Origin of the sequence: Caloranaerobacter ferrireducens (genome assembly GCF_001730685.1) — a bacterium.
GTDB lineage: Bacteria > Bacillota > Clostridia > Tissierellales > Thermohalobacteraceae > Caloranaerobacter > Caloranaerobacter ferrireducens.
The window spans coordinates 576,714-634,384 of record NZ_MDJR01000001.1; the positions used below are offsets into that span (position 1 = coordinate 576,714).

General features: G+C 29.4%; 68 protein-coding genes, 1 other RNA gene and 1 other annotated feature (2 of these 70 cut by a window edge). Of the genes, 62 read left to right on the top strand and 7 right to left on the bottom strand.

Translation table 11 applies throughout. The annotated features are described in order from the left end of the window. The 17 genes from BFN48_RS02750 to rpoD all read left to right on the top strand — a co-directional run. A protein-coding gene (locus tag BFN48_RS02750) for an HD family phosphohydrolase (protein WP_069649331.1) crosses the window boundary here: on the top strand, window positions 1-1,579 show its 3' portion. The gene continues 539 nt to the left of window position 1, outside the view; only the last 1,579 of its 2,118 coding nucleotides appear in the window; the start codon falls outside the window, past its left edge; it ends in the stop codon at window positions 1,577-1,579. Then, entirely contained in the window at window positions 1,563-2,027 is a 465-nt protein-coding gene (gene ybeY, locus BFN48_RS02755) for an rRNA maturation RNase YbeY (protein ID WP_069649332.1), read from the top strand. Before BFN48_RS02750 ends, ybeY begins: the two co-directional genes overlap by 17 nt. Before the next feature lie 15 nt (window positions 2,028-2,042). Further along, window positions 2,043-2,741, top strand: a complete 699-nt coding sequence (locus BFN48_RS02760) for a diacylglycerol kinase (RefSeq protein WP_069649333.1) — start codon at window positions 2,043-2,045, stop codon at window positions 2,739-2,741. A 42-nt stretch (window positions 2,742-2,783) separates the two neighbouring features. After that, window positions 2,784-3,374, top strand: a complete 591-nt coding sequence (locus BFN48_RS02765) for a DUF502 domain-containing protein (RefSeq protein WP_069649334.1) — start codon at window positions 2,784-2,786, stop codon at window positions 3,372-3,374. A gap of 18 nt (window positions 3,375-3,392) precedes the next feature. After that, window positions 3,393-4,517, top strand: coding sequence for a DUF3048 domain-containing protein (locus BFN48_RS02770; RefSeq protein WP_069649335.1), 1,125 nt, complete (start codon window positions 3,393-3,395; stop codon window positions 4,515-4,517). Between the two features lie 11 nt (window positions 4,518-4,528). After that, on the top strand, window positions 4,529-4,939 hold the full coding sequence (locus tag BFN48_RS02775; protein ID WP_069649336.1) for a cytidine deaminase: 411 nt from the start codon (window positions 4,529-4,531) through the stop codon (window positions 4,937-4,939). Window position 4,940: 1 nt separating this feature from the next. Continuing rightward, a complete protein-coding gene (era, locus tag BFN48_RS02780; RefSeq protein WP_069649337.1) occupies window positions 4,941-5,828 on the top strand; it encodes a GTPase Era in 888 nt (295 codons plus the stop codon). A gap of 117 nt (window positions 5,829-5,945) precedes the next feature. Beyond that, window positions 5,946-6,083 (top strand): YqzL family protein, encoded by a 138-nt coding sequence (locus BFN48_RS12065; RefSeq protein ID WP_083238750.1) that lies wholly within the window; start codon window positions 5,946-5,948, stop codon window positions 6,081-6,083. Window positions 6,084-6,092: 9 nt separating this feature from the next. Then, the gene (recO, locus tag BFN48_RS02785; protein ID WP_069649338.1) at window positions 6,093-6,839 is read left to right on the top strand and encodes a DNA repair protein RecO; all 747 of its coding nucleotides are present in this window, start codon (window positions 6,093-6,095) and stop codon (window positions 6,837-6,839) included. Window positions 6,840-6,853: 14 nt separating this feature from the next. After that, window positions 6,854-7,333, top strand: coding sequence for a DUF4342 domain-containing protein (locus BFN48_RS02790; RefSeq protein WP_069649339.1), 480 nt, complete (start codon window positions 6,854-6,856; stop codon window positions 7,331-7,333). Window positions 7,334-7,381: 48 nt separating this feature from the next. Further along, window positions 7,382-7,552 (top strand) — a binding site (T-box leader). A 100-nt stretch (window positions 7,553-7,652) separates the two neighbouring features. Then, window positions 7,653-8,540, top strand: coding sequence for a glycine--tRNA ligase subunit alpha (gene glyQ / locus BFN48_RS02795; RefSeq protein WP_069649340.1), 888 nt, complete (start codon window positions 7,653-7,655; stop codon window positions 8,538-8,540). Further along, window positions 8,530-10,611, top strand: a complete 2,082-nt coding sequence (glyS, locus tag BFN48_RS02800) for a glycine--tRNA ligase subunit beta (protein ID WP_069649341.1) — start codon at window positions 8,530-8,532, stop codon at window positions 10,609-10,611. The genes glyQ and glyS overlap by 11 nt, the downstream gene beginning before the upstream one ends. Window positions 10,612-10,695: 84 nt before the next feature. After that, entirely contained in the window at window positions 10,696-11,337 is a 642-nt protein-coding gene (gene ccpN, locus BFN48_RS02805) for a transcriptional regulator CcpN (protein ID WP_069649342.1), read from the top strand. Between the two features lie 11 nt (window positions 11,338-11,348). Next, window positions 11,349-12,170 carry a pyruvate, water dikinase regulatory protein gene (locus BFN48_RS02810; protein ID WP_069649343.1) on the top strand — a complete coding sequence of 274 codons (822 nt, stop codon included), beginning with the start codon at window positions 11,349-11,351 and terminating at the stop codon, window positions 12,168-12,170. Between the two features lie 260 nt (window positions 12,171-12,430). Further along, a complete protein-coding gene (locus tag BFN48_RS02815; RefSeq protein ID WP_069649344.1) occupies window positions 12,431-13,441 on the top strand; it encodes a deoxyguanosinetriphosphate triphosphohydrolase in 1,011 nt (336 codons plus the stop codon). A 238-nt stretch (window positions 13,442-13,679) separates the two neighbouring features. After that, window positions 13,680-15,512 (top strand): DNA primase, encoded by a 1,833-nt coding sequence (dnaG, locus tag BFN48_RS02820; RefSeq protein WP_069649345.1) that lies wholly within the window; start codon window positions 13,680-13,682, stop codon window positions 15,510-15,512. A gap of 18 nt (window positions 15,513-15,530) precedes the next feature. Then, window positions 15,531-16,631: an RNA polymerase sigma factor RpoD gene (rpoD, locus tag BFN48_RS02825; protein WP_069649346.1), complete on the top strand. Its 1,101-nt coding sequence runs from the start codon at window positions 15,531-15,533 to the stop codon at window positions 16,629-16,631. Between the two features lie 27 nt (window positions 16,632-16,658). On the opposite strand, the gene BFN48_RS02830 is transcribed toward rpoD, so the two are convergent. Then, window positions 16,659-16,838, bottom strand: coding sequence for a hypothetical protein (locus BFN48_RS02830; RefSeq protein WP_069649347.1), 180 nt, complete (start codon window positions 16,836-16,838; stop codon window positions 16,659-16,661). Window positions 16,839-16,973: 135 nt separating this feature from the next. Between BFN48_RS02830 and BFN48_RS02835 the strand changes: the two genes are divergently transcribed. The 9 genes from BFN48_RS02835 to BFN48_RS02875 all read left to right on the top strand — a co-directional run bounded on the left by BFN48_RS02835 (window position 16,974) and on the right by BFN48_RS02875 (window position 25,833). Further along, on the top strand, window positions 16,974-17,669 hold the full coding sequence (locus BFN48_RS02835) for a tRNA (adenine(22)-N(1))-methyltransferase (protein WP_069649348.1): 696 nt from the start codon (window positions 16,974-16,976) through the stop codon (window positions 17,667-17,669). Next, window positions 17,659-18,762, top strand: a complete 1,104-nt coding sequence (locus tag BFN48_RS02840) for a Nif3-like dinuclear metal center hexameric protein (RefSeq protein ID WP_083238751.1) — start codon at window positions 17,659-17,661, stop codon at window positions 18,760-18,762. The genes BFN48_RS02835 and BFN48_RS02840 overlap by 11 nt, the downstream gene beginning before the upstream one ends. 25 nt (window positions 18,763-18,787) lie before the next feature. Then, window positions 18,788-19,507, top strand: a complete 720-nt coding sequence (locus tag BFN48_RS02845) for a zinc ribbon domain-containing protein (protein ID WP_069649349.1) — start codon at window positions 18,788-18,790, stop codon at window positions 19,505-19,507. A 1-nt stretch (window position 19,508) separates the two neighbouring features. Further along, window positions 19,509-19,937, top strand: a complete 429-nt coding sequence (locus tag BFN48_RS02850) for a ribonuclease HI family protein (protein WP_069649350.1) — start codon at window positions 19,509-19,511, stop codon at window positions 19,935-19,937. A gap of 77 nt (window positions 19,938-20,014) precedes the next feature. Then, an RNA gene (rnpB, locus tag BFN48_RS02855) (RNase P RNA component class A) lies at window positions 20,015-20,356 on the top strand. An 80-nt stretch (window positions 20,357-20,436) separates the two neighbouring features. Continuing rightward, the gene (locus BFN48_RS02860; RefSeq protein WP_069649351.1) at window positions 20,437-21,414 is read left to right on the top strand and encodes a YeiH family protein; all 978 of its coding nucleotides are present in this window, start codon (window positions 20,437-20,439) and stop codon (window positions 21,412-21,414) included. A 71-nt stretch (window positions 21,415-21,485) separates the two neighbouring features. After that, complete coding sequence (locus BFN48_RS02865; RefSeq protein ID WP_069649352.1) at window positions 21,486-22,433, top strand: ADP-ribosylglycohydrolase family protein; 948 nt, start codon at window positions 21,486-21,488, stop codon at window positions 22,431-22,433. Between the two features lie 134 nt (window positions 22,434-22,567). Further along, the gene (hydE, locus tag BFN48_RS02870; protein ID WP_069649353.1) at window positions 22,568-23,923 is read left to right on the top strand and encodes a [FeFe] hydrogenase H-cluster radical SAM maturase HydE; all 1,356 of its coding nucleotides are present in this window, start codon (window positions 22,568-22,570) and stop codon (window positions 23,921-23,923) included. Window positions 23,924-24,141: 218 nt separating this feature from the next. Next, complete coding sequence (locus tag BFN48_RS02875; RefSeq protein WP_069649354.1) at window positions 24,142-25,833, top strand: Na+/H+ antiporter NhaC family protein; 1,692 nt, start codon at window positions 24,142-24,144, stop codon at window positions 25,831-25,833. A gap of 34 nt (window positions 25,834-25,867) precedes the next feature. On the opposite strand, the gene BFN48_RS02880 is transcribed toward BFN48_RS02875, so the two are convergent. Beyond that, the gene (locus tag BFN48_RS02880) at window positions 25,868-26,812 is read right to left on the bottom strand and encodes a phosphoglycerate dehydrogenase (RefSeq protein ID WP_069649355.1); all 945 of its coding nucleotides are present in this window, start codon (window positions 26,810-26,812) and stop codon (window positions 25,868-25,870) included. Between the two features lie 190 nt (window positions 26,813-27,002). Here BFN48_RS02880 and spoIIAA point away from each other — a divergent pair, with 190 nt between their 5' ends. From spoIIAA to BFN48_RS02930, 12 genes are all read left to right on the top strand, one after another. Then, window positions 27,003-27,338: an anti-sigma F factor antagonist gene (gene spoIIAA / locus BFN48_RS02885; RefSeq protein WP_069649356.1), complete on the top strand. Its 336-nt coding sequence runs from the start codon at window positions 27,003-27,005 to the stop codon at window positions 27,336-27,338. A gap of 13 nt (window positions 27,339-27,351) precedes the next feature. Continuing rightward, window positions 27,352-27,789: an anti-sigma F factor gene (spoIIAB, locus tag BFN48_RS02890; RefSeq protein WP_069649357.1), complete on the top strand. Its 438-nt coding sequence runs from the start codon at window positions 27,352-27,354 to the stop codon at window positions 27,787-27,789. A gap of 5 nt (window positions 27,790-27,794) precedes the next feature. Continuing rightward, on the top strand, window positions 27,795-28,568 hold the full coding sequence (gene sigF, locus BFN48_RS02895; RefSeq protein WP_069649358.1) for an RNA polymerase sporulation sigma factor SigF: 774 nt from the start codon (window positions 27,795-27,797) through the stop codon (window positions 28,566-28,568). A 72-nt stretch (window positions 28,569-28,640) separates the two neighbouring features. Next, on the top strand, window positions 28,641-28,814 hold the full coding sequence (locus BFN48_RS12360; RefSeq protein WP_176718800.1) for a hypothetical protein: 174 nt from the start codon (window positions 28,641-28,643) through the stop codon (window positions 28,812-28,814). Window positions 28,815-28,869: 55 nt separating this feature from the next. Continuing rightward, window positions 28,870-29,403 carry a stage V sporulation protein AA gene (locus tag BFN48_RS02900; RefSeq protein WP_242863208.1) on the top strand — a complete coding sequence of 178 codons (534 nt, stop codon included), beginning with the start codon at window positions 28,870-28,872 and terminating at the stop codon, window positions 29,401-29,403. Between the two features lie 22 nt (window positions 29,404-29,425). Then, a complete protein-coding gene (locus tag BFN48_RS02905; RefSeq protein WP_176718801.1) occupies window positions 29,426-29,842 on the top strand; it encodes a stage V sporulation protein AB in 417 nt (138 codons plus the stop codon). 9 nt (window positions 29,843-29,851) lie between these two features. Beyond that, window positions 29,852-30,010, top strand: a complete 159-nt coding sequence (locus tag BFN48_RS12365) for a hypothetical protein (protein WP_176718802.1) — start codon at window positions 29,852-29,854, stop codon at window positions 30,008-30,010. A 12-nt stretch (window positions 30,011-30,022) separates the two neighbouring features. Beyond that, window positions 30,023-30,466: a stage V sporulation protein AC gene (spoVAC, locus tag BFN48_RS02910; RefSeq protein WP_069649360.1), complete on the top strand. Its 444-nt coding sequence runs from the start codon at window positions 30,023-30,025 to the stop codon at window positions 30,464-30,466. A 12-nt stretch (window positions 30,467-30,478) separates the two neighbouring features. Next, entirely contained in the window at window positions 30,479-31,498 is a 1,020-nt protein-coding gene (spoVAD, locus tag BFN48_RS02915) for a stage V sporulation protein AD (protein ID WP_069649361.1), read from the top strand. Between the two features lie 12 nt (window positions 31,499-31,510). Next, window positions 31,511-31,867 carry a stage V sporulation protein AE gene (gene spoVAE, locus BFN48_RS02920; RefSeq protein WP_069649362.1) on the top strand — a complete coding sequence of 119 codons (357 nt, stop codon included), beginning with the start codon at window positions 31,511-31,513 and terminating at the stop codon, window positions 31,865-31,867. 17 nt (window positions 31,868-31,884) lie between these two features. Continuing rightward, complete coding sequence (spoVAEA, locus tag BFN48_RS02925) at window positions 31,885-32,460, top strand: stage V sporulation protein SpoVABEA (protein ID WP_083238754.1); 576 nt, start codon at window positions 31,885-31,887, stop codon at window positions 32,458-32,460. Beyond that, window positions 32,447-33,901: a spore germination protein gene (locus tag BFN48_RS02930; RefSeq protein WP_069649364.1), complete on the top strand. Its 1,455-nt coding sequence runs from the start codon at window positions 32,447-32,449 to the stop codon at window positions 33,899-33,901. Before spoVAEA ends, BFN48_RS02930 begins: the two co-directional genes overlap by 14 nt. Window positions 33,902-33,919: 18 nt before the next feature. Here BFN48_RS02930 and BFN48_RS02935 read toward each other — a convergent pair whose 3' ends face one another. Next, window positions 33,920-36,886, bottom strand: coding sequence for a penicillin-binding protein 1A (locus BFN48_RS02935; RefSeq protein ID WP_069649365.1), 2,967 nt, complete (start codon window positions 36,884-36,886; stop codon window positions 33,920-33,922). A 186-nt stretch (window positions 36,887-37,072) separates the two neighbouring features. Between BFN48_RS02935 and BFN48_RS02940 the strand changes: the two genes are divergently transcribed. The 4 genes from BFN48_RS02940 (at window position 37,073) to BFN48_RS02955 (ending at window position 40,278) form a co-directional block, all read left to right on the top strand. Continuing rightward, entirely contained in the window at window positions 37,073-37,498 is a 426-nt protein-coding gene (locus BFN48_RS02940; protein ID WP_069649366.1) for a hypothetical protein, read from the top strand. 90 nt (window positions 37,499-37,588) lie between these two features. Continuing rightward, window positions 37,589-38,245, top strand: a complete 657-nt coding sequence (yunB, locus tag BFN48_RS02945; protein ID WP_083238756.1) for a sporulation protein YunB — start codon at window positions 37,589-37,591, stop codon at window positions 38,243-38,245. 72 nt (window positions 38,246-38,317) lie between these two features. Continuing rightward, window positions 38,318-39,622: a GTPase HflX gene (hflX, locus tag BFN48_RS02950; protein ID WP_069649368.1), complete on the top strand. Its 1,305-nt coding sequence runs from the start codon at window positions 38,318-38,320 to the stop codon at window positions 39,620-39,622. Further along, window positions 39,619-40,278, top strand: coding sequence for a HEAT repeat domain-containing protein (locus tag BFN48_RS02955; RefSeq protein ID WP_069649369.1), 660 nt, complete (start codon window positions 39,619-39,621; stop codon window positions 40,276-40,278). Before hflX ends, BFN48_RS02955 begins: the two co-directional genes overlap by 4 nt. Here the strand turns inward: BFN48_RS02955 and BFN48_RS02960 are convergent. After that, window positions 40,267-40,722, bottom strand: a complete 456-nt coding sequence (locus tag BFN48_RS02960; RefSeq protein WP_069649370.1) for a DUF3189 family protein — start codon at window positions 40,720-40,722, stop codon at window positions 40,267-40,269. The genes BFN48_RS02955 and BFN48_RS02960 overlap by 12 nt on opposite strands. Window positions 40,723-40,893: 171 nt before the next feature. Between BFN48_RS02960 and BFN48_RS02965 the strand changes: the two genes are divergently transcribed. The 3 genes from BFN48_RS02965 to BFN48_RS02975 all read left to right on the top strand — a co-directional run bounded on the left by BFN48_RS02965 (window position 40,894) and on the right by BFN48_RS02975 (window position 42,555). Beyond that, window positions 40,894-41,328, top strand: coding sequence for an NUDIX hydrolase (locus BFN48_RS02965; protein WP_069649371.1), 435 nt, complete (start codon window positions 40,894-40,896; stop codon window positions 41,326-41,328). Window positions 41,329-41,418: 90 nt separating this feature from the next. Further along, window positions 41,419-42,066, top strand: a complete 648-nt coding sequence (locus BFN48_RS02970) for a YigZ family protein (RefSeq protein ID WP_069649372.1) — start codon at window positions 41,419-41,421, stop codon at window positions 42,064-42,066. A gap of 96 nt (window positions 42,067-42,162) precedes the next feature. Continuing rightward, a complete protein-coding gene (locus BFN48_RS02975; protein WP_069649373.1) occupies window positions 42,163-42,555 on the top strand; it encodes a CoA-binding protein in 393 nt (130 codons plus the stop codon). 25 nt (window positions 42,556-42,580) lie between these two features. On the opposite strand, the gene BFN48_RS02980 is transcribed toward BFN48_RS02975, so the two are convergent. Continuing rightward, on the bottom strand, window positions 42,581-42,931 hold the full coding sequence (locus BFN48_RS02980) for a sulfite exporter TauE/SafE family protein (RefSeq protein ID WP_069649374.1): 351 nt from the start codon (window positions 42,929-42,931) through the stop codon (window positions 42,581-42,583). Then, on the bottom strand, window positions 42,928-43,293 hold the full coding sequence (locus BFN48_RS02985; protein ID WP_069649375.1) for a sulfite exporter TauE/SafE family protein: 366 nt from the start codon (window positions 43,291-43,293) through the stop codon (window positions 42,928-42,930). Before BFN48_RS02985 ends, BFN48_RS02980 begins: the two co-directional genes overlap by 4 nt. Before the next feature lie 136 nt (window positions 43,294-43,429). Here BFN48_RS02985 and cysK point away from each other — a divergent pair, with 136 nt between their 5' ends. Beyond that, window positions 43,430-44,344 (top strand): cysteine synthase A, encoded by a 915-nt coding sequence (gene cysK, locus BFN48_RS02990; RefSeq protein WP_069649376.1) that lies wholly within the window; start codon window positions 43,430-43,432, stop codon window positions 44,342-44,344. Window positions 44,345-44,461: 117 nt separating this feature from the next. On the opposite strand, the gene BFN48_RS02995 is transcribed toward cysK, so the two are convergent. Continuing rightward, entirely contained in the window at window positions 44,462-44,917 is a 456-nt protein-coding gene (locus tag BFN48_RS02995) for a zinc-ribbon domain-containing protein (protein WP_069649377.1), read from the bottom strand. Window positions 44,918-45,141: 224 nt separating this feature from the next. On the opposite strand from BFN48_RS02995, the gene BFN48_RS03000 reads away from it, so the two are divergent. The 16 genes from BFN48_RS03000 to BFN48_RS03075 all read left to right on the top strand — a co-directional run. Then, window positions 45,142-45,867 (top strand): NAD+ synthase, encoded by a 726-nt coding sequence (locus BFN48_RS03000; RefSeq protein WP_176718803.1) that lies wholly within the window; start codon window positions 45,142-45,144, stop codon window positions 45,865-45,867. 105 nt (window positions 45,868-45,972) lie between these two features. After that, window positions 45,973-46,713, top strand: a complete 741-nt coding sequence (locus tag BFN48_RS03005) for a YebC/PmpR family DNA-binding transcriptional regulator (protein WP_069649378.1) — start codon at window positions 45,973-45,975, stop codon at window positions 46,711-46,713. A gap of 283 nt (window positions 46,714-46,996) precedes the next feature. Then, a complete protein-coding gene (locus BFN48_RS03010) occupies window positions 46,997-47,731 on the top strand; it encodes a hypothetical protein (protein ID WP_069649379.1) in 735 nt (244 codons plus the stop codon). Window positions 47,732-47,798: 67 nt separating this feature from the next. Then, complete coding sequence (locus BFN48_RS03015) at window positions 47,799-48,407, top strand: BofC C-terminal domain-containing protein (RefSeq protein ID WP_069649380.1); 609 nt, start codon at window positions 47,799-47,801, stop codon at window positions 48,405-48,407. 130 nt (window positions 48,408-48,537) lie between these two features. Continuing rightward, window positions 48,538-49,032 (top strand): crossover junction endodeoxyribonuclease RuvC, encoded by a 495-nt coding sequence (gene ruvC / locus BFN48_RS03020; RefSeq protein WP_069649381.1) that lies wholly within the window; start codon window positions 48,538-48,540, stop codon window positions 49,030-49,032. Window positions 49,033-49,046: 14 nt separating this feature from the next. Continuing rightward, window positions 49,047-49,631 carry a Holliday junction branch migration protein RuvA gene (gene ruvA / locus BFN48_RS03025; protein WP_069649382.1) on the top strand — a complete coding sequence of 195 codons (585 nt, stop codon included), beginning with the start codon at window positions 49,047-49,049 and terminating at the stop codon, window positions 49,629-49,631. Window positions 49,632-49,644: 13 nt separating this feature from the next. Further along, window positions 49,645-50,664, top strand: coding sequence for a Holliday junction branch migration DNA helicase RuvB (ruvB, locus tag BFN48_RS03030; protein ID WP_069649383.1), 1,020 nt, complete (start codon window positions 49,645-49,647; stop codon window positions 50,662-50,664). Between the two features lie 4 nt (window positions 50,665-50,668). Beyond that, window positions 50,669-50,884, top strand: a complete 216-nt coding sequence (locus BFN48_RS03035; RefSeq protein WP_069649384.1) for a DUF2905 domain-containing protein — start codon at window positions 50,669-50,671, stop codon at window positions 50,882-50,884. Window positions 50,885-50,913: 29 nt separating this feature from the next. After that, the gene (locus tag BFN48_RS03040; RefSeq protein WP_069649385.1) at window positions 50,914-52,539 is read left to right on the top strand and encodes a SpoIID/LytB domain-containing protein; all 1,626 of its coding nucleotides are present in this window, start codon (window positions 50,914-50,916) and stop codon (window positions 52,537-52,539) included. 13 nt (window positions 52,540-52,552) lie between these two features. After that, window positions 52,553-53,578 (top strand): tRNA preQ1(34) S-adenosylmethionine ribosyltransferase-isomerase QueA, encoded by a 1,026-nt coding sequence (queA, locus tag BFN48_RS03045; protein ID WP_069649386.1) that lies wholly within the window; start codon window positions 52,553-52,555, stop codon window positions 53,576-53,578. Between the two features lie 16 nt (window positions 53,579-53,594). Next, the gene (tgt, locus tag BFN48_RS03050; protein WP_069649387.1) at window positions 53,595-54,713 is read left to right on the top strand and encodes a tRNA guanosine(34) transglycosylase Tgt; all 1,119 of its coding nucleotides are present in this window, start codon (window positions 53,595-53,597) and stop codon (window positions 54,711-54,713) included. Window positions 54,714-54,767: 54 nt separating this feature from the next. Continuing rightward, window positions 54,768-55,037: a preprotein translocase subunit YajC gene (gene yajC, locus BFN48_RS03055; protein WP_069649388.1), complete on the top strand. Its 270-nt coding sequence runs from the start codon at window positions 54,768-54,770 to the stop codon at window positions 55,035-55,037. A gap of 100 nt (window positions 55,038-55,137) precedes the next feature. After that, window positions 55,138-55,527, top strand: a complete 390-nt coding sequence (locus BFN48_RS03060) for a TIGR04086 family membrane protein (protein ID WP_069649389.1) — start codon at window positions 55,138-55,140, stop codon at window positions 55,525-55,527. Between the two features lie 179 nt (window positions 55,528-55,706). Beyond that, entirely contained in the window at window positions 55,707-55,844 is a 138-nt protein-coding gene (gene scfA / locus BFN48_RS03065; RefSeq protein WP_069649390.1) for a six-cysteine ranthipeptide SCIFF, read from the top strand. Between the two features lie 119 nt (window positions 55,845-55,963). Next, window positions 55,964-57,313, top strand: a complete 1,350-nt coding sequence (scfB, locus tag BFN48_RS03070; RefSeq protein WP_069649391.1) for a thioether cross-link-forming SCIFF peptide maturase — start codon at window positions 55,964-55,966, stop codon at window positions 57,311-57,313. A gap of 22 nt (window positions 57,314-57,335) precedes the next feature. Next, window positions 57,336-57,671, top strand: the 5' portion of a protein-coding gene (locus tag BFN48_RS03075) for a gamma carbonic anhydrase family protein (protein ID WP_069649392.1). It continues 168 nt past the right edge of the window; only the first 336 of its 504 coding nucleotides appear in the window; it begins with the start codon at window positions 57,336-57,338; its stop codon lies beyond the right edge, outside the window.

Sequence of the window (57,671 nt, forward strand, 5' to 3'; positions counted from 1 at the left end):
TGAAAAAGAAAATGTAAAAAAGGTTTTTAATAGCTTAGATAGTCTTTCAGATAGCCTAAAAGGACTGGGAATAAATATTGTAAATAATACTATTAAACCTAATAGATTTTTAGACATTGAAACTACAAGACAAAAACAACAAGAAGCAGCTAATTCTGTAGAACCTGTTATTGTGAAAGAAGGACAGCTTATTATCAGAAAAGGTGAGAAAATTGATGTAAAGACTTTAGAACTAATAAAAAAGACAGGTTTGCTTAAAGAAAGTGATGGTCCTGATTATAGTTTAATAGTAGGAGCATTGCTTATAGTTGCACTATTAGAGCTAGTTATAGTAGCTTATCTGTATATATTTAATAGAGAGATTTTAGAGAGTACAAAATTCTTAATAATATTGTCCATTATTATACTGACTACAATAATAATTTCTAAGAGTATATATGGTATTTCAGGATATTTAGTACCTATTTCGGCAGCTACTATGCTGATTTCTATACTTGTAAATCCTAAGTTAGCTATATTAATTAACTGTGTATTAACTATAATGATAGGTATTGTTACAGGTAATGATGTAAATATTATCGTAATGTCCCTTATAGGAGGTTCTGTCGGAGCTGTAGGAGTAATAAATTCATACCAAAGGCACAATATATTTTTAACAGGTTTGATAGTTAGTGCGACTAACTTATTGACTATACTGGCATTTGGTTTAATAATAGATACAGAGGTTATTCTGTTATTAAATAAAGTTATGTATGGGGTTCTTAACGGAATATTTAGTGCTATTTTAACAATAGGCTCGCTTCCATTATGGGAAAGTGTATTTGGTATCGTAACGCCATTGAAATTATTAGAGCTTTGCAATCCAAATCACCCATTGTTAAAAAGATTGTTATTAGAAGCACCTGGAACTTATCATCACAGTATAATAGTTGGAAATTTAAGCGAAGCAGCTGCTGAAGCTGTAGGAGCTAGCCCATTAGTAGCTAGAGCAGGTGCATATTTCCATGATGTAGGTAAATTAAAGAGACCTTATTTCTTTAAAGAAAATCAATTGAATTCTGAAAATCCACATGACAAAATTAATCCAAGCTTAAGTACTTTAATAATAACTAATCATGTAAAAGATGGAGCTGAAATGGCAAGAAAGTTTAAAATACCTTCAATAATAATAGATATTATTAAACAACATCATGGAGATACTCTTGTTGCATATTTTTATCATAAAGCTCTAAATAGTGAAAATTCAGAGCATGTTCAAGAAGAGAGTTTTAGGTATGAAGGACCTAAACCGCAAACAAAGGAAGCAGCAATTATTATGCTAGCTGATTCTGTAGAAGCGGCTGTAAGGTCTATGAAGGAGCCAACAAAAGGTAAGATAGAAGGTTTAGTGAGAGAGATAATCAAGAATAAACTAAATGATGGGCAATTAGATGAGTGTGATTTAACTCTGAAGGATTTAGATACTATTGCAAATTCATTTTTAAATATACTTTTAGGAATATTCCATGAAAGAATTGAGTATCCTAAGCTTGATTTGAATGAACTTAAGGGAGGAAAACTTAATGGAGCTACTAATTGATAATAGACAGGATAAAGTGATTATTGAAGAAGATGTTAAAGAGGCTGTCAAAAACGTTATTCTTGAATGCTTTAAGTTAGAAGGTTTGAGTACTAATTATGAGGTTAGTGTTTCATTTGTTGATAATGAAGAAATAAGACAACTAAATAGGGAATACAGAGGAAAGGATAGTCCTACAGATGTGCTATCTTTTCCGATGGAAGATGATGAAATAGGTGAGGATTACACACCAATTTTAGGCGATATTGTTATTTCAGCCGAAAAAGCTTTACAGCAATCAGTTGAATTTGGTCATTCCTTCAAGAGAGAAGTTGCATATTTGACAGCTCATAGTATGTTCCATCTTATGGGCTACGATCATGAAACAGAGGAAGAGAAATTAGTAATGAGGCAAAAGGAAAAGGAAGTAATGAAGCGCCTAAAGATTTTTAAAGCTGAATACAATTAACGGTTGGTGTTGATAATGAAAGTTAGAAGGCTGATAGATAGCTTTAATTACGCAGTTTCTGGGATAATTTATACATTAAAGACTCAAAGGAACATGAAAATACATTTTATTGCTGCTTTTTTAGTATTGTTCCTTAGTCTTTTTTTTAACTTTTCTAGAACGGAATTATTGCTGTTGATATTTGCTATTTCCCTGGTAATAATTGCGGAAATGATTAATACATCTATTGAAAAGACAATAGATTTGATTACTGATAAGTATCATCCTTTAGCAGAGATTGCAAAAAATGTTGCAGCAGGAGCAGTATTAATTTCAGCAATAAATTCAGTAGTTGTAGCATATTTATTGTTATTTGATAGAGTTAATCCTTATACTAGTTTAATTATTATAAAGATTAAAAATTCACCTGTACATTTAACTTTTATAAGTATTTTTCTAGTTCTTATAATTACGATATATGTAAAAACATTAACAAATACAGGCACGCCTTTTAAAGGAGGCTTGGTTAGTGGACATGCTGCTGTTGCGTTTGCTACAGCAACAGCAATAACCTTTATTGGAAAGAATACTTTAGTTACAACATTGAGTTTTCTTATAGCGTTTTTAGTAGGGCAAAGTAGAATTGAAGGTGGAATTCATTCGACTTTTCAAGTATTTTTTGGTGCTTTATTAGGGATACTTTTGACAGTATTAGTATTTCAGTTTATTGGTTAATAATAAACTAATTAAAAAATAAATACAGGAAGTGGAGGTAAAATGTTAAGAGGGATTAGAAATATATTTATAACAGGGTTTTTAATAATATTACCTATAGCTGGAAGTCTTTATATAATGTATTTGTTTTTTAGCTTTATTGATAACCTTTTTAATATACCTCTTAAAGGTTTACTTGGTATTGAAGTTCCTGGTGTTGGAGTTATATTAACTTTTACTATTATTTTTGCAATAGGCGTTATAGCAAGAAATTATTTTGGTAAGAAAATATTGCATTTTACAGAGAAAATTATTATAAAAATTCCGTTAGTCAAGACTATTTATATTTCAATCAAACAAATTGTAGATACATTATTTCTAAAGAAAAATGATGCTTTTAAAAAAGCTGTTTTAGTTGAATATCCTAAAGAAGGGGTATATACTATTGGATTTATAACATCAGAATCGCCAAAAGAAATATCTGAAAAGACAAAAGCTGAGTGTGTAAGTTTATTTATACCAACTACTCCAAATCCAACTTCAGGTATGTTTATTATAGTTCCTAAAGATAAAGTTACTTATTTAGATATGGATGTAGAGGAAGCTATAAAGCTAATTGTATCTGGTGGGTTAGTGACTCCAGAAACAAAGTAAACATTGGGAGGAATGAAAATGCACAAGAGAATGGGTTTACTTTTCATAGTAACAATTGTACTAATAAGTTCGTTATTTGGATGTACTCAAAAAAATGTAACAGCTCCAAAACCCACTATAGCTAAAGAAGAAAGTAATAATAAAGATAATAAAATAGAAGAAAATATTAAAGAAAATGAGGAGAATGAAAAAGAAAATATAATAAGTGATGAGAATGATGATAATAATACTAACAAAGCAGATGATTTAATACAATCGCCATTGAGTGGCATTTATGCACCAAAAGAAAAAGTTTTAAGAAGACCTGTAGCAGTTATGTATGATAATCATCCAAGAGCTAGATGGCAGTCAGGTATAAGTCAAGCTGAAATAATTTATGAATTTTTAGTAGAAGGTAAATATACTAGATATATGGCTTTGTTTTTACTGAATGAACCAGAACTTATAGGGCCTGTAAGAAGTGCGAGACCTTATTTTATAACTACATTACTAGAATATGACCCTGTATATGTAAGATGTGGAGGTAGTGAAGCAGCGAAAGCAGATGTAAAGAAATTAAAGATAGCAGATATAGATGCTTTAACTAGTTCTAAAAGAGTTTTTTGGAGATATAATAAGACAGGTAAAAGAAAACCACATAACTTATATACAAGTATGGAGGTTATTAGAAAGACACAGAAGGAGCGTAAATATAGACTTAAAGGTAATTTTGAAGCATTTGAATTTAATAAAGAAGATATTAATATAGATGGTATTCAAGCTAATACCGTTAAAATAGAATATTTCGACAATAATACTACTAAATATGTTTATGATGAGGAAGATAAAGTATATAAAAGATATAAAGATGGTAAACTTCATGTAGATGAATTAGATAAAAGTATTATAACAGCTAAGAATATAATTATACAAAGAGCAAAGACAAAAGTAATAGATAGTTATGGTAGACTTGCTATTGAGCTTGTAGGAAAAGGTAAAGGTATCTATATTACCAATGGAAAAGCTATAGATATAGGTTGGGAGAAAAAAACTAGGGAAAGTAAGACTTTATATTTCGACCTATCAGGTAATAGAATAAAACTAAATCCAGGTAATACTTGGATTCAGGTAGTTAAGCCTAGTACTAAAGTAACTATTGAATAGGAGGTAAACTTATGGACAAAAGACAACTTATAAAAAAAGCGTTAGAAGCAAAAGAAAAATCTTATGCACCGTATTCAAATTTTCATGTAGGAGCAGCATTATTGACAAAAGATGGAAAAATTTATACAGGTTGTAATATAGAATCTGCTTCATATACTCCAACTAATTGTGCAGAAAGAACTGCTATATTTAAAGCTGTATCTGAAGGAGATAGAGAGTTTGTAGCAATAGCAATAGTTGGAGATTCTAAAACGTATACTTATCCTTGTGGTGTATGCAGACAAGTTATAAGGGAATTTGGTAAAAATATAAAAATTATTGTTGCAAAATCTGAAGATGATTATAAAGAATATGATTTAGAAGAACTGTTTCCTCACAGCTTTGGTCCTGAAGATTTAAATATTGAAACTGGGGGGAAATAATATGAGCTATAGATCAGGTTTTGTATCAGTAATTGGAAGACCTAATGTTGGTAAATCAACTTTGTTAAATTGTATTGTAGGAGAAAAAATAAGTATTATTTCAAATAAACCTCAAACGACTAGAAATAAAATACAATGTGTTTATACAGAAGATGATTATCAAGTAATATTTTTAGACACACCTGGTATTCATAAGCCTAAAAATAAATTAGGTGAATACATGGTGAAGGTGGCTAAAGATACACTTAATGAAGTAGATGTTGTAGTTTTAATGGTTGATAATAGTTTGAAAATTGGACCTGGAGATAAGTATATTTTAGAACAAATAAAAAATGTAAAAACGCCAAAAATATTATTAATAAATAAAATTGACAAAATAAAGAGTAGTGATATAGATATTATAATTAACAATTATAAGAGTATGGGCATCTTTGAAGATATAATTCCTATTTCAGCACTAAATGGTGCTGGTATAGATAAGTTTCTTAAAACTATTAAGGAATATTTACCTGAGGGACCTAAGTACTTCCCAGAAGATATGATTACTGATCAACCTGAAAGATTAATTATTGCTGAAATTATTAGAGAAAAAGCACTTCATAATTTAGAACAAGAAGTTCCACATGGGATTGCTGTAGAAACTGATTTAGTAAGAAAAAGAGAGGATAAAGATATTATAGATGTAAATGCTACAATATATTGCGAAAGAGAATCTCATAAAGGTATAATAATTGGTAAGGGTGGCAAAAAATTAAAAGCAATAGGTAAAGAGGCTCGAATTGATATTGAAAGATTATTAGGTAGTAAGGTTTATCTTGATATATGGGTTAAAGTAAAGAAAGATTGGAGAGAAAAAGAAAATCTTTTAAGGCAGCTTGGTTACAAGTAGTTCTGAAAAACCACATTTTGTTTTCATTTTTCCTTTAATACTATAATTTTCAAAGAATAAAATACTGCATATTAACCACAATATAACACATAGAACAACGTTGGGGAGGGGCATAAAATGTTAAAAAACGAAATGTGGAGAATTTTTCAGGCTACAGGTAATATAAATGCTTTTATGTATTGTAAAGAATGTGAGAGGATTGATTTAAAGCAAAGGAAAAATAAAGATAATGAGGAAATTAGGATTGTTATATAGAGGTGTATAATGTTATTAAATGTTGAGGGAATAGTTTTACGTCAAACTAAATACCATGAGTGGGATAAAATACTTACAATATATACAAGAGAGAATGGCAAAATTCAAGCTATAGCTAAAGGTGCGAGAAGGCAAAAAAGTCCTTTAATATCTTGCTCTCAAGTCTTTAGCTATAGCAAGTTTATTTTATATAAGGGTAAGAATTTTTATCATATAAATAGCGGTGAAATAGTAGATACATTTTATTCATTAAGAGAAGATATATATAAATTAGCATATGCAACATATTTTCTTGAGCTTGTAGACTGTGCAACAATTGAAGAACATCCCATTCCTATTCTATTTGATTTACTTATTAAAACACTAAAGGTTTTAGGAAATTTAAAAGATAATTATTCAAAGTTAGCACGTGCTTTTGAATTAAAATACATAAGCTTTATTGGATATAAACCAAATTTAAAAGTTTGTGTTTTGTGCAATAATAAACCTGTTAATAATGTTGTGTTTAGTATAAAAAGTGGTGGCATTCTTTGTGAAAATTGTAAACAAAAAGACTATGAAGGGTATACTATAAGTAAGGATATTTTAAAAGCAATGGAGTTTCTTATGTATACTGAACTAGATAAGTTAGATAAAATGAAGATAGATGACGATACTATGATTAAACTTAAAGAAATTATAATAAATTATTTAAAAGAATATACTGATAGAAAGAGTTTTAAATCTCTTGATTTTTTGGATTCTATTGAAAAATAATGGAGGGATGTTCTATGGAAATAACATTGGAAAAAATTGACTTACTTAGAGAAAGGACAGGAATTAGTTATAAAGAGGCTAAAGAAATATTAGAAAAATGCAATGGTGATGTTGTTGAAGCTCTAATATATATAGAAGAGAACCAAAAATCATGGTCACAAAACATTACCAATATAGGCGATGAATTATTGGAAAAACTAAGAGAATCAATAAGAAAAGGTAATGTAACTAAGATACAGCTTAAAAAAGATGGAGAAATAATAATGAATATTCCTGTTACAGCTGGAGCTATTGGAGCTTTATTAGCCCCTCCTGCAACTATTTTTGGATTAACAGCTGCATTTCTATCAAAATGTACTATAGAGATAGTAAAAGAAAATGGAGAAGTAGTAAACATAAACGATTTAGCTGAAAAAACGGTTGAAAATGTAAAAAGAGTTGCAAGAAGAGAGAAAAAAGAAGAATTTAATGCTGAAGATGATACACAAGAATAATATTGACAAACAAATAATAATTTGCTAAATTATGTTTAACAAAAGCATAAAAATGCTATGATGAAGAGGAGTAATCAATAGGTATTATTCAAGCGAGCTGGGGACGGTGGGAGCCCAGTATAATCCGTTGATGAAGGGCGCTTCTGAGCATTCTTTTAAAGAGGATGCCAAATGGCATCAAATAGGGTGGAACCGCGGAAGTAACCTTTCGTCCCTATACTATAAGGGGATGAAAGGTTTTTTTAATTGAGTATTTATATAGCCAAAACGATAAGTGGGTTATTAAATTTTAATAACTAGATTATAGGGAGGAATGATGATGAAGTTTCAAGACTTGATAATGACTCTGCTTAAATACTGGGGTGATAAAGGATGCATAGTTGTTCAACCGTATGATATTGAAAAAGGTGCAGGAACAATGAATCCACAAACATTTTTAAGGGCTTTAGGGCCAGAACCTTGGAAGGTAGCGTATGTTGAGCCTTCAAGAAGACCAGCAGATGCTAGATATGGTGAAAATCCTAATAGAGTGTATCAACACCATCAACTTCAAGTTATATTAAAACCATCTCCAGATAATGTGCAAGAACTATATTTAGAAAGTCTTAAAGCTATTGGTATTGATCCATTAAAGCACGATATTAGGTTTGTTGAGGATAATTGGGAAGCTCCAACTTTAGGTGCTTGGGGTTTAGGATGGGAAGTTTGGCTAGATGGTATGGAAATTACTCAGTTTACATATTTCCAACAAATAGGTAGTATAAATTGTGAATTAGAATCTGCTGAAATAACTTATGGACTAGAAAGAATTGCAATGTATTTACAAGATGTTGACAATATTTTTGATATTGAATGGGTAGATGGAGTAAAGTATGGTGAAATCTTCAAACAGGCTGAATATGAGCATTCGGTATATAGTTTTGAAGAAGCTGATATAAATGTACTTTTAAGTTTATTTAATACATATGAAGAACAGGCTAGAAAATTAATAGAAAAGGGGCTTGTTTTCCCAGCTTATGATTTTGTTTTAAAATGTTCACATACTTTTAACGTGTTAGATGCTAGAGGTGCTATCAGTGTAGCAGAGAGAACTAGCTATATTGGAAGAGTTAGGAATTTAGCTAAACTTGTAGCAGCAAAATATATTGAAAAAAGGCAAGAGCTTGGGTTTCCACTATTAAAAGGAGGTGCTAGAAATGACATATAAGTACCTATTAGAGATAGGTGTAGAAGAAATACCTGCAAGATTTATGGAGCAAACTATTAGTCAGTTAAGAGAGAAGTTTGAAAATTTGTTTAAGGATGAGAGAATAGATTTCGAAGATATTAAAGTTTACGGTACACCTAGAAGATTGGTTGCTATTATATATGGACTTAATGAAAAACAAGAAGATTTGCATGAATTAGTGAAGGGACCTGCGAAGAGAATTGCGTATGATAAAGATGGTAATCCAACAAAAGCATTAATTGGATTTTCTAAGGGGCAGGGAGTTAGTCCTGAAGATGTTATTATAAAAGAATATAATGGAGAAGATTATGTATATGTAAATAAAACTGTACAAGGGAAGAATATTAGAGAAGTACTAAAAGATAATATACCAACTCTTATAAAGTCTATAAACTTTCCTAAATCTATGAGATGGGGAGGAAAAAGCTTTAGATTTGCTAGACCTATAAGATGGATAGTATCAATATTAGAAAATGAGATTATAGAATTTGATTTAGATGGTATTTTAGTATCAAATAAAACAAAAGGACACAGATTTTTAGGCAAAAAAGATATAGAGATTAGCAATGTAGATGAATATATTGATAAGTTAAGAGAAAATTACGTTATTGTTGACCAAGAGGAAAGAAAAAATTTAATAAAACATGGCTGTGATAGATTAGTTAAAAGTAAAGGTGGAAATATATTAGAAGATTTAGAACTTTTGGAAGAGCTAACATATATAGTTGAGTATCCAACACCTTTGTTAGGAAGAATTAAAGAAGAATATTTAAAATTACCTATGGAGGTTATTACTACTCCAATGAAAGAACATCAAAGATATTATCCTGTTGTAGATGATAAGGGTAGACTGATGCCATACTTTGTTGCAGTAAGAAATGGTAATGAAGAATATTTAGATATTGTAACGAAAGGTAACGAAAAAGTATTAGAAGCAAGATTAGAAGATGCTAAATTTTTCTATAACGAAGATATAAAAAGAACTCTTGGGGACTATGTAGAAGAGCTTAAAAATATTGTTTTTCAAGATAAATTAGGAACTATGTATGAGAAAACTACTAGACTTGTAGAATTAGTGGAAAGAATGAGTGAATATCTAGAAGTAGGAGAAGAAACTAAAAAAGATGCAAGGAGAGCTGCTTATCTTTCAAAAGCTGATTTGGTTACTAAGATGGTTTACGAATTTACTGAACTACAGGGAGTTATGGGTAGAGAATATGGTAAAATATCTGGAGAAAATGAAATAGTTAGTTTGGCTATCTATGAGCATTATTTGCCTAGGTTTGCAAATGATGAATTACCTACAACTACTGCTGGTGCTATATTAAGTATAGCTGATAAAATTGATACAATAGCAGGTTGTTTTGCAATTGGTATACAGCCAACAGGTTCTCAAGATCCATATGGATTGAGAAGACAATCACTTGGTATAATCAATATAATATTGGATAAAAATTTACACATTTCATTAGGGGAATTTATTGATTATGCATTATCTATATATAAAGATTCAAAAGGATTAGAGTTTGATAAAGAAAAAGTAAAAGAAGAAATATTAGATTTCTTTAAAATAAGAATAAAAAATCTGTTTATAGAAATGGGTATAAGATATGATGTAGTAGATGCAGTTATATATACTGGTTTAGACAATATAACTGAGCTTTATATTAGGGCAGAAGAACTTAATAAATGGATAAATAAAGAAGAATTAGGTGAGATTATAGCTGCTTTTAATAGAGTTACTAAACTAGCTAAAAAGGCAAGTTCTGATATGGTTAATGAGGAATTATTAATTGAAGATAAGGAACGTGATTTATATAGAGTTTACATTAGTATAAAAGATAGAGTTGATGAGTATCTAAGAGAAAGAGAGTATGATAAAGCTTTGGATACTCTTATCGATTTGAAAGAGCCGATAGATAATTTCTTTGATAATGTTATGGTTATGGTTGAGGATGAAGATATAAAAAATAATAGGTTAGGTTTAATTAAGAAAATTTCAGATATGATGTTTTCGATTTGTGACTTATCAAAAATTGTTATAAAATAACTATAACAAAGTCCACCAATGGGTGGGCTTTATCTTAAAAATACAATTTGATAAAATATAGTAAACATTCCTGTTTGAAAAGAGGTGAGTGTTATTCAATATACTGAAAGGCAAAATCAGATAATTGATATAGTTAAGAAAAATCAGCCTATAACAAGTGAAGCGATTGCAAAAAAACTAAATTTAACTAGAGCTACTCTCAGACCAGATTTGGCTATACTTACAATGTCAGGTATTTTAGAAGCTAGACCTAAGGTAGGTTATTTCTATTCTGGAAAATCTAATTTAGATTTTTATAAAGATTATATGAAAGAAATTAAAGTAAATGATATTAAGTCTTTACCTGTCGTTGTTGATGAATCAACTACAGTTTATGATGCAATAGTGACTCTTTTTTTAGAAGATGTAGGAACGGTTTATGTAGTTTCAAAAGGATTACTTGCAGGCGTGGTTTCAAGGAAGGATTTTCTTAAGAGTGCTATAGGTGGAATGGATATAAATAAAATACCTGTTGGAGTAATAATGACTAGAATGCCTAATATAGTTGTTGCAAAACCAGAAGAAAATATTATTGAAGCTGCTGAAAAAATTATAGAGCATCAAGTTGATAGTCTTCCTGTAGTAGAAGATGCTGAGGTTGATGGAGTTAAAGGGTATAAAGTTGTAGGTAGGATTTCAAAAACAAATATTACAAAAATATTCGTTGATTTAGCAAAAAATCGCTAGGGGGTAGTTAAATGGGAAAAGAAATGGTTGTATATGTTTTATCAGATTCGATAGGTGAAACTGGTGAACAAGTTGCTAGAGCAGCTATAAGTCAATTTAATTCAGGAAAATATAATATTAAAAGATTTCCATATATTACAGAAGAAGAGCAAATAGTTGAAATTTTTGATGAAGCTAAAGGTGAAAATTGTATAATTGTTTTTACAATAGTTATTGAAAAATTAAGGAATTTTATACTTGAAAATGCAAAGAAATATAATATACAAGCAATTGATTTAATGACACCAGTAATAAATGCAGTTAAAAATGTTGTTGGACACGAGCCAAAAAGAGAACCAGGGCTTATTAGAAAACTAGACGAAAAGTATTTTAGAAAAGTAGAAGCTATTGAATTTGCAGTAAAATATGATGATGGAAAAGATACAAGAGGTATTAAGTTAGCAGATATTGTTCTTGTAGGTATATCACGAACTTCTAAAACTCCTCTTAGTATGTATTTAGCTCATAAGAATATAAAGGTAGCCAATATACCTTTAGTACCAGAAGTATCTCCACCAAAAGAATTATTTGAGATCGACCCTAAAAAGATAATAGGACTTACTGCAAATCCTATAAAATTGAATGAAATAAGAAAAGAAAGATTAAAGGCATTAGGGTTAAGCAATACTGCTAGTTATGCTAGTATGGATAGAATATTAAAAGAACTAGAATATTCAGAGAAGATAATGAAAAAATTAGGATGTGTTGTAATTGATGTATCAAATAAAGCAGTTGAAGAAAGTGCGAACATAATTATGGAGATTATTAAGGAAAATAACTTATTAAGAGTTTAAAAAGAGTGCTATTTCTAAGCACTCTTTTTATAATCTATAGGAAATTATATTCCATATTAAATTGTGGATAATTTCAAATATAATTTCCGTTTATGGATTTCAACAAAATCCACCTTGATTTATTCAAATCGAAGATTTTGTTCAAATAATTAAAAAGCTAGTTTTTAAAGAAATAAATAGAAGGATTATACTTGTATATGTTGTATATATTAAATAATAGCTTTATAAATCTTCGAAAAAATAATAAAAGGTGATGCCTGATGAATATAAGATTGAGAACAGAGGAGTTAGAAAAAAACATCCTCTCTAAATATGCCGCTTTGAGTTCTAAATCTAGAAGAAGATTTGAAGAGAAAAAGTGCACTATTAGAACTGAGTTTCAGAGAGATAGAGATAGAATAGTTCATTCAAAAGCATTTCGTAGACTTAAACATAAGACTCAGGTTTTTATTGCACCAGAAGGAGATCATTATAGAACGAGGCTTACTCATACGTTGGAGGTAGCACAAATTTCAAGAACTTTGGCTAGGGCTTTAAGATTAAATGAGGACTTAGCAGAAGCTATTGCTTTAGGACATGATTTGGGGCATACACCTTTTGGGCATAAGGGAGAACAGGTTTTAAATGAAATTTTTTCAAAAGGATTTAGGCACAATGAACAAAGCTTGAAGGTAGTTGATTATTTAGAGTTTCATAATGGGAAACCAGGTTTAAATTTAACGTATGAAGTAAGAGATGGAATTTTAAATCATACAGGCGATAAAGATCCTGTTACCTTAGAAGGGAGAATAGTAAAGATAGCTGATAGAATAGCTTATATAAATCATGATATTGATGATTCATTAAGAGCTAAAATAATATCTGAGAAGGACTTACCGAAAGACTGTATAGAAGTGTTGGGTTTTACACATGGTGAAAGAATAAATACAATGATTGTGGATATCATAAAAAATAGTTATGAAAAAAACGATATAAAAATGAGTGAGGAAATTAGTTACTATACTAATAAACTTAGAGATTTTATGTTCCAAAATGTTTATTTGAATAAAAAAGCAAAATCAGAAGAGGATAAAGCGAAATTCATAATAGAACAGCTTTATGAATATTATAATAAAAATTTCGAAAAAATACCAGTTGAGCATAGAAAACATCATGAAACTATTCATAGAACTAAAGAAGAAATAGTATGTGATTATATTGCTGGTATGACTGACAGATATGCAATTAGAGTTTTTAAAGATATTTTTGTTCCTCGTCCGTGGCAAAAATAAACAGTATAAAATGTAAAAAAATCAATAAAAATCAAATAGAACCATAAAACACTAATAAAATTTTAAAAAAAATTTTTTTAATAAGAAGGAATATATCGATATATGTCGAATAATTAAAACCTGCCATAAAAAATGTTTATGTTTTTAGAATATATTTCCATTTTATAAAAGTTTTTTTTGTTTGAAGGGAAGGAAAAAAGTCTATTTTTGACGAATAGTATTAAAAAAGGTGATATTTATGTCAAGCTCCTTGAATGAAGATTTAATTCAAGAGATAAGAGAAAAAAATGAAATAGTAGGAGTTATTTCACAATACATTAATTTAAAAAGAACTGGTGCAAACTATAAAGCACTATGTCCTTTTCATAATGAGAAAACACCTTCTTTTGTTGTATCATCTTCAAAGCAGATTTTCCATTGCTTTGGGTGTGGGGTAGGCGGTGATGTAATTACTTTTATAATGAAATATGAAAACCTAGACTTTAAAGAAGCCATTAAGCTGTTAGCTGATAGAGCAGGTATTGAAATTGATGAAAGTAATATGAAAAAGAATGTTGAACTGGAAAGAAGAAAAAATAGACTTTATCAAATAAATCGGGAAGCAGCTAGATATTTTTACTATAATTTAAGGAGAAATAGCAAGGGTTATAGTTACTTTAGAAAAAGAGGCGTTTCAGATAATACTATAAAAGCTTTTGGACTTGGATATGCTAATTCAACATGGGATGATTTACTAAAATACTTAGTATCAAAGGGCTATAAGGAAGAAGAATTACTTGAAGCAGGTTTAATTATTGAGAGGCAAAGTAAAAATGGTTTCTATGATAGATTTAGAGATAGAGTTATGTTTCCTATAGTAAACACAAGAGGTAGAGTTATAGGTTTTGGTGGTAGAGTATTAGATGATTCTGTACCTAAGTATTTGAATTCTCCAGATACTCTTGTGTTTTCTAAAGGCAACAACTTATTTGGTTTAAATTTAGTATATAAAAATTCAAAAATAGATAAAATCTTATTAGTTGAAGGTTACATGGATGTTATTTCTTTGTATAATAAGGGTATTGTCTATAGCGTAGCTTCTCTTGGTACAGCTTTTACAGAAAATCAAGGTAAAATGCTAAAGAGATGGAACGATAGTATTTATATTTGCTATGATTCAGATGATGCAGGATTAAAAGCATCTAATAAAGCGCTAGATTTACTTAAGAAAATAGGGTTTAAGCCTAGAGTTATAGTTTTGCCTGATGGTTTAGATCCAGATGAATATATTAATAGATTTGGAAAGAAGTCATTTGAAAAATTATTTGATACTGCATTAGATTATATTGATTTTAAAATATTATATTATAAAAAAAAGTTCGATATAAATACTGTTCAAGGGAAGGTAGATTTTATAAAAAATATATCACAGAATATAAAAAATATATCAAGCCCTGTTGAAAGAGATGTATATATTAATAGAGTTTCTGATGAAACTAATATTTCTGTTGATGCTATAAGAAAAGAAATTTTCGGAGTAAAAGGTATTAAAACCGGATTAAAGGACAAGTATATAAATACGAATTATAGAAATAATAATAAAAGTAAGATTGTTCCAGTAGAGAATGTTTTGGAACCTGGTCATTTAACTGCAGAAAAAAGCCTTTTAAATTTGTTAATTAATGACGAATATATATACGAGAAAATAAAAGAAAACTTTTCGCCAGACGATTTTCTTGATCCAATAAATAGAAAAATTGCAGAATTAGTTTATGATAGCTATAAAGAGGGTAGGAAAATTATAAAGCAGGATCTTATTAATAACTTTTCAGATTCTGAATTAGATAAAGTAAATGAAGTTCTGGCGATTGAAATAAATTTTGAGAATAGCGAAAGAGATAAGGCTGTAGATGATTATTTAAAAAAAATAAATTATTACAAGTTGAAGATAAAAAGAAAGCAAATTAAAGAAGAGATAAAACTTATAGAATCTAAGAAAGTTATAAGTGAAGGAGAGGAAGAAAAATTAAGGGAGTTATGTTTAGAGCTAATGGAATTAGACAAAGCTTTAAAACTACACTGTTTGTTTTAGCTGAAAGGAGGGAACTAAATGAGCAAAGGAAAAGATAAAGAAAAAGACGTAAAAATAAATACTATGAAAAAGTTGATTGAAAAAGGTAAAAAGCAGGGGATGTTAACATATAAAGAAATTATGGATACATTAGAGGAGATAGATATTGATTCAGATCAAATAGATGAGATATATCAAGGCTTAGAGGAAATGGGTATAGATATAGTCGGAGATAAAGAAGACGAAATATTACTAGAAAAAGAAGAAATACATGAAATTACAGAAGACGATTTATCTTTGCCTAAAGGAATTAGTGTAGACGATCCTGTTAGAATGTATCTAAAAGAGATAGGAAAAGTACCACTACTTACAGCAGAAGAGGAAATTGAATTGGCTAAAAGAATGGAACAAGGTGATGAATTAGCAAAGAAAAGATTAATTGAAGCAAATTTAAGATTAGTGGTAAGTATAGCAAAAAGGTATGTTGGTAGAGGAATGCTCTTTTTAGATTTAATACAAGAAGGTAATTTAGGACTTATAAAAGCTGTTGAGAAGTTTGATTATAGAAAAGGTTATAAATTTAGTACTTATGCTACATGGTGGATAAGACAGGCGATTACAAGAGCTATAGCAGATCAGGCAAGAACTATTAGAATACCTGTTCATATGGTTGAAACAATAAATAAATTAATTAGAGTTTCAAGACAATTACTACAAACTCTAGGAAGAGAACCTACTCCTGAAGAGATTGCTAAAGAGATGAATCTAGAAGAAGAAAAAGTTAGGGAAATATTAAAAATAGCTCAAGAACCTGTTTCATTAGAAACACCAATTGGTGAAGAAGAAGATAGCCATCTTGGCGATTTTATTCCTGATGATGATGCACAAGCACCTTCTGAAGCAGCTACGTTTACTTTACTTAAAGAGCAGTTAGTAGAAGTATTAGATACGTTAACGCCTAGAGAACAGAAAGTTTTAATCCTTAGATTTGGGCTTGAAGATGGTAGAGCTCGTACATTAGAAGAAGTTGGTAGAGAATTTGATGTAACTAGAGAAAGAATTAGACAGATTGAAGCAAAAGCTTTAAGGAAGTTAAGACATCCAAGTAGAAGCAAAAAGTTAAAAGACTTTTTAGAATAAAATTAAAGATTCGCCAAAGGCGAATCTTTAATTTTGGTCTCTTAGATAATAGCGTTTTTTAGAATTCTTGGTTTTAATATCATCGTTTTTTTCATTAATATAGTCTTTGAGTTCTTCAGCTTCTTTTTGCCAATTAAGTGTTGTACCACCCCAAGTAAAGGTTGGAATGTCATAAAAGTTTTTAATTTTATTTGGTTTACGATTCATAGCAAACACCTCAGTAATAGTTTTCCCAAAATAACAGTTTTTAATATATTTTTTAAGTAAATTAAAATAGTAATGGTATAATATAAATAAGGACTATTATATGTAAAAGCAAATATAGATAAAAGGAGTAGGGTTATGAAGTTATCACCAAGGCTTAAAGTAATAGCTGATTATGTTAAAAATAATTCTTCTGTTGCAGATATTGGTACAGATCATGGTTATATACCTGTATATCTTATTGAAAACAATATTTCTAAAAGAGTTATTGCTTCAGATGTTAATAAGGGACCACTTGAAAGTGCTAAAAAATATGTAGATTTGAAAAAATTAAACCATAAGATAGATTTAAGATTGGGTGATGGATTAAGAACATTAAGACCAAATGAAGTAGATACTGTTATTATAGCTGGTATGGGTGGTTTATTAATTAAAAAGATACTTGAAGATGGAAGAAAAATTGCTGAAACAATAGATAATTTCATTTTACAGCCTATGATTGCGTCTGATGAACTAAGAAAGTATTTAATTAAACATAATTATAAAATTATTGATGAAAAGTTAGCTAAAGAGGGAGATAAAATATATGAAGTTATGTTAGTAGGGCATGGTAAGGATAGTGTTAAAGATGAGATATACTTTGAGATAGGTAAAAAATTGATAGAGAATAAAGATCCTTTATTAAAAGAGTTGATTCAGAAAAAGTTAAGAGAGACTGAAGATATACTACATAAGATTAGGGTAAATGAATCAATAAAAGCACGAGAAAAACTAAATGTAATAAAGAAAAAATATGAGAAATTGAAGGAGGTATTAAAATCCATTGATTGTTAAAGAAATATTAGACATAATGGAGAAAATAGCTCCTAGTAAATTAATCGATAAGTGGGATAATTGCGGATTTCAAATTGGTGATATTAATAAAAGTGTAAAAACTATTATGTTAACATTAGATGTTACAGAAGAAGTAGTTCAAGAAGCTATAAGCAAAAATGTTGATTTGATAATATCTCACCATCCAATTTTATTTAATCCTATATCAAAAATTACTTTGAATGATACTAAAGGAAAAATACTTTATGACATTATTAAACATGATATATCTGTGTATAGTGCTCATACAAACTTAGATGTATGTAATGGTGGCATAAATGATGTTTTAGCTGATATACTACAGTTAAGAAACACAAAGATACTAAGCAAATTATACGAAGAAAAGTTGTACAAGTTAGTCGTATTTGTTCCTAAAACACATGAAGAAAAGGTTAGAGATGCAATAACTGAAAGTGGAGGTGGGTGGATAGGGAATTATAGTCATTGTACATTTAATATTAAAGGGTTTGGAACTTTTATGCCTAGAGAGGGGACAAATCCTTTTATAGGTACTGAAGGGAAAGTAGAATTAGTAGAAGAAATAAGAATTGAAACTATAGTACCAGAAAGTATTTTAGATACAGTTATAGAAAATATGATAAAAACACACCCTTATGAAGAAGTAGCTTATGATATATACCCTTTAAATAATGAAGGTTTTGGTTATGGGTATGGTAGAATCGGTGATTTACAAGACGTTACTACTCTAAGTAGTTTTGCAAAATATGTTAAAGAAAAGCTTAATTGCAAGTTTATCAAAGTAATAGGTGATGTAAATAAGGAGATAAGAAAAGTAGCTGTTTGTGGTGGGAGTGGTGCTGATTTTATTAAAGCAGCTTCAAAAAAAGGAGCAGATGTGCTGGTAACAGGAGATATAAAATACCATGAAGCACAATTAGCTATAAGCTTAGGGTTGTCTTTAATAGATGCAAATCATTATGATACTGAAAAAGTAATATTACCATACTTGAAAGAATATATACAAAATAAGGTTGGTAACAGTATAGATATATATATAAGTAACTTTAATAGTGTCCCCTATGAAATTTTTTGATGAATGGGGGTAAGGAGGGGATTTAATGATTCAATTAGAACTTTTGTGGCAGTTACAAAAACATTATTTAGAACTTAATAAGTTAGAAAGAAAGTTGAAGAATTTAAACAAGAAAGACGAGATAGAAGAACTTAAGGTCAAAATACATCAATATGAATATGATTTGGAGAATAAAAAGACGAGATTAGAAGTAAACAATATGAAAATTAATAGGTATAATAGTAAAGTTAATCAATTGAAATATGAAGTTAAAGAAATTGAAGATAAATTATATAGCGGTAAAATTAGAGACATAAAACAACTGACTTATATGGAAAATGAAAATAAGAAAATAAAGGAAGAAATAGAAAAAATAGAAACTGAAATAATATTATTAATGGACGAAGTCGATAATCTTAAAGGTGAAATTGATGAAGTTGAAAAGACTTATGATGAACTAAAGAGAAACTTAAAACAAACAATTACTGAAAATGAGAATTTAATACAGAGGGTAGAAGCAGACATAAAAAAGGAAAAAGAGATAATCAAAGAAATATCAGCAGACATAGATGAAAACAGTTTGAAAAAATTCTATACATTATTAAAAAATAAAGGAAAGGCAGTAGTTGAGATAGAAGGAGATAAGTGTACAGGTTGTTATATGGCAGTCCCTCTATCAATATTATCAAAGCTAAAATATAGTAATAGTATTACTTATTGTGATAATTGTGGTAGGATTCTATATTATAAAAAGCAGGAGGAATAAAATGAAGAAGGCAATAATACACACAGATGGTGGTTCAAGAGGTAATCCTGGTTTTGCTGGTATTGGTGTTATTATATATGACGAATTAAATAATACAGTACTTGAGCTAAGTCAATATATTGGTGTTCAAACTAATAATGTTGCTGAATATAAAGCTTTGGTTAGAGCTTTGGAGCTAGCTTATGAGATGGGTATAAAAGATATTGAACTTTATATGGATAGTGAATTAGTAGTTAAACAAATAAAGGGTGAATATAAAGTTAAAAATGAAAGAATGAAACCATTCTATGAAATAGCAAGCTCTTTAATTAGCCAGTTTGATAATTTTAGTATATACCATGTTAGAAGAGAAAAAAATAAAAGAGCCGATGAGTTAGCAAATATAGCAATGGATACAAAAAGTATTAGCGTTAAAAGAAATAGCCTATAAAAGCTTAGCTATAATTACCATTTGACTAAGAGTATTTATTGTGTTATAGTATTCTTTGTCGGTGAAAAAAAGAATAACGAGTAAGTCAGACAGTCGCATGCGTTTAGCATGAGGAAAGTCCGAGCTCCACAGGGCAGGATGCTGGGTAATACCCAGTGGGGGCGACCCCAAGGATAGTGCAACAGAAATATACCGCCTGCTTTTGTAGGTAAGGGTGGAAAGGTGAGGTAAGAGCTCACCAGCAGCTAGGCGACTAGCTGGCTCTGTAAACCCCATCTGGAGCAAGACCAAGTTAGGGACATAAAAAGGTGGTGGCCCGTCACCGTCCCGATTGGTAGGTCGCTAGAGCCTATTGGCGACAATAGGCGTAGATAGATGACTGTCAAATACAGAACTCGGCTTATAGGCTTACTCGTTTTATTATCGTGAAAGCTCAAGGCTTATAGGCCTTGAGTTTTCTTGTAATATAAAAGCAGCAAGTTAAAAGGGAGTGATATTTGTGGAAAATGTTAAAAGGTTAATACCAGGTATTTTGTTTGTTTATTTGATATCATTTATTTCTATATTTATTAATGATTCTATAAAGCATATTGTGAATTTGGAAGCTTTAACTATAGGTATTATAATAGGGATTTTGTATAATAATTTATTAGAAACTAGAGAAATATTTAAACCAGGTATAAAATTCTCTGCAAAAAAGCTTTTAAAAGTAGGAATTATTTTACTAGGTTTTAAGCTTAACTTTAAGTCTTTATTAAATCTTGGGCCTAAAGTTATTTTAATGATAATAATATTTGTACCAAGTGTTTTAATAATTGCTTATTTTTTAGGTAAATTATTTAAGATGAATAATAAAATCCCTATACTTATAGGAGTTGGTTCCAGTATATGTGGAGCTTCTGCTATAGTGGCAATGGCTCCTTGTATAAACGCAGATGAAGATGATTCTGTAGTTGCAGTATCTATTATTAATTTTTTAGGAGCTATAGGAGTTTTGATGTATTCAGCTATAGCTTTAGCTTCAGGGATTAGTGATATTGAATATGGAATTTGGTCTGGAATGTCCCTTCAAGGAGTGGCTCATGCAATAGCAGCTGCTTTCGCTAGAGGAAGTGAAGCAGGAGAAATAGGTACATTTGTAAAAATGGGTAGAGTTGTAATGTTAATTCCTGTAGCTATGGTTCTAAGTTTCATATTTAATAAAAAAGAAAAGAGCTCTAGTGTAAAATTTCCTATGTATATTTTCTATTTTATAATAGCTGGTATAATAAGTTCATTAGGCATAATTCCAAATCAGCTCTCCATGATATTAGTAAAATTAAGTTCTACTTTTATACTTATGGCTATGGTCGGAATGGGGCTTTCTGTAGATTTAAAAGGCATTAAAGATAAAGGCCTAAAATCATTTTTATTTGGTTTAATTTTATTTTCTTTAATATCAATAACTACTAATTTTATAATTACAAAATTAATTTAAGTTTGTTGATAAAGAAGATAAAAAAATGATGCTCATGAAAAATAAATTAAGTAAGTTCAGGAGATGATAAAATGAGCAAAAATAAAATATTAGGTGCAATACTTGGCTTTTGTGTTGGAGATGCTCTTGGGGTACCTGTTGAATTTAAATCAAGAGAAGAATTAAAAAAAGAACCAGTTACAGATATGATTGGTTATGGAACTTATAATCAGCCACCAGGTACATGGTCAGATGATACTTCTTTAACTTTATGTTTAGTTGAGAGCTTATGTAATGGCTTGGATTTAGAAGATATAGGAGAAAGGTTTGTAAGATGGTATTATGATTCTTACTGGACACCGTACAATAAAACTTTTGATGTAGGCAATACAACAAAAGAAGCTATTATAAAAATTTCTAAAGGTGTAAGTCCTGAACAAGCTGGACTTGATGATGAACATTCAAACGGAAATGGCTCGCTTATGAGAGTGCTACCTTTAGCATTTTATTTAAAAAACTTTAAAGATGAAGAAAAATATAATGTAATATATAAAATTTCTTCGATTACACATAAACATTCAAGAAGTATTTTAGCTTGTAGTATATATGTAGAATATGCAATAAATCTTTTGAAAGGTTATTCAAAAAAGGAAGCCTATAAAAACATGAAAGAGAATATTATTAATTTCTATTCTAATACTGTTTTTAGAAACGAATTTGATTCATATAACAGGATATTAGAACACGATATTGCAAGACTAAAAAAAGAAGAAATAAAGTCAAGTGGTTATGTTGTAGATACTTTAGAGGCTGTATTTTGGTGTTTCTTAAATAGGGATGGATATAAAGAAATAGTTTTAACAGCTGTAAATCTAGGAAATGATACAGATACAATTGCAGCAATAACAGGTGGACTTGCAGGTATATATTATGGTATAGAAGCTATACCGAAAAAGTGGATAGATGCAGTTGCTAGGAAGAAAGACATAATTAAATTAGCTGAGAAATTTAGTGATAGCTTAAATATTAATAATATTTAAATAACAATTAATATGACAAGATATTAACTAATTTATGTTATAATATAACTATGTTAGAAATAGGGTAAAAAAAGTATTTTTCAAAATAATTTTAGTATAAATAAAACAATTTACTAAATAGAAGAGGGATTATTATGGTACTAATAAACAAGTTTCTAAAGAATAAGTTTGAAGATCCGTATATTTTAGTTTGTTCATCTAAATCACAGATGTTGTTTAGTAAAGATTTATTGGATAAAGAAGGTATAGAAAATGACTTAATTCCTACACCAAAAGGATTTGGTGGAGTATGTACAACAGCTATAAAGTTTGATAAGAAATTTGAACAAAAAGTAAGGGAAATAATAAAGAAAAATAATATTGAATATGAAGGGATTTATTCCTTAAAAGATAAATATAAGTACGATTTATCTGAAATATTTAATATGAATATTTCAGATACTTTTAAAGATATAGTAAAAAAAATAGAGGCTAATATAGAATTAAACAAGGAAGAAATAAAATATTTACTACAAGTAGAAAATGAAGAGTATAATGCATTAATTCGAGTAGCAGATATTATAAGAAAAGAATGTGTAGGGGATAGGATAGAAATAAGGGCTGCTATTGAATTCTCTAACTATTGTAAAAAGAATTGCAATTACTGTGGGGTTAGAAGAGATAATAAAATAAGAAGGTATAGAATGACCGAAGAAGAAATAATAAATGAGGTCGAGAAGTTATATAAAGTAGGTATAAAAACAGTAATATTACAATCTGGCGAAGACCCATATTATACAACTGACAAGTTATTATCAATAATTAAAGAAATAAAGCGAAAGTTTAGAATGGGTATTACTTTAAGTATAGGGGAAAGAGATGAAGAAGAATATAGACTATTTAGTGATGCAGGTGTTAATAATTATTTATTAAAAATAGAAACTGCAAGCAGAAGGTTATTTGAATTAATTCACCCTGATGATGATTACGATATTAGAGTAAAACATACTAGGCTTATAAAAGAAGCTGGAATGAGAGCAGGTTCTGGAGGAATGATAGGGTTACCTACTCAAACTATTGATGAAATAGCAGAAGATATTATATTCCAGAGAGATTTTGGTATTCATATGATAGGCTTTGGACCTTTCTTACCAGCTAAGGGGACACCATATGAGAATTGCAAACCAGGAGATCTTGAACTATCAATAAAAGTTGTAGCTGTAACTAGAATAGTATGTCAACATGTATTCTTGCCAGCTACAACAGCAATAGCTACATTACATCCAGATGGACAAACTCTAGCATTAAAAGCAGGTGCTAATACAATTATGCTTATTAGTACTCCTCCTAGTTTAAGAGATAACTATCAAATCTATTCAAATAAAAATATGGTTGATTTAAGTTTTGCAATAAAGTCGACAAGAGATGCGAAGAGAAAGCTTCCTAAGTATTTAAATTATGATTATTTAAGAGAATTAGGATATGAAATAGAAGAAGAATTAATATATTAAATGAAATATAAGATGAAAATAAAATGCGATTATGTCGCATTTTATTTTTTAGCTATAATTTCAGAAAATTAAAAATATTTAAAATAAAAAGAAATAAAAGCAGGAGATATTAAATATTTATAGAATATAAAAAAGAGTTACAAAAATTTAATAAAGGAGGTGTAATGTTAACAAATTTTAATATTTTTATTCAACAAATATTTATAAGGAGTGGTTAAATGAGAAATAGGAACATTTTAAGTATTGTCATCATAGTATTATTGTTTGTTATAGTTGCTTTTGTATCACCAAAGACACCTGATGGCGAAACCCCTCAATTTGGTTGGTTATCACTTTTACCACCATTATTAGCAATTGTTTTAGCTTTTATAACTAAGCAGGTATTGTTGTCATTGTTCTTAGGTATTTTTATTGGTTCAGTAATGTTAAATGGTGGAAATATTTTCTATGGGTTCCTAAGAACATTGGACGATTTTGTAGTTAAATCTGTTGCTGATACATGGAATGCAGCGATATTAATATTTACATTAAGTATAGGTGGTATGATAGGCGTTGTAGGGAAAATGGGAGGAACTAAAGCTATTGCTGAAGCATTAGCTAAAAAAGCTAAGACTGTGCGTAGTGCACAAATAGTAACTTGGCTTATGGGAATTATAGTTTTCTTTGACGATTATGCAAATACTCTTATAGTAGGTCCAACAATGAGACCTTTAACTGACAAGTTAAAAATATCAAGAGAAAAATTAGCTTATATAGTAGACTCAACAGCAGCTCCAGTAACAGGTATGGCATTAATTTCAACTTGGATAGGATATGAAATTGGTCTTATTAAAGATGCTTATGAAAGTTTAGGTATACAAGCTAATATATATGAGGTATTTTTCAAAACAATACCTTATAGGTTTTATAGTATATTTGCATTACTATTAGTTTTCATTATAGCTTTAAAATTAAAAGATTTTGGTCCTATGTATAAAGCAGAAAAAAGAGCTAGACTAACAGGAAAAGTGTTGGCTGATGATGCTAAACCTATGGCTAGCGATGAAATTACTAAAATGGAACTTAAAGAAGGAATTAAGCTTAGAGCATCAAATGCGATAGTACCGATTCTTACTTTAATAATAGTTGCATTTTTTGGACTTTGGTATAATGGATATACTTATAGTGAAGGTGTAAACTGGTATGATATAAGAACTTGTTTCGGTAATGCAGATGCCAGTGTTGTATTAGTTTGGGCTTCAATAGTTGCAAGTATAGTTGCAATTGTTATGGCAACATCTCAGAAAATATTATCTTTAGGAGAAGCATTAGAATCTTGGATTAATGGTTCTAAATCATTATTAATTACATGTATTATATTAGTATTAGCATGGTCATTAGGTAGTGTTACAAGTTCAGTTGGTACTGCAGATTTTCTTGTAAATGCTGTGTCAGATAAATTACCAGCAGGAATATTACCAATTATTGTATTTTTGATTTCTTGTGTTGTTGCATTTGCAACTGGAACATCATGGGGAACTATGGCAATAGTAATTCCATTAGCTTTACCACTTGCTAATAGTTATGTTGTAGCTGGAACAGGAGCTTCAAACTTATTAATTGCTACACTAGGAGCAGTTTTAACTGGATCAATTTTCGGAGACCACTGTTCACCAATTTCAGATACGACAATTATGTCATCTATGGCTTCTGCATCAGACCATATAGACCATGTTAAGACTCAGATACCATATTCTTTAACAGCAGCTGGGATTGCTATAATAGGTTATATCATAGTTGGAGTATTTAAACTAAATCCAATAGTATCTCTTGTAGTTGGTGTAGCGCTTCTAGTAGGTATAGTACATTTCTTTGGTAAGAGTACAGCTGAAGAAGATTTACTTTTAGAAGCGAATGAAAGTGCCGAATAAAAAATAAAGCCATTGGTATTTTGCCAATGGCTTTCTAATATCCTTTTTTTAAGTCAACTATATTAATTAACTTTTCACCATTGATATATCTTTTCATGTTTTCATATATAACGTTATATCTTCTTTCATTTCTCATTTCTGAAACCCAAGAATTATGTGGAGTTATTATAACATTATCTAAGTCCCATAAAGGGTTATTTTTGCTTAAAGGTTCATTTTCAAAAACATCTAATGCTGCAAATCTTATTTTTCCATTTTTTAAGTATTTAATTAAGTCAGCTTCATTTATTATGCTACCACGAGAAACATTTACAATATATACACCATCTTTCATTATTTTAAATTTGCTTTCATTAAGTAAATGATGAGTTTTTTCTGTGTATGGAATAGTAAGGACTAAAATATCACATAAACTTAAAAAGTAGTCAAATTCGGAAATACTAAAGCATTTATCAAAGTGTTCTACACTTCTACCGGTAGTGTTTAACCCGTATATATTTACCTCAAAGCCTGTAAGTCTTTTTGCTGATTCATATGCAATGCTTCCAGTTCCAATAAAACCTATTGTTTTTCCATAAAGCTCTATAATAGAAGTATCAATTTTCCAAAGTTTACTATTCTGTTTTTTGTAGAAACTCTTGCTTCTTTTTAGCATTTCTAGTATTTTTAATACAACCCATTCACCCATGGGGATACTATATCCACCTTTATTATTGGTTAACAAAATTTGTTTTTCTAATAAATATTGTTTAGGAACTTGATCTATACCAATACTTGATAATTGAATCCATTTTAGCTTATGTAACTTAGTGATATCTAAAAAGTTGAAAGGATTATAGCATACAAGAACTTCTATGTCTTTTATTTTTTCATTATAGGATAGTTCTTGTTCTTTTATATACACAATTTCATAGCCTAAATCTTCGATTTTTTTCATCTTTTCTTCGCCATAGTTATAAGTAAATAAGACTTTTACCATAATTCACCACCTTTATAATATACTTTGTATATATTATATCAGAATATTTTGATAAAGTTTATCATTATTTTAAGAAGTATTACCGAGAAAATATTCCTTTAAATTACAAAACAAGACAATTTTCATTGAAGGGAAAATATATTACGATAGAGAATAAGTGATAAGATACTAAAAGATAGGGGGGTTAGCTTTGCAATTAAACTTTTATGTAACAGGTAAAACTTTAGTTGTAGGCTTTAGTGGGGAGTTAGATCATCATACTGCAGAAAATATTAGGAAAGAGATAGATAATTATTATGATGAAAAAATGTTAAAAAATATTGTTTTGGATTTAGATAATTTAAATTTTATGGACAGCTCTGGTATTGGTTTAATTCTAGGAAGATATAAAAAAGCTATGAATAATGATGGGAAATTATTACTAGTAAATGCAAGTGCCAGAGTTAAAAAAATTTTAGAAATGTCAGGAATAACAAAGATAATCAAAATTTATGATTCTGTTAATAATGCTTTAGACAATATATAAAGGGGTGTTTTGTATGCAAGATAATTACATGAAATTAGAAATACCAAGTAAATCACAAAATGAGGCTTTTGCTAGAGTAGTAGTAGCTTCATTCGCATCTCAATTAGACCCTACTATTGAAGAATTAGCTGATGTTAAAACAGCAGTATCAGAGGCTGTTACAAACGCAATAATTCATGGTTATGAAAATAAAATGGGGATTATAACTATAGAATGTAGAATAATAAAAAATAAATTGGAAATAATTGTTGAGGACAAGGGTAAAGGGATAGAAGATATAGAGAAAGCAATGGAACCTTTTTATACCTCAAGGCCTGAAATGGAGAGATCAGGTATGGGATTTACAGTAATGGAAACTTTTATGGATGAGCTAAAAGTACAATCTGAAGTAGGTAAAGGTACTATAGTAAAGATGGTAAAAGTATTTAAAAGTATATCACCTGAGGGGTAGATAATATGAGCACTAGTACGTTGAGAAAAACCTCAACTGAATTGCTTAGTCATGAAGAAACTATTAAGCTAATAAAAAAAGCACAAGCTGGTGATAAAGAAGCACAGGCAATACTTGTAGATCATAATCTTGGATTAGTTAGAAGTGTATTAAAAAGATTTAATAATAGAGGATACGATACAGAAGATTTATTTCAATTAGGTTGTATTGGTTTAATTAAAGCAATTCAAAAATTTGAACCTAAATATGAAGTTAGATTTTCTACATATGCAATTCCTATGATTGTAGGTGAGATAAAGAGGTTTTTAAGAGATGATGGAATAATAAAGGTTAGCCGCTCACTTAAACAAACTGCGACAAAAGTTAAATTAGCAAAAGAAAAGCTAACAAAAAAATTAGGTAGAGAACCAACTATAAACGAGATATGTGATGAAGTAAAAATAGATAAAGAAGAAGTTGTTATGGCTTTAGATTCTAATTATCAGCCTGATTATTTGTATGATGTAATACACCACGACGATGGTTCACCAATTCATTTGATAGATAAAATTGGCAATAATGAGTCTGAAGATTTAGAAGTACTAGATAGAATTGTTCTTAAACAGGCTTTAAGTCAACTTGAACCTAGAGAAAGACAGATTATTATAATGAGATATTTTAAAGATAAAACACAGACCGAAATTGCTGAAATGCTTGGAATATCACAAGTTCAAGTTTCAAGAATAGAAAAAAGAGTTTTACAAAATATGAGAAATTATCTTAATAGGCATCAAACTTAGATGCCTATTTTTTTGTATTAAAAAAAAGATTGAAGCAAATAATAAGATATGTAAAAGAAATGGAGTGGTTGCATGAAAAGATATTTTAAAATTATTATTTGCTTATTTTTATTTATTGTACTTGCTACTTTTGGTTGGTATATATTTTTAAGTAATAAGTCAATGAAGCAAATTCCTAAAAGAGCTAAGTTAGTTCTAAATGAAAATATTGATGATAATGGGGTGATATACTATAAAAAATACTAATGTATATTTATTTTTTAAAACAAAAGTTACAAAAGAAAAGCAAGAGTCAGTAAGAATAAAAGATATTGCTGATGTTTACTGTGAGGATGTAAACTTACAAAAAGCAATACTAGACATTAAGCTAATTAAAACACCTAACGATAAGAAGTTTGTGAAAATATCTGTACTTGAAGTAATCAAAAAGATAGAGTCCGAATATAAAGAACTGAATATATCAACATTTGGAGTAGATGAAGTTTTAGTAGATATAAATATTAGTGACTCAAATAAGTTTTTCCAATTGATTAAAGTATTTTTAATATCTTTGATTCTTTTTATCGGGGCAGGTCTTGCTATAATAAATTTTCATGCTGATGTAAATATGGAAAAATCGCATAAGATAATATACTATCTTATAACTGGGGAAAAAACTGATAAACCACTAACATTACAGATATCATATTCTTTGGGCATTGGTATTGGTATGGCCATTTTTTTAAACCAATTTGGTAAGCAAGGGAAAAAAGAGCCTAGTCCATTAGAAATAGAAATGTATAAATATAAGAAAGATATAGATGATTATAAGATGAATAACAAAAATAAAAGTTAGTTTGAAAAATATGGTGATGAAAATGTCAAATTTTGTTCTTTTAATATTAATAGGATTTTCAGGAGGCATTGTAATTGGAAGTGCTTTTATTGCAGTTATCGTATTATTAAATATAATTCCAAGATTGGCTCAAATGTCTCATACAGATGAGTTTATTAATATTTATGAGAAAGTTATGATTTTATCAGTTGTATTAATTACATTATTAGATTTTTTTGATGTTACGTTAAAGATAAGTAAGATTTACTTAGTTCCAATCGGATTAATAATGGGAATTTTTATTGGGATTTTAGCAGCTGCACTAGCTGAAGTTATTAATGTAGTAGCTGTTTTTGAAAGAAGAGTTAAAATTAAAGATTATATTATTTATATTTTAATAGCTATAGCTTTGGGTAAAACTGTAGGTTCATTAATACAATGGTTGGTTTTAGAAAGATAAGGTGATGAAATGGTAAAGGATATTTCGAAATATTATAAGGAGTTAGGTAAAAGTATTTTTAAAGAAAATATAAATGAAAGTGAATTAAGATATCAAGAAAATGAAATATATTCTGACGATTTAATATCAAAAAGTGAATTCTTTAAAAAAATAAATCAAATTAAGTAAAGGGGTGATTCTATGGATAAGATTAATCCTAAGGATTACAACAAATATGTTCAGGAGAAAATCCCGAAACCAACATTTTTAAAAAATTGTCTTTGGGCTTTTTTTGTTGGAGGGCTTATTTGTACTTTTGGTCAGTTTGTAACAAATTTCTATAAAAGTATAGGACTTGATAAAGAAGGAGTATCAGCAGCAACAGCGATTACTCTAGTTTTTCTTGGAGCATTTTTTACTGGTTTAGGACTGTATGATAAGTTGGGGAAAACAGCAGGAGCAGGGTCTATTGTGCCAATAACAGGTTTTGCTAATTCTATTGTATCACCTGCAATGGAATTTAAGAGAGAAGGATTTATATTTGGAGTAGCAGCTAAAATGTTTACAGTAGCTGGTCCAGTTCTTGTATATGGATATGGGAGTTCAGTTATAGTAGGGTTAATATATTATTTAATTAAAAAGTAAGGAGGTGTAGAATTGGCTGTAAAGAAAATAGGAAAGCAAACAGTAAAATTTGAAAACCCACCTTCTATAATATCAACTTATAGTATTGTTGGTCCAAAGGAAGGGGATGGACCACTTAAAGAATATTTTGACTATATTTTAGAAGATGATTTATGTGGTCAAAAAACTTGGGAAAAGTGTGAATCTAAAATTCTTGAAGATGCTATAAAAATGGCAATAAAAAATGCACAACTAGCTGAAACAGAAGTTGAGTATGTTTTAGCTGGAGATTTACTAAATCAAATTATATCTTCTTCATATGCAGTAAGGAATCTAGCTATACCTTATTTTGGTTTATATGGTGCTTGTTCGACAATGGCAGAAAGTCTAAGTTTAGGTTCAATGTTAGTAGATGGAGGATATGCTGATTATCTTGTTTGTGCTACATCAAGTCATTTTTGTACTGCTGAAAGGCAATTTAGATTTCCTCTGGAGTTAGGAAATCAAAGACCACCAACTTCACAATGGACTGTTACGGGAGCTGGAGCAGCAGTTTTATCTTCAAATGGACTAGGTCCATATATAACTCATGTTACAACTGGAAAGGTAATAGATGCCGGTATTAAGGATGTAAATAATATGGGAGCAGCAATGGCTCCAGCAGCAGCAGATACTATAATACAGCATTTTAAGGATACAGGTTATAGAATAGATGATTATGACATGGTGATAACTGGAGATTTAGCTAAAATAGGTAAAGAAATAGCTGAGGAATTTATAACTAAAGCTGGTTATGATATTTCAGGCATATTTACTGACTGTGGAATTGAAATATTTGATCATGAAAGACAAGATACTCATGCAGGAGGTAGCGGATGTGGCTGTTCAGCTGTAGTATTTTGTGGGTATATTTACAAATTACTTAAAAATGGAACTTTGAATAGAGTGTTACTAGTTTCAACTGGAGCATTACATTCAACGACAAGTACACAGCAAGGAGAGTCAATCCCGGGAATAGCTCATGCAGTTACTATTAGCAACACAAGGGAATAGGAGGGTTCTCTAATGGATTATTTAAGAGCATTTATAGTTGGAGGTTTAATTTGTGTTATTGGACAATTGTTAATGGATGGAACCAAGTTGACGCCTGCACATGTGTTGGTAGCATTTGTTACATCAGGAGTAATATTGACTGCTATAGGTATATATGAGCCAATAGTAAATATTGGAGGAGCAGGAGCTACTGTACCATTACCAGGTTTTGGTTATGCGTTGGCAAAAGGTGTTTTTAAAGCAGTAGATAAAGATGGTTTAATAGGTATCTTTACTGGTGGTATTCAAGCTACTGCAGGAGGCGTGTCAGCAGCAATATTTTTCGGTTATATAATGTCTTTAATTTTTAACCCTAAATCAAAAAGCTAATAATTGGAAGTGATATTTTGAAAAGGAAAGTTATTTTAGTCACAGATGGAGATATTAATGCACGAAGAGCAGTTGAGATTGCAACTGCTAGGATAGGAGGAAGGTGTATTTCTAGGTCTGCTGGAAATCCAACTCCTTTGTCGGGTGAAGAGATTATTGAATTAGTAAAGATAGCAAAATATGATCCAGTTATTGTTATGGTTGATGATAAAGGTAATCCCAACCAAGGACAAGGAGAACAAGTTATAGAAGAGATACTTAAAAGTGATGAGATAGAGGTTTTAGGTGTCATAGCTGTAGCTTCAAATACTGAAGGTGTTGACGGTGTTGCAGTAGATTTTTCAATTAATTCTAAAGGGGAAAAAATAGAAAAAGCAGTTAATAAATGTGGTACAGAAACTAATAGTAAAGTTCTATATGGGGATACTGTAGATGTTCTAAATAAATATAAAGTACCAGTTGTAGTAGGAATTGGGGATATAGGTAAAATGAATGGGAAGGATGATTCAAAACTAGGAGCACCTATTTTGACTAAAGCAATAGAAGAGATATTAAAATTAACTGAACAAGGTGATAGTAATGAAAACATATGATGAAAGAATAAGTTACATTTCTGAAAAGATAGGTGTAGGAAAAAGTTTTGATGCTGTTAGGAGAGATTTTGAAGTAGCTGGCAAAAATGCCTCTCTTTTTTTTATAGACGGATTTGTAAAAGATGAACTAATGATATGGATAATAAAAAGGCTGCAAGAAGTTAGTAGAGAAGAAATAGTACCAAATACTTTGACTAAGTTAATTAAAAGAAAAATATCATATATTGAGTGTGATAGCAGTGAAGATTTAGAGGAAATTCAATATTCTTTACTATCAGGTTCTGCGGTACTGTTTATTGAAGATTTAAAAGAAGCATTAATAATTGATGTGCGAACTTATCCAGCAAGAGGACCTGAAGAACCAGATTTAGAAAAAGTTACGAGAGGTTCTAGGGACGGTTTCGTTGAAACTATTGTTTTTAATACTGCTTTAATAAGAAGAAGGATAAGAGATCCAAACTTGCGTTTTGAATTATATAAAGTTGGTAAAAGATCTCAAAATGATGTAGTTATTGGTTATATTGAAGATATTACAAATAAAGATTTAGTTGATAGTCTTAGAGAAAAAATAAAGAGTATAGATATTGATTCATTAGTAATGGCCGAAAAGAGCCTAGAGGAATTTATTTTAGGTAGAAATTTAAATCCATTTCCTCAAGCAAAATTTACTGAAAGACCAGATGTAGCTGCAGCACATTTATTAGAGGGGCATATAGTAGTTTTAGTTGATACAACTCCTAGTGTAATGATATTACCTGTAAGTGTCTTTCATTTTACACAACATGCAGAAGATTACTATCAAAATCCTATTATTGGAACGTATATAAGATGGATAAGATTTTTAGCTATTATTTTATCATATCTTTTACCTTCATTGTGGCTATTATTAACTAAGAATAAGTCTGTTTTACCTGAATTTTTAAAGTTTATTGGACCTAAGGAGTCAGGAACAATACCTTTATTATTTCAATTTTTAATATTAGAGATTGGTTTAGATATGTTAAGAATAGCATCAATTCATACACCAAATGCATTAACAACATCTCTTGGCATTATAGGAGCATTGCTCTTAAGCGATTTTGCAATCAAAGTTGGTTGGTTTATACCAGAAACAGTTTTATATGGGGCAATTGCTGGTATAGGAATGTTTGCAACTCCAAGTATTGAATTTGCTATGGCGATTAGAATATTTAGATTAATATTGCTAATTTTGACTGGATTATTTAGTACGATTGGTTTTGTAATAGGTATTTCTATATTTTTAATTACTTTACTAAGAACAAAATCTTTTGGTGGTATTAATTATACTTGGCCATTAATACCATTTAACGGTAAAGCACTATCTACAGTATTAACTAGAAAACCTATTCCTGAAGTATATCAAAGACCTGATTTTCTTAGAGCAAAAGATAAAGATAAGATGAAAGTTGATAAAAAATAAAGAGGCTAAAAAGCCTCTTTAATCATTAATATTATTTTCTGTGTTATTTTCTTGAGTTTGTTTATTTTCTTGGTTATCTTCGGATTCATTTTCATTTGTGTTTTGTTCTGTATTATTGAAGAACCATTTATTTAACCAATCTTTAAAACTGCTTTCTTCATTGTGAACATCACATACTTCCGTTGGTAATGTGTATTGATAATCCATTGGAATATAACCATCATTTTCTTCTGGTATATAAGGAACGCTTCTCTTAATAAATACTCTTTTTTCAACTAGTTCTGGCGGACAGAATTTATTTGCTAATTTATTTGTGCTTGTGTCGATTAAGGCTTCTACATGAACATCACAAAACTCAGTTGGTTCTGTGCCTTTTATAAATATTTCTGATCTTACAGTACTTCCTCTTGGATCTCTTTCACATAAATCTGTTGCTAGTTTACCAGATTCTGTACAAATATTTCTAACAACAAATCCTTGAGGTCTAACAAAGTCTTTAGGTTCAAAACCATCATGGATTTCTTTCATGATATTTTTCCATAAGATAGAAGCTATTTTACTACCTTGTGATAGTTTGACTCCTGGATTGTCATTACCTATCCAAACACCACCGATATAATATGGGGTATATCCAATGAACCAAGCATCTGCTTTATTTTGTGTTGTACCAGTCTTACCTGCAACTGGTATTGTTGTGTTGTATTGATAAAGTTGAGCTCTCCAACCGGTACCTCTTGTTACAACCCCTTTTAGAATATCAGTCATAAGATATGCTACTTGTGGTGTAACAACTCTGTTTTTAAGAGCTTTGTTTTCATATATAACATTTCCATCTCTGTCAACAATTTTTGTAAAAGCAATCGGTTCAATATAAATACCTTGATTTGCAATAGCAGCATAAGCTTTAGTCATATCTAATGGTGTAAACCCTTTTGATAAACCTCCAAGGGCAAGTGAAGCTAAATTTTCGTCATTTACTCTTCTGTTTTCACTTCTTGATACGAAGTTGTCTTTACTTGGATCAGTTTCATTAATTATACCCAGTCTAGTTAAATACTCAATTGAAGTATCGATGCCTATATCTTCTAATACTTTTACTGCTATAACATTAACTGATTGTTCCACAGCTTCTCTTAGAGTAGTTAAACCTAAGAAATCATCATCTTTTCTTTTTTCTCCATATTTAGTTTTACCATACCAGTTATCAGGCCATAAGTTTCCTTTGCTGTCATAGTGTGGAATATCATCAATTACTGTAGCGGCAGTATAACCATTATCTAAAGCTGGTAAATAAACTGCTATTGGTTTAATAGCAGAACCAGGCTGTCTTTGTGAATGAACAGCTCTGTTAAGGACTTTATTACCTTTTACATTTCTCCCGCCAACCAGAGCTTTTATTTCACCTGTTCTATAATCCATAATTACTACAGCAGACTGTGGTTGTACAATACCTGTTTTATTAATATAAAAATATTTTGGATTAATTAAAAGGTTTTTATTTTCATCAAATTTATAAAAATCCTTATTTTGATTTAGGAAACTACTTTTAATAACTACTCTTTTCTTTTTATCTATATAATAATTTTCTTTTGAAATATCAAGAGAACCAACAGTGTGTGTAACAAGATTTTTATTGCTATCAATAGTATAATAATCTGTTATATCTACAGTTTTTGGATATACGTTTAACTTCTTATTTTTTATTACTAGATTACCATCAGAAAAATCATAAGTTCCATTTTCGATAATCAAATTATAATCTTTATCTAATAGATTTTCTTTTTTGTAAAGTATAACTCTTTTATAGCTATCTAGCACATTTCCATACTTATCTTTTGACCAGCTTATTAATACAGGTCCATTAACTTTAGATGTATCTCCTACTACAATATTAATGAAATTGTCATAAATTTTTTCTACTTTATGCTGCATATTAATATCCATAGTAGAATATATTTTTAAACCGCCTGTATATAACTCTCTTTTAGCTTCTTCCTTTGTATATCCTAACTTATTTACTAAAGTATCTAAAACTTGCTCTTTTACATAATCAGTAAAGTATGATGAAATACCTTTGATTTTTTTCTGCCCTGGTTTTATAGCTTTCTTTATATCTTCATTAAGTGCTTTTTGATATTCTTCTTCAGTAATATAGTTTTGTTCTTTCATTAGTTTTAGTACTAATCTTTGTCTCTCTAGAGCTTTGTTGTTAAAAACAGCGGTATATTTTGTTCCATATATATCATATTCTCCAATGATATAATATTTATCTTTGTCAACATTCTCTGATTTTAATAAAATGTATGGAGAATAGATTGTTGGACTTTTTGGTATACCAGCTAATAATGCACTTTCTGCTAGAGTCAATTCATTAACATTTTTTGAAAAATAAGTTTGAGCAGCTTCTTGAATTCCAAAAGCGCCTTTGCCTAAGTCAACAGTATTAAGGTATAGTTTTAGAATCTGATCTTTTGTTAGATGTCTTTCAATTTGTATTGCTATATAAGCTTCTTTGATTTTTCTAGTAAGCTTTTTTTCGCGATTTAAATATACATTTTTTGCAAGCTGCTGAGTTATTGTGCTTCCACCTTGCACAATTTCTCTTGCTTTTAAGTCTTCAATTAAAGCACCGATTATCCTTATAAAATCTATACCTATATGTTTTCTAAATCTAGCATCTTCTATAGCAATAAAAGCATTTTCTAAATAATCAGGGATTTCATCAAGATCTTCTATTATTGTTCTGTATTCTTGAGTTTCAATTTTTTCAATTAGATTTCCATTCTTATCTAAAATGACTGAATTTTCACTTAAGAGAGAATCAATTTTTGTTGGGTCAATTTTTGGTGTGTTTTTAATAACTGCAAATACAAGGCCTCCAATAGAACCAACAGTAATAAATGCTACCAATAATAGAACAATTAGTATGAATTTTAGGATGCTGAGCTTTTTCTTCTTTTTAGATCTTTTTTTGTTTTCTGCCATAACATTACCTCCTTTAAAATGAGGGCACCAACATCAAAGTTAATTATAACATATAAACAAAAGTTTGTTAAATTAGAGTAGGTTATACTTAAAAATGTTGTTGTTCTAATAAAGTGTTGTGTAACCTAAAAACTATATAAACATATTATACTAATGAAAAAACACAGGAAGAAAGGAGGTCAAAAAATGGATAATAAAAAATTAAATTTTGATTATATGTTTAATAGAATATTATATGATGATATTATTATTAATAAATTTAATGAATTTCTTGAAAAATATGCAGATAAGTCTGATAAATATATTTATCAAGAAATAGAAAGAGTTCAAAAAGAAGTTCCTGATGCAGTTAAAGTAAGGCACATTAAAAATCTTGAAGCAATTTCTAAATTTGAAGGATTTGTAACAGAAGATATTAAAAGAGAAATTGAAAAACTAAAAAGGTTAATAAATGTAGACTCCTCAGAAAATGAAAAAATATCAAATAGAGAACTAGAAAGCCAATTTTTTAGCCCTTCGAGTCTGTTGTTATGGTTCTTGTTGCTAGTAATAATATACAGGAGAAGAAGATATCGTAGACCATATCACAGAAGACCTTATAGATATCATTAGAATAGATTCTAAAATGCAACGAGTGTATTTGAATTTTATACTAAAACATTTTCACCCTTCCTGCATATAATGTTAGGAGGGGTGTTTATTTTGAAACAAGCTAGAAATAAAAAGAAGAAGACCTTTATTATATTAGTTGTAATACTGGTTTTAATGATTTATGGATTTATTATAATAGATAGAAATATCAAACCAACTGTTTTAGCTATTTGTGAGGCTAAAGCAAGAATGATAGCAACGCAAGCAATAAATGATGCAGTACGAGCAAAAATAAATGAAGATATTAATTATAATGATTTAATTTTTCTAAAATATGATAATCAAGGTAAAGTTACAATGATGCAAGCCAATACAGTTTTAATGAATAGCATTGCATCTGAAGTAGCATTAGAAGTTCAGGAAAACATGAGACAAATAGCAGCAAGTAATATAAAAATTCCTTTAGGTAATGCGCTTAACAGTCAGATACTATCTCAATGGGGTCCCAAAATAAATATTAATATAGTACCACAAGGTACAGTAACTGTGGATTTTACAACAGAGTTCGAGGAATCAGGCATAAATCAAACTAGACATAAAGTTTTTCTAACGATAAAAACTAATGTAAGAATTATAGTTCCTTTGACTTCTGATACAATACAAGTATCGACTAATGTACCAATAGCTGAAACAGTAATAGTAGGAGATGTGCCACAATATTATATTAGAGTGCCTGAAAATGAAATACTAAATGTCGTACCTGATTAGGTATGTATGGAAATAAATTTTAAATTGGTATATTATATTATTAGCAGAAAACATAAGTATAGAGGTGAATTTATGGTAATTTACAGTAATATACCAGAAGATGAAAGAGTTCTGTTAGTAGGGGTAGACTTACAAAAAAAATCACAGATTAGCATAGAAAGTTCAATGAAGGAATTGGAGGAACTAGTAAAGGCTGCTGGAGGGATACCAATTTCAAGTATTGTTCAAAAGAGAAATAAAATAGATTCTTCTTATTTTATAGGTAAAGGAAAAGTTGAGGAAATTAAATTATATTGTGATGAGTTAGATATAGATACTGTTGTTTTTAATGATGAACTGTCTGGTATGCAAATTAGAAATATCGAAAATATAGTAGAAAGAAAGATTATTGATAGAACTACATTAATATTAGATATTTTTGCAAATAGAGCTACAACTAAAGAAGGGAAATTACAAGTTGAATTAGCACAATTAAAATATAGATTGCCTAGATTAGTAGGTTTAGGTAAATCTCTGTCAAGAACAGGAGCGGGTATTGGGACTAGAGGCCCAGGAGAGAAAAAATTAGAAATTGATAGAAGGCATATATTGAGGAGAATTTCAGAAATTGAGAGACAATTACAAGAAGTGAAAAAAGTTAGAGAAGTTAAGAGAAAACGTAGAGACAAGTCTTCATTACCAATCGTTGCTTTAATCGGGTATACAAATGCAGGAAAATCTACACTATTAAATACTATTTTAAATATTTGTGGTGAAGATTTTGAAAATAAAGAAGTATTTGCATATGATATGCTTTTTGCTACATTAGAGACAACACTAAGAAGAGCAAAACTGCCTAATGGACATGATTTTTTGATAACAGATACTGTTGGTTTTGTAAGTAAATTGCCAACTCATTTAATTGAAGCATTTAAAGGTACTTTGGAAGAAATAAAATATGCCGATTTATTACTTCATGTAGTTGATTGTACTAATAAAGATTTAGATATACAGATTAAAACAACATTAGATATTATTAAAGATTTGAAAGTTTCCGATAAACCTATTATAACTGTTTTTAATAAAGTAGATAAAATTAAAGACGAAGATCTGGTATATAATATCAGTGGACCCAAATTGTTTATATCTGCAAAAGAAGGTAAGAATATAGATAAATTATTGAACATGATACAAGATTATTTTAGTAAGAAATATTATAAGGTAGCCCTTTTGGTTCCTTATAGTGATTTAGATATAATGTCGAAATTTTTTGATACAGCTAAAGTAGAAGAATATATTTATCAAGAAAATGGTGTTTTGATAAAAACTGTATTGGATGAAGCAAATTATAACAAGTATTCTAAATATGTAGTTGAAAATAAGGATGATACTATATGAAAAAAATTGAACTTACTTGGAGTAATATAAAAAAATTAGAAGAGCATCATATAACTTATTTGCTATATTTAGAAGGTAGGAGTATTGATGAAATTTCAATTATTAGAAGAATGCCTAAAGAACAAGTTGAAAGACATATTTTAGAATGTAAGATTGGTTTAAGCAAAAAAACATCAGAAGAAGATTTACTAATTAAAATAATTAGTTTAAATAAAGAGGATAGACTTGAATATTTAAATAGAATAAGTAAATCTGAGAAAGAAGCTTTAGTAATGGAAATATACAAGAGATATATTAAATTTAAAAATCCTGAGGACAGAATGATTTTAATATGGTTAATAGGAGAGCTTAAGGATAAGAGGTTATTACCTTTTATTAGAATGGAGCTGAGAAGTAAGTATGTAAATTTAAGGAGATTATGCTGTTCAGCACTTGGTAAAATAAAAGATGTAAAAACAAAGGATTGGTTAGAAGAGGCATTAGAAGATATAAATCCTCAGGTTAGACAATATGCAGCAAAGGCTTTAGAATATGTAGGGGATGTAGAAACAATTAACAAACTTAGAGAAATAATTGTTGATAAAAAAGAAAAAGATTATGTAAAAAAAGCTGCTTATAATTCATTAGTCAGTATTGAATCAAAATCAGCCAATTAGTTTTTTAGTATTTTCAACTATTTTAACTAATTTATTATATGTTAATATTGTACCGTAAGCAACTATAGGACGTCCAAATGCAACAAGATTAAGTCGTCTTGAGCTAAAGCCTCCTATTTTCATTAAGATATTTACACCATCCATTGTATTAACTAATAATAAATCGTTTTTATTTCCTCCAGCAAGCTCCCATGCATCTTTTATTGCTGGTATTACAAGATGTGGTACAAATTGTCTGCTTAAAGTAAATACTTTATGTCCATTTTCATCTATACCACGGAAAATTATTTTACCTTGGTCTTTTTTATTTAACGTATCAAAATATGATAAAGATAATATATCTCTTAAACTAGGCTTTCTATTATTTGGAAGTATACCAAGATGAATTGCAGATGCTATTGCAGAGGAGTGAGCTCCACCGACACAATGATAAATTATATACATCTAATCACCTCGTGAGAAATTAATACAAATATAATTTTCCCAAATTTTAATAAAATAATTATAATATTTAAGATTTAAACATAAACTAGTTGCAAAAGAAAATTTCAGAATTATATTGCAATTAAAAATTTTTTAAATTATAATAATATTAAAAAGTGGGAGGGAATACCAATGCTGTTTAGAAACTGTGCTGGTGGTGTAGTGTTTTATGGCGACAAAGTTTTTATTTTAAAAAATGAAAAGGGTGAATGGGTATTACCTAAAGGAAAGATTCGTAACGAATTCCTAGCGCATGAGACTGCAGTAAGTAGAGTTAGGGAAGAAACAGGGCTTGAAGTTTCTATTGTATCAACTGCTGGGGAGACTAGTTACGAATTTTTTTCTATTACAAGACAAAGACCGGTTTGTAATGAAATAATATGGTATATCATGGAGGCAAAAAATAAAGACTTTGTAATAAATAAAGATGAAGGTTTTAAAGATGGTGGATTTTTTGATGTTGAAGATGCACTTAAGTTAATTACATATAGCCAGGATAAGGCTTTAGTTAGTTTATCATTTAAAAAATATCAAAAACTAAGAGATAAACAAGTAGCTTATGTATAGGGCAGTTATTGCCCTTTATTTTTTTTATTCAAATGATTATAATTAAAATAGTCAAAAGTGCTGAAGCTAGCATAAAAGGGGAGATTCAGAATGAAAAACAAATATAAAACATTACATGAATATGGCAAAAATGAGATTGTTATTAATAAGTCAAAATTTATTGGATATGCTAAGCCTATAAATAGTGAAAAAGAAGCAATTGAATTTATTAATGAGATAAGGGCTAAGCATAGAGATGCAACACATAATGTATATGCTTATGTTTTTGGTGAAAATAATAACATTCAAAGATATAGTGATGATGGAGAACCTAGTGGAACTGCAGGTATACCGGTTCTTGAAGTTATAAAAAAGGAAGATTTAAGAAATGTCGTTGTTGTAGTAACTAGGTATTTTGGTGGAATTAAGCTGGGAGCTGGAGGATTAGTTAGAGCTTATACAAAGGGTGCAAAGATTGGTATTGAAGCTGGGATTATTGTTGAGAAGATATTATTTAAAAGAATAATGGCGAGAATAGATTATACTCTATACGGAAAAGTTGAAAATGACTTGCTTAGAGGTGGTTATATTATAGATAATGTTACTTATGATACAGCAGTAAATTTAATTATTTTATGTGAAGTAGATAATGTAGAGGAATTGAGAAATTTACTAATTGACATAACTAATGGTAGAGTACAAATTGAAGAATTAGACGAAGAATACTATTCTGTTAAGGATGGTAAAATATTTAAATAATATTGTTCTTTTTAAATAAAAATATTTAATTATTTATGATTTGGAGTTATAATATACGTGGGTATGGTATATATTATTTAAACAGGAGGTATAATTATGGATAAAATTGATATGAATAAAAAAGAAATGCTAGAAAAGAAGGTGTGGGCAGTAGTAGGTGCTACAAATAATAAAGAAAAATTTGGTTATAAAATATGGAAAAAGTTAAAAGATAATGGATATGAAGTTTATCCAGTAAATCCAAAATATGATAATATTGACGGTGAAACTTGTTATCCTACATTAAAAGATTTACCTAAAATACCTGATGTAGTTGATTTTGTTGTTCCACCTAAAGTAACGTCAAAAGGTGTAGACCTTGCACATGAACTTGGAATAGAATATTTATGGTTTCAACCAGGAACAGCAGACGAAGAAGTTATTGATAAAGCCGAGAATTTAGGTAAAAAAATAGTTTTTCATGATTGTGTTTTAGTAGCATTAGATTAGCAAAAAGGTTCCATTATGGAGCCTTTTATTTTTTTTTGTAGTAAAATTCATAAATTCCCATGAAAAACAGAAAAACTGCAAAAATTTTTCTAAGCATTTCTGGATTGATGTTAACTGCAATCATAGAACCTACGAATGCACCAATTAACCCAGTAACAATTATTGGAAAAGCTATTTTTAAAAGTATATTTCTATTATAGAAATGAATGAATAATGCAGTTATTGCAGTTGGTATAAATACTAGAAGATTAATACCTTGAGCTTCATGTTGGGTTAAAGTTGTAAATAAGATAAGACCAGGAATTAGTATAGTACCGCCGCCAATACCTAAACCACTTATTATTCCAGAAAAAAAACCTATAATAAACAGAATCATTTAATCACCATCCTAATTGCTGCGATAATCATAAAAATGCCAAAGATTTTTCTTAGTATATTTGTAGGAATTTTATTTAATAATTTTGAACCTACTATACTTCCTAAAATTGCTCCGATAATCACAGGTATTGCTACTTTGTAAACCAACATCCCCTGTTTTAAATAAATAAAAGTACTAATAAAGGTAATAGGTAAAATTATAGAAATTGCTGTAGCGTGAGCTTTATGTTCTTCTATACCTAATAAAAATACAAGAGAGGGTACTATAATAGTACCTCCACCTGAACCAAATAGACCATTAATTATTCCTGTTATAAAACCTACTAGTAAAGACTTATATATTTTTTTATTTAATATCATACTATCACCATAAAAGATATTTTATTTGTAAATTTTCCTTAAATAAGTTTAATTATTCACTTGACAAAAATTAATATAAAAAATATTATATACATATAAACCAATAAGAATACTAGGAATTAAAAGGAGGGTTATTATGGTTTATAATAGTATAATAGAAACGGTAGGGAATACTCCTATAGTAAAGTTAAACAGAACAGTTGATGAAAATAGTGCAGATGTATACGTAAAGCTTGAATATTTTAACCCTGGAAGCAGTGTTAAAGACAGAATTGCTTTAAACATGATTGAACAAGCAGAAAAAGAAGGTAAATTAAATAAAAACTCAGTTATAATAGAACCTACTAGTGGAAATACAGGTATAGGATTGGCTATGATTGGTGCAGCAAAGGGCTATAAAGTTGTTCTAGTAATGCCGGATACAATGAGTTTAGAGAGAAGAAACTTATTAAAAGCTTATGGTGCTGAATTAGTATTGACTCCTGGTGCAAAAGGTATGAAAGGAGCAATAGAAAAAGCAAAAGAACTTCTAGAAGAAAATGAGAATTACTTTATGCCACAACAATTTGAAAATCCGAGCAATCCTGAAATTCATAGAAAAACCACTGCGCGAGAAATTATAGAGCAAATGAATGGCCAATTTGACGTATTTGTGGCTGGAGTTGGTACAGGTGGTACTTTGACTGGTGTGGCTCAAGTTCTAAAGCAAGAAATGAAAAATGTAGAAATAGTAGCAGTAGAGCCTGAAAAATCACCTGTTTTATCTGGAGGTCAACCTGGACCACATGGTTTACAAGGTATAGGAGCTGGTTTTATACCAAAAGTTTTGGATAAAAGTCTAATAGATAGTATAGAAAAAGTAAGAGAAGAAGATGCAATTAATACAATAAGAAAAATAGCCAAAAATGAGGGAATATTACTTGGTATATCATCTGGTGCAGCTATATATGTAGCTTTAAATAAGGCAAAAAAATTAGGAAAAGGAAAAAAAGTAGTTGTAATTGCTCCTGATAATGGAGAAAGATATTTAAGTACAGGAATATTTGAGTAAACTATCATGGCATTACTTTTCATAACAAAGGGTTATCAACATTAAAAATTTAATTATCTTATTTTAATGTTGATAACCCTTAAAATTATGTACTAGGTATCTATGATTGTTGCAAAGTTATAATTTTTCTCCACATTCATTACAAAACTTGGCATTTTCATCATTTAGTTTACCGCAATTTCTACATCTAATTTTGACAATTTCTTTTGTAGCCGAAGAAGATTTTACATTGAAATTCTTTAAAACATCTACATTTTCAACAACATCATTGATCATTTTTCCTTTTGCGATATTAAATGGTTTTAAATCTTCTCTAGCTTTTTCTGGATCAAGTACGATTCCTGAACCAGCAGCTCCTCTTTTCCCAATGTTTTGTAAAATAGCACCTGCGATTATAAGACCCATACCGATTGGAGCTCTAATAAATGCAGAACTAATACCACTAAAGTTTGGTTCATTAATAGCTGTAAATCCAATGAAAAATACAGAGAAGAACATTAGAAAACCAATGATTGTGAGTGAAATGCCTATGTAGTATGTGACTTTTCTTTTAGTAGAAATTTTATTTGACACAGAATCCCCCCAATCCCCCAATATTAATTCTATTGATAATTTATTATATACAAAGTAAAGATAAACTTCAAACTGGCTGTTAGCTAATAATATTTGACAGATAAAAATATATTTGCTACCCTATACTATAGATATATTTATATAAATCGATATTTTATGAACATTTATGATTTTGATTTTATTCTAAACTTGATGCTACGTAACACTTAATGGAGGGTAGTAATATGGAAAATATAGAAAGAGTATGCGATAATCTAGTAAATTGGCTAAGAGATAAAGTACAAGAAGCAGGATGTAAAGGTTTAGTTGTTGGACTAAGTGGTGGTATTGATTCAGCTGTAGTAGCTGCTTTAGCTAAAAGAGCTTTTCCTGAAAATTCATTAGGTGTAATAATGCCATGTCATAGTAACAGCAAAGATGAGGAACATGCTAGATTAGTAGCAGAAACAATAGGTTTAAAAACAGTTAAGGTTGATTTATCAAAAACATTTGATAGTTTATTAGATGAGTTAAAAGATGATGGCTCTAATTTGTTAGCAGTATCTAATATAAAACCAAGATTAAGAATGACAATACTATACTATTTTGCACAAAAAAACAAATATTTAGTAGCAGGTACAGGTAACAAAAGTGAGTTGACTATAGGATATTTCACTAAATATGGTGATAGTGGAGTAGATTTACTTCCTATTTCAGACTTTGTTAAGTTTGAAGTAAAAGAGTTAGCGAAGTTCTTAGGCATTCCTGAGATAATTATAAATAAACCACCTTCAGCAGGCTTGTGGGAAAATCAAACTGATGAAGACGAGATGGGATTTAGTTATAAAGAGTTAGATTCTTTTATACTAACAGGTGAAGCTGATCCAAAAGTGAAAGAAAAGATAGTCAGAATGAATAAATTGAGCGAGCATAAAAGAAGAATGCCGTTGATGTTTAAGAGAGAAGAGTAAAGGCTTTGCCTTTGCTCTTTTTTTATGGTATATTATTTTCGATAGATTATTCATATATAATATTGAGTTATTTTAATTTTTATATATTTAGAAGGAGGTTAAATTATGGCAGGTCACTCAAAATGGGCTAATATAAAACATAGAAAAGGGAAACAAGATGCTAAGAGAGCAAAGATTTTTACAAAATTAACTAGAGCTATAATAGTAGCAGCTAGAGAGGGAGGAGCAGACCCAGAATATAATACTGCTTTAAAAACTGCTATTGAAAAAGCAAAAGCTGCAAATATGCCAAATGATAATATAGAAAGAGCAATCAAAAAGGGTGCTGGAGAGTTAGACGGTGTTAACTATGAAGAAATAACATATGAAGGTTATGGACCAGGTGGAATTGCCGTATTAGTAGAAGTTTTAACTGATAATAGAAACCGTACTGCATCTGATATAAGACATTATTTTAGCAAATTCGGTGGAAATTTAGGATCTACAGGTTGTGTTTCATTTATGTTTGATAGAAAAGGTGTATTAATCATAGAAAAAGAAGATGGAATTGATGAAGAAGAACTAATGATGCAGGCTATAGAAGCAGGAGCAGAAGACTTCATAACTGAAGAAGAATATTTTGAAATAACTACAAGTCCAGAAGATTTTGCAAATGTGAGGGATTCATTAAAAGAATCAGGATATAATTTCACAACAGCAGAAATTTCTTTTATACCTCAAAATACAAGCAAATTAACTGATGAAGATGATATCAAGAATATGACTAAACTTATAGAGGCTTTAGAAGATAATGATGATGTACAAAACGTATATCACAACTGGGATATGCCAGAGGACTTGGAGTAATTTAGTTTCATAATACACTTCTAAATTCAATTTAGAAGTGTATTTTATTTTTTGAAAAATATTTAAGTAATTTTATCAATATATTAAATTAAGTTATTTTGCCTATTGACTTATTAGTAATTCTAAAGTAGGATAGATAGAGTCTACTGTTATTCAAAGATAAAATGAATTAACTTTATCAAAGGATAATATAACTAAACACTTAGTTTATGCAAAGAAAAAAGAGTTATGTATGTTTAAACCTCCTTTTTTATGGTAATAATTGCTAGATGGAGGGATATCTATGTCAACTGCGCCCAAAAAGCTATGGGATATATATGAAGGACTTAAAAATCAGTTTTTATTTCATAATGATATTAATTCAATCTATATCCTATTAGCTTTATATGACTTGGAAGAAAATATAAGTAATATACGCCCTAAATATACATGTACAAAAAGTATTAAAAGGCGTATTAAATATATATTGAAAAATAGGACAAACAGAGAATTAATAGCACGGAATATAAGTGTATTAATTCATGAAGATATAAATAGATTGGAATTATGTTTTTATTTAGAAGGCTATAAGTATGGCTACAATAATAAAAAGTGGGTAGATAGATTAGAAAAGAAAGCTATAGAATTACATGGACTTGAAGGGCTTTATAACAATAATTATTTATTTCACTATGACTTTAGTAATCTTGATGTAATTGAGTTAAGAAGAGCTTTAAGGAGAGAAATTGATAGTAAAGAGAAGAAAGATAGGCAAATTGAGGGTTTAGTTTATACATTTTGCAACAAAATTATAAAAAAGAAGATAAAGGATTTAGATAAATACGTAGATAAGCAGCTAAAAATAGACTTTAATCCTTATAATTACAGTATTAAGGAAGAGGATTATAAACTAAAGGAAGAAGAACAGGATAAAATTTATCATTCTGTTGTAAGTGTTATTATAAAAAATGTAAAAGATATATACAAAGATGCAAGTTGGTATGCTATCAATGATAGGGTTCTGAAAAGGTATATATAATATATTTGAATGTATAGAATTTGGTAATTTGGAAAAAATATTCCTCAAGAGATTAGGAGGGATATTTATGAAAAAATTTTCAAAAGTTGCATTTGTAACTTTTGCATTTTCATTACTTTTAGTTAGTTTTATATATGGATATAATATTGGGAATAAGAAAGCTATTGAGAAACCTCAAAAGGAATTAGCAATTAAAGGTACAGAAAATAATATTATTGACTATAAAAACGATAGCGATGTTGAGAGCGTAGAGAAAGAAGAGAATGTTATTGGACCTAATACTGTTATTGAATATATAAATTATTATAAGAAATGCAATGATACTTTAACTCAAATAGTAGAACCTGAAAAAGCAATAATAAATTTTAATGAAGAGGATTATAAGAAGTATTTAGAAACAAATCATCCAGATTGGCAGTTATTATCTTTTTCAAGTGAAAAAGTTATAGTTAAGAGAGAGTTAGATAGATATTGTCCAAATCATTATATAATAAGCGTTAAAGATAATAAGATTGCTATATTCAAGTTTAATGATATGGGTGAAAAAGTATTAGTTGAAATAATAAATAAATCTGTATCAACTTTAAAAGAAATAGATCAGGAAAAATTAAAAAAAGGTATAGTAGTAGATTCGGAAGAAGAAATAGGAGATATTTTAGAAAATTTTATAAGTTAAAAGCTAGGATAATGTTAATACCTAGCTTTTTTGTTTTAATTAATTATGGTAAAATACTTATATAGCATATTTACTAAGTATAGATTTTAAAGTATAATACGAATGTATGTTTGTATAGGGAGATGATTTAATGATTATAGTAGGAATAGATCCAGGAATTGCGATAGTAGGTTATGGTATTATTGAGAAAAAGGGGAATAAACTTAAAGCTATAAAATATGGAGCTATAACAACTGAATCAAATATTTCATTACCATGTAGGTTAAAAATTGTTTATGATGAGTTAACAAAAATCCTTCTAGAATACAAGCCAGATGCATTAGCGATAGAAGAACTTTTTTTTAATAAAAATGTAAAGACTGCTATTACTATTGGACAAGCTAGAGGGGTCGAAATACTAGCAGCTGTTAACTGTGGAATAGATATTTATGAGTATACTCCACTTCAAGTTAAGCAAGGCGTTGTAGGTTATGGTAGAGCACAAAAAAAGCAAGTTCAAGAAATGGTAAAACTATTGTTAAATCTAAAAGAAATTCCAAAACCAGATGATGTTGCAGACGCTTTAGCTGTTGCAATATGTCATGCACATTCAGGTAGGTTCAAAGATTTATTTAAAATTAAATAATTAGGAGGAATTAGATGTTCAGTTATATAATTGGTGATATAAGTGAAATAGGAGAAGATTACATAGTAATAGATAATCATGGAATTGGCTATTTTATCAATACTTCAAAAAATACAATTTGTAATTTGAAAGATAACTTAAAAGGTATAAAAATTCATACACATTTTCATGTGAGAGAAGATGGTATTAGTATATATGGTTTTATTAATAAAGAAGAATTAGAAATGTTTAAATTATTATTATTAGTATCTAAGATAGGTCCTAAAGTAGCTCTTGGTATACTTTCATCATTAACACCAGATAGTATTAAACAAGCAATACTAAATGAAGATATAAAATTACTTTCAACAGCCCAAGGAATAGGATTAAAGACAGGTAAAAGAATTGTTCTAGAATTAAAAGATAAAATAAAAGATGAGGTATTTACAGAAACTAATATTTTTAAAGGAGATTCATTTATTGACGAAGCTGTTGGTGCATTAATTTCTTTAGGTTATAGTAGACCAGAAATAAACAATGTTTTGTCTAAAACTGATATATCAGGTTTGAAAACAGAAGAAATAATTAAGATTGCCCTAAAGAAATTGTCAACCAAGTAGGGAGGAATAATATATGAGTAGTATAACTGAAGAAAGTAGGATAATTACAAGTAATTTAAAGTATGAGGATTATGAAATAGAAAACACGTTAAGGCCGAGAAGAATTGATGATTATATTGGACAAAATAAAGTAAAAGAAAAGCTTAAGATATTTATTGAAGCAGCTAAGAGACGAAATGAATCATTAGACCATGTTTTACTTTATGGACCACCTGGTCTTGGAAAGACAACATTAGCTAGTATTATAGCAAATGAAATGGGGGTTAATATAAAAATAACATCAGGACCAGCTATAGAAAGACAGGGCGATCTTGCTGCGATACTAACTAATTTAGAAGAAAATGATGTTCTTTTTATAGATGAAATACATAGATTGAATAGAAATGTTGAAGAAATTCTTTATCCGGCGATGGAAGACTACGTATTAGATATAGTTATAGGAAAAGGTCCTAGTGCTAAGTCAATAAGGCTAGATTTATCTAAATTTACTCTTATTGGAGCTACAACGAGAGCGGGTTTGTTAACATCACCATTAAGAGATAGATTTGGAGTTATATGCAAATTAGATTTTTATGATGTAGAAAATTTAAAAAAAATAATTATAAGGTCAGCACATATTTTGGGTGTAAAAATTGATAATGATGGTGCTAATGAGATAGCAAAGCGTTCAAGAGGAACCCCTCGTATTGCCAATAGACTTCTTAAAAGAGTTAGAGATTATGCACAAGTTGTAGAAAATGGAATTATCACAAAAAATGTAGCCCAAAAAGCTTTAGAGCTTTTAGAAGTAGATGAAATGGGATTAGACAACGTAGATAAAAAATTATTATATACAATAATATATAAATTTAATGGAGGACCTGTAGGACTTGATACGTTAGCAGCTTCTACAGGGGAAGAAAGTAATACTATAGAGGATGTTTATGAACCGTATTTACTCCAGCTGGGATTTATTAATAGAACACCTAGAGGTAGAGTTGTAACTAAAAAGTGTTTAGATTATTTTAATATTAAAATAGATGAGTTGGGGTGAAAAAATGGAATCATTAGGTAGATTTTTTGTAATAATTGGTCTTATCTTCATCATTTTAGGTGGATTTTTAATAATATTGCAAAAAGTAGGGTTAGGAAAACTGCCTGGTGATATTGTATATCAAAAAGGTAATTTTACTTTTGTTTTTCCAATAGTTACATGTATTGTTTTAAGTATAATTTTATCAATAATTTTAAATATTTTTTCAAGATTTAAGTAAAAATACGATACAGTTTAAGGGGTGAAATTTTGAATGTAAGAAGAGTTTTAATAATAATTTTAACAGTAATGTTAGTTCAATTTATTTCTATAAATGTTTTAGGAGATGAAAATGATATTAAATATATAAGAGTGGGTCTTAAAAATCCAATGGTATATGAAGATCAGGCTGTTATTAGTACTAATAACGATGGGTTTTCTATTGGTACTATAGATAGCAGCTTTAATGAAATATTAAAAACTGATGCAAAAAGTTTATTTATTAGATTAGATGATTTTTATAAAATTGAGGGCGATGTTTTAAAATTAGTTGATGAAAACGAGCAGTCAGATTATGGCCCATATCATTTAGAAATACAGGGAGAATATGAAGCATATGACGATGTAAAAGCTGAAATTACTAATTTGGAAAATACTGGTGTTAAAGCATACCCGTATTATAATGGGAAGTTTAGAATTTGGTTAGGATTTTATAGAACCTATGAAGAGGCATTAACAGAGGCAGGAATATTCTCAGAAAAACTTGGCAAACAAATTAATATAATAGATGAGACTAAAACAAGAATTGTAATTGAGGATACTGAAGGAAATATTTTACTGGTATTAAAGCCAGATACAAAGCTTTATATTAAAGGTAATACAGTTGAAGGCAATGAAAGTATAATAGCTGTAAATGGAAGTAATTATAGAGATTATCTGACTTTAAACAGAGTAAATGAAGAGCTTATTATTATAAATTATCTTCCACTTGAACATTATTTATATGGTGTAGTACCTAGAGAAATGTCTGTGAACTGGCCTCTTGAAGCACTAAAAGCACAAGCAGTAGCAGCTAGAAATTATGCGTTAGTTAGTATGAGAAAACATGAGGATTTAGGATATGATTTGTGTGATACACAACATTGTCAAGTATATGCAGGCTATGATTGGGAGAGCCTAAAAAGTAATAAGGCTGTTGATGAAACCTATGGAAAAGTTCTAAAATATAACGGTAAGTTAGTAAATGCATATTTCCATTCTACTAGTGGTGGACATACTGAAAATAGTGAAAATGTTTGGGGGTATAAAATTCCTTATTTACGTGGAGTAAAAGATGATTTTTCTATAGGCTCACCAAATGATAGTTGGCAGTTAGTTTTAAATAGTAAAGAGGTAAGAGAAAAACTTGAAGCAAATGGTATAGATATTGGAGATATTTATTCTATTGAACCTTTGGCTATTTCTGATTATGGTAGAGTGTTAGAATTGAAAATTGAAGGAACTGGCGGAGTAGAAATACTGAAAAAAGAAAAAAGTAGAAAAATATTTGGATATGGTTCATTAAAAAGTACTTGGTTTAATGTAAAATCAGATGCTGATGTGTACGTTGTTAATGGAACTGATTTTGAACCTGTTAAAACAACTTTAAATAAAGTACATGTTGTTTCAGCAAATGGTACAATTACTAGCACTAGAAATGTATATTCTCAAGTTAAAATAACAAATGGAGATAAAACTAATATAATGCCTGTGATACCTAATGTGTATATTTTTGAAGGTAGAGGTTGGGGACATGGACTTGGTATGAGTCAATGGGGAGCTAAGAAAATGGCTGAATTAGGATATAACTATAAACAAATATTAGAATACTATTATACTGGAGCAAAAGTAGAGTAAAGGATGTGGTAAAATGAGGAGACAAGATTTTTATTTTGATTTACCAGAAGAACTTATAGCACAATTTCCAATAGAAAAAAGGGATAGTTCAAGACTGATGGTTCTAGATAAAAAAACAGGAGCTATTGAGCATAAGGAATTTAAGGATATAATTGACTATTTAAATGAGGGAGATTGTTTGGTATTAAATGATACTAGAGTAATACCTGCAAGACTTTTTGGTCAGAAAGAAAAAACGGGTGGGAAGATTGAATTCTTACTATTAAATAGAATTGAAAAAGATAAATGGGAAGTATTGGTAAAACCGGGTAAAAGAGCAAGAGTAGGAACTACATTTATTTTTGGTGATGGAATTTTAAAAGCTGATGTATTGGAAATTGGTGAAGAAGGTATTAGAATAGTTGAATTCAAATATGATGGAATTTTTGAAGAAGTATTAGATAGGTTAGGAGAAGTCCCTTTACCGCCATATATAAAGGAAAAATTAGAAGATAGAGAAAGATATCAAACAGTATATTCAAAAAAAGAGGGCTCAGCAGCTGCTCCAACTGCTGGACTTCATTTTACAGAAGAACTGCTAGAAAAAATTAGAGAAAAAGGAGTAGAAATTGTATATATAACTCTTCATGTAGGGCTTGGAACTTTTAGACCTGTTAAGGTTGATAAATTAGATGAACATAAAATGCATTCTGAGTTTTTTGAAGTTAGTGAAGAAGCAGCAAATACGATAAATGAAATTAAGAAAAAAGGTGGAAAAATAATAGCTGTAGGGACAACAACAACTAGGACTTTGGAGTCATCAAGTAATAATGAAGGATTTGTTGTTCCCAAAAAAGGATCGACAGATATATTTATCTATCCAGGTTATAAATTTAAAGTTATTGATAAACTTATTACAAATTTTCATTTGCCTGAATCTACACTAATCATGTTGGTTAGTGCATTAGCAGGTAGAGAAAATGTTTTAAGAGCTTATAATATTGCTGTTAAAGAAAAATACAGATTTTTTAGTTTTGGAGATGCTATGCTAATAAAATAAGTGAAGGAGGCAACCGATGGCAGTAAAATACGAATTAATTAAAGAATCTACTGAATGTAAAGCAAGATTAGGTAAATTACACACACCTCATGGCGTAATTGAAACACCTATATTTATGCCTGTAGGTACTAGAGCGACTGTAAAAACTATGACACCTGAAGAACTAAAAGGTTTAGGAGCTCAAATTATATTAAGTAATACATATCATTTATATTTAAGACCAGGTCATGAATTGATAAAAGAAGCTGGAGGGCTTCATAAATTCATGAATTGGGATAAACCGATACTTACAGATAGTGGTGGTTTCCAAGTTTTTAGTTTAGGTGATTTAAGAAAAATTACCGAAGAGGGTGTTGAGTTTAGGTCTCATATAGATGGTTCTAGACATTTTATAAGCCCTGAAAAATCAATTGAAATACAAAATGCATTAGGGTCAGATATTATTATGGCGTTTGATGAATGTGCACCATATCCTAGTGATAGAGACTATGTAAAACATTCTCTTGAAAGAACAACTAGATGGGCAAAAAGATGTAAAGAAGCACATAGAAACCCAGAAACTCAAGCATTGTTTGGAATAGTTCAAGGTGGTATGTATAGAGATTTGAGAGAGCAAAGTGCAAAAGAGATTATGGATTTGGATTTTCCGGGATATGCGATTGGTGGTTTAAGTGTGGGTGAGCCTAAAGAGCTTATGTATGAAGTGCTTGATTATACAGTACCTTTATTACCTAAAAATAAGCCTAGATATTTAATGGGAGTTGGTAGTCCAGACTGTTTATTTGAAGGGGTAATAAGAGGTATTGATATGTTTGATTGTGTTTTACCTACTAGAATAGCTAGAAACGGTACTGTAATGACAAGTCAGGGTAAAGTTGTGATCAGAAATGCTAAATATGCAAGAGATTTTGGTAAACTTGATCCTGAGTGTGATTGTTATACTTGTCGTAACTATTCAAGGGCCTATATTAGACACTTGTTCAATGTGAATGAGATTTTAGGAGCTAGACTTACTACTATACACAATTTGTATTTCTTATTGAAGTTAATGGAGAATATTAGATTAGCTATTAAAGAAGATAGACTACTGCAATATAAAGAAGAATTCTTTAAAAAATATGGATATATTAAATAAATGAAGGAATTAAATTGTTAACATAGAATATATAAAAAGGAAGGGGGGAATGGTATGCAACAATATTCAGCATTATTAATGCCAATTCTATTCTTGGTTATCTTTTATTTTATTTTAATTAGGCCACAACAAAAGAAAGAGAAAAAAATCAGAGAGATGAGAAATAATCTGAAAGTCGGTGATGAAATTATTACAATTGGTGGTATTCACGGTAAAATAGTAAAAATTAAAGATGAAATAGTGACTATTGAAGTAGGTGCTGATAAAAATAAATTTAATGTTTCAAGATGGGCAATTGGTAATGTTGTAAATAATGAAAAATAATTTCTGTACATAAAAGACTTCCTTTAAGGAGGTCTTTTTTCTTGTAATTAATTAGATTTATTCTGCATAAGTTTAAATAAGGAATATTGGGGGTGGGAAAATGAAGGTAAAGGTTAATGAAGAAAATAATAATTATATGGTTACAACTTTTAAAGGCGTTTTAATAAGTATTTTAATTTCAATTATATGTATTATTATTTTAGCAGTGATATTAACTTATACAAGTTTATCAGAGAGTACAGTACCAATTTTAAATTCCATAATTATGATAGTTAGCATTGCCATAGGAGCGATTTATTCATCTATAAGAATTAGAAGAAAAGGATGGCTCAATGGTGCTATTGTTGGTTTACTATATTTTATATTGCTAATACTAGTTAGTTATATTTTTGTACGTTCTTATAAAATTAATAGTCATGTTACAATAAAAGCAATAGTTGCAGTACTTACAGGAGCGATTGGTGGAATGATTGGGGTTAATTTAAAATAGCACTTTATAAGAACAAAATCTTCGAGTTTAAATAGATATAAGGAAGATTTTGCCTATATCCATTACGGAAATTATAATTTGAAATTATTCAAAGTTTAATATGGAATTTAATTTCCTATGGATTATTAAAAATCTATATGTTATAATCTATTAAGAAAAAATTATTAAGGAGGTATATTATGAAGCACATAAATACAATAAGTGGTCGTAGTTTAAAAAGTACAATTGCAAAAGGTGGATGCGGAGAATGCCAAACTTCATGCCAATCAGCATGTAAGACTTCTTGCACTGTTGGAAATCAAAAGTGCGAGAAATAATTATTGCTACATAAAAAGTAGTGGTTATCCACTGCTTTTTTTCTGTTTTAATTGTAAATTTATTTGCTTAGATTCACGCTTTAATATAAAATAAAAGTTGCGACAGTATTTAAGGAGGAATGTATATGAATATGCATATGTTTCAGATGAATGGAAAAAACATAGTATTAGATGTTAACAGTGGTTCAGTTCATGTAGTAGATGAAATCGTCTGGGATATAATTAAACTGTACGAAGATAAAAGTTTAGAGTCAATCATTAATGATTTAAAAAATAAATACAGCCAGACTGATATTATAGAAGCTTATAAAGAGATACAGACCTTAGTTGATAATGAGTTACTGTTTACAAAAGAAGAAAGTTTAGATATAAATTACAATCCACAAAATATTGTTAAAGCTTTATGTTTGCATGTAGCACATGATTGTAATTTAAAATGTGAATATTGCTTTGCTTCTCAGGGAGATTTCAAGGGGCAAAGGTTGTTAATGCCTTTAGAAGTTGGCAAAAGAGCATTAGAGTTTTTGGTTGAAAATTCAGGCAACAGAAGAAACCTTGAAGTTGACTTTTTCGGTGGAGAACCATTAATGAATTTTGATGTTGTAAAAGAGTTAGTTAAATATGGCCGTGAACTAGAGAAAAAATATAATAAGAGATTTAGATTTACTATTACTACTAATGGAATTTTATTAAATGATGATAATATGAAATTTATTAATGAAAATATGGATAATGTAGTACTAAGTTTAGATGGCAGAAAAGAAGTAAATGACAAGATGAGAAAAACACTAAATGGCAGTGGTAGTTTCGATATTATTGTTCCAAAGTTTTTAGAACTTGTAAAATTAAGAGGAGAAAAATTATATTACGTTAGAGGTACTTTTACAAGTCACAATTTAGATTTCTCTAAAGATGTTTTAAAACTTCATGAAATAGGGTTTGACAGTATTTCAGTTGAGCCAGTAGTTGCAAGCCCAGAAAATGATTATGCAATTTTAGAGGAGCATTTAGAAACGATATTGAATGAATATGAAGAATTGTCAAGTAAATATATAGAGCTTAAAAAAGCAGGGAAAGGTTTTGAGTTTTTCCATTTCATGATTGATTTAAACCAAGGTCCTTGTTTAATTAAAAGAGTAGTAGGCTGTGGTGCTGGTGTGGAATATCTAGCAGTTACTCCTGAAGGAGATTTATACCCTTGTCATCAGTTTGTTGGAAATGAAGAATTTAAGATGGGTGATGTTTTTACTGGTGTGTCAAATGAAGAGTTAAGAGAAAAATTTAAAAAAGCTAATGTACTAACAAAAAGTGAATGTAGGGAATGTTGGGCTAGATTTTACTGCAGTGGAGGATGTCATGCAAATGCCTATAATTTTAATAAAGATATAACTAAACCGTATAAAATTGGTTGTGAAATGGAGAAAAAAAGGATAGAGTGTGCTATATCGATAGTTGCAAATGGTTACTAAAATAATATGGGGAGGTTTGAGTATGTTAAAAGAATATGAAAGCAAAAAGCCTCAAATACATGATAGTTGTTTTATTGCAGACAGTGCTGAAATAATTGGAGATGTTGAGATAGGAGAGAATACAAGTGTTTGGTACAATACAGTAATAAGAGGAGATGAAAACTCTATTAAAATTGGTAAATATACAAATATTCAAGATGGCTGTGTGATACACATAAGTAAAGAATATGAAACAGTTATAGGAGACTATGTTACTATTGGACATAAAGCAATAGTGCATGCGTGTAAAGTTGGAGATAATGTTTTGATAGGTATGGGAGCTATAATTTTGGATGGCGCTGAAATTGAAGATAATGTA

Coding starts and splice junctions, on each gene's coding strand:
- ybeY (WP_069649332.1), top strand. CDS start 1,563: ATGGAGCTACTAATTGATAATAGACAGGATAAAGTGATTATTGAAGAA.
- BFN48_RS02760 (WP_069649333.1), top strand. CDS start 2,043: ATGAAAGTTAGAAGGCTGATAGATAGCTTTAATTACGCAGTTTCTGGG.
- BFN48_RS02765 (WP_069649334.1), top strand. CDS start 2,784: ATGTTAAGAGGGATTAGAAATATATTTATAACAGGGTTTTTAATAATA.
- BFN48_RS02770 (WP_069649335.1), top strand. CDS start 3,393: ATGCACAAGAGAATGGGTTTACTTTTCATAGTAACAATTGTACTAATA.
- BFN48_RS02775 (WP_069649336.1), top strand. CDS start 4,529: ATGGACAAAAGACAACTTATAAAAAAAGCGTTAGAAGCAAAAGAAAAA.
- era (WP_069649337.1), top strand. CDS start 4,941: ATGAGCTATAGATCAGGTTTTGTATCAGTAATTGGAAGACCTAATGTT.
- BFN48_RS12065 (WP_083238750.1), top strand. CDS start 5,946: ATGTTAAAAAACGAAATGTGGAGAATTTTTCAGGCTACAGGTAATATA.
- recO (WP_069649338.1), top strand. CDS start 6,093: ATGTTATTAAATGTTGAGGGAATAGTTTTACGTCAAACTAAATACCAT.
- BFN48_RS02790 (WP_069649339.1), top strand. CDS start 6,854: ATGGAAATAACATTGGAAAAAATTGACTTACTTAGAGAAAGGACAGGA.
- glyQ (WP_069649340.1), top strand. CDS start 7,653: ATGAAGTTTCAAGACTTGATAATGACTCTGCTTAAATACTGGGGTGAT.
- glyS (WP_069649341.1), top strand. CDS start 8,530: ATGACATATAAGTACCTATTAGAGATAGGTGTAGAAGAAATACCTGCA.
- BFN48_RS02810 (WP_069649343.1), top strand. CDS start 11,349: ATGGGAAAAGAAATGGTTGTATATGTTTTATCAGATTCGATAGGTGAA.
- BFN48_RS02815 (WP_069649344.1), top strand. CDS start 12,431: ATGAATATAAGATTGAGAACAGAGGAGTTAGAAAAAAACATCCTCTCT.
- dnaG (WP_069649345.1), top strand. CDS start 13,680: ATGTCAAGCTCCTTGAATGAAGATTTAATTCAAGAGATAAGAGAAAAA.
- rpoD (WP_069649346.1), top strand. CDS start 15,531: ATGAGCAAAGGAAAAGATAAAGAAAAAGACGTAAAAATAAATACTATG.
- BFN48_RS02830 (WP_069649347.1), bottom strand. CDS start 16,838: ATGAATCGTAAACCAAATAAAATTAAAAACTTTTATGACATTCCAACC.
- BFN48_RS02835 (WP_069649348.1), top strand. CDS start 16,974: ATGAAGTTATCACCAAGGCTTAAAGTAATAGCTGATTATGTTAAAAAT.
- BFN48_RS02845 (WP_069649349.1), top strand. CDS start 18,788: ATGATTCAATTAGAACTTTTGTGGCAGTTACAAAAACATTATTTAGAA.
- BFN48_RS02850 (WP_069649350.1), top strand. CDS start 19,509: ATGAAGAAGGCAATAATACACACAGATGGTGGTTCAAGAGGTAATCCT.
- BFN48_RS02865 (WP_069649352.1), top strand. CDS start 21,486: ATGAGCAAAAATAAAATATTAGGTGCAATACTTGGCTTTTGTGTTGGA.
- hydE (WP_069649353.1), top strand. CDS start 22,568: ATGGTACTAATAAACAAGTTTCTAAAGAATAAGTTTGAAGATCCGTAT.
- BFN48_RS02875 (WP_069649354.1), top strand. CDS start 24,142: ATGAGAAATAGGAACATTTTAAGTATTGTCATCATAGTATTATTGTTT.
- BFN48_RS02880 (WP_069649355.1), bottom strand. CDS start 26,812: ATGGTAAAAGTCTTATTTACTTATAACTATGGCGAAGAAAAGATGAAA.
- spoIIAB (WP_069649357.1), top strand. CDS start 27,352: ATGCAAGATAATTACATGAAATTAGAAATACCAAGTAAATCACAAAAT.
- sigF (WP_069649358.1), top strand. CDS start 27,795: ATGAGCACTAGTACGTTGAGAAAAACCTCAACTGAATTGCTTAGTCAT.
- BFN48_RS12360 (WP_176718800.1), top strand. CDS start 28,641: ATGAAAAGATATTTTAAAATTATTATTTGCTTATTTTTATTTATTGTA.
- BFN48_RS02905 (WP_176718801.1), top strand. CDS start 29,426: ATGTCAAATTTTGTTCTTTTAATATTAATAGGATTTTCAGGAGGCATT.
- BFN48_RS12365 (WP_176718802.1), top strand. CDS start 29,852: ATGGTAAAGGATATTTCGAAATATTATAAGGAGTTAGGTAAAAGTATT.
- spoVAC (WP_069649360.1), top strand. CDS start 30,023: ATGGATAAGATTAATCCTAAGGATTACAACAAATATGTTCAGGAGAAA.
- spoVAE (WP_069649362.1), top strand. CDS start 31,511: ATGGATTATTTAAGAGCATTTATAGTTGGAGGTTTAATTTGTGTTATT.
- BFN48_RS02930 (WP_069649364.1), top strand. CDS start 32,447: ATGAAAACATATGATGAAAGAATAAGTTACATTTCTGAAAAGATAGGT.
- BFN48_RS02935 (WP_069649365.1), bottom strand. CDS start 36,886: ATGGCAGAAAACAAAAAAAGATCTAAAAAGAAGAAAAAGCTCAGCATC.
- BFN48_RS02940 (WP_069649366.1), top strand. CDS start 37,073: ATGGATAATAAAAAATTAAATTTTGATTATATGTTTAATAGAATATTA.
- hflX (WP_069649368.1), top strand. CDS start 38,318: ATGGTAATTTACAGTAATATACCAGAAGATGAAAGAGTTCTGTTAGTA.
- BFN48_RS02955 (WP_069649369.1), top strand. CDS start 39,619: ATGAAAAAAATTGAACTTACTTGGAGTAATATAAAAAAATTAGAAGAG.
- BFN48_RS02960 (WP_069649370.1), bottom strand. CDS start 40,722: ATGTATATAATTTATCATTGTGTCGGTGGAGCTCACTCCTCTGCAATA.
- BFN48_RS02965 (WP_069649371.1), top strand. CDS start 40,894: ATGCTGTTTAGAAACTGTGCTGGTGGTGTAGTGTTTTATGGCGACAAA.
- BFN48_RS02970 (WP_069649372.1), top strand. CDS start 41,419: ATGAAAAACAAATATAAAACATTACATGAATATGGCAAAAATGAGATT.
- BFN48_RS02975 (WP_069649373.1), top strand. CDS start 42,163: ATGGATAAAATTGATATGAATAAAAAAGAAATGCTAGAAAAGAAGGTG.
- BFN48_RS02980 (WP_069649374.1), bottom strand. CDS start 42,931: ATGATTCTGTTTATTATAGGTTTTTTTTCTGGAATAATAAGTGGTTTA.
- BFN48_RS02985 (WP_069649375.1), bottom strand. CDS start 43,293: ATGATATTAAATAAAAAAATATATAAGTCTTTACTAGTAGGTTTTATA.
- cysK (WP_069649376.1), top strand. CDS start 43,430: ATGGTTTATAATAGTATAATAGAAACGGTAGGGAATACTCCTATAGTA.
- BFN48_RS03000 (WP_176718803.1), top strand. CDS start 45,142: ATGGAAAATATAGAAAGAGTATGCGATAATCTAGTAAATTGGCTAAGA.
- BFN48_RS03005 (WP_069649378.1), top strand. CDS start 45,973: ATGGCAGGTCACTCAAAATGGGCTAATATAAAACATAGAAAAGGGAAA.
- BFN48_RS03010 (WP_069649379.1), top strand. CDS start 46,997: ATGTCAACTGCGCCCAAAAAGCTATGGGATATATATGAAGGACTTAAA.
- BFN48_RS03015 (WP_069649380.1), top strand. CDS start 47,799: ATGAAAAAATTTTCAAAAGTTGCATTTGTAACTTTTGCATTTTCATTA.
- ruvC (WP_069649381.1), top strand. CDS start 48,538: ATGATTATAGTAGGAATAGATCCAGGAATTGCGATAGTAGGTTATGGT.
- ruvA (WP_069649382.1), top strand. CDS start 49,047: ATGTTCAGTTATATAATTGGTGATATAAGTGAAATAGGAGAAGATTAC.
- ruvB (WP_069649383.1), top strand. CDS start 49,645: ATGAGTAGTATAACTGAAGAAAGTAGGATAATTACAAGTAATTTAAAG.
- BFN48_RS03035 (WP_069649384.1), top strand. CDS start 50,669: ATGGAATCATTAGGTAGATTTTTTGTAATAATTGGTCTTATCTTCATC.
- queA (WP_069649386.1), top strand. CDS start 52,553: ATGAGGAGACAAGATTTTTATTTTGATTTACCAGAAGAACTTATAGCA.
- tgt (WP_069649387.1), top strand. CDS start 53,595: ATGGCAGTAAAATACGAATTAATTAAAGAATCTACTGAATGTAAAGCA.
- yajC (WP_069649388.1), top strand. CDS start 54,768: ATGCAACAATATTCAGCATTATTAATGCCAATTCTATTCTTGGTTATC.
- BFN48_RS03060 (WP_069649389.1), top strand. CDS start 55,138: ATGAAGGTAAAGGTTAATGAAGAAAATAATAATTATATGGTTACAACT.
- scfA (WP_069649390.1), top strand. CDS start 55,707: ATGAAGCACATAAATACAATAAGTGGTCGTAGTTTAAAAAGTACAATT.
- scfB (WP_069649391.1), top strand. CDS start 55,964: ATGTATATGAATATGCATATGTTTCAGATGAATGGAAAAAACATAGTA.